The organism is Streptomyces antnestii (assembly GCF_004005495.1).
Lineage (GTDB): Bacteria > Actinomycetota > Actinomycetes > Streptomycetales > Streptomycetaceae > Streptomyces > Streptomyces antnestii.
In genome coordinates this window covers 1-57,671 of sequence record NZ_RZYA01000017.1, presented here as the reverse complement: position 1 = coordinate 57,671, position 57,671 = coordinate 1, and the positions used below count along the sequence as shown (strand labels likewise).

50 protein-coding genes (1 of these 50 running past the window's edge) are annotated in these 57,671 nt (G+C 70.7%); 35 read left to right on the top strand and 15 right to left on the bottom strand.

The window, feature by feature from the left end:
* Positions 1-1,009: the 3' portion of a sodium:solute symporter family protein gene (locus EOT10_RS29160; RefSeq protein ID WP_127831345.1), read on the top strand. It extends 443 nt beyond the left edge of the window; the window shows 1,009 of its 1,452 coding nt (coding positions 444-1,452); its start codon lies beyond the left edge, outside the window; it ends in the stop codon at positions 1,007-1,009.
* A 147-nt stretch (positions 1,010-1,156) separates the two neighbouring features.
* Here EOT10_RS29160 and EOT10_RS29155 read toward each other — a convergent pair whose 3' ends face one another.
* Entirely contained in the window at positions 1,157-3,838 is a 2,682-nt protein-coding gene (locus EOT10_RS29155) for a glycosyl hydrolase family 65 domain-containing protein (protein WP_223281279.1), read from the bottom strand.
* 242 nt (positions 3,839-4,080) lie between these two features.
* Here EOT10_RS29155 and EOT10_RS29150 point away from each other — a divergent pair, with 242 nt between their 5' ends.
* The 6 genes from EOT10_RS29150 (at position 4,081) to EOT10_RS29125 (ending at position 11,567) form a co-directional block, all read left to right on the top strand.
* A complete protein-coding gene (locus EOT10_RS29150) occupies positions 4,081-4,833 on the top strand; it encodes a GntR family transcriptional regulator (protein WP_127831344.1) in 753 nt (250 codons plus the stop codon).
* A gap of 198 nt (positions 4,834-5,031) precedes the next feature.
* Positions 5,032-6,720 carry a purine-cytosine permease family protein gene (locus EOT10_RS29145; RefSeq protein WP_127831343.1) on the top strand — a complete coding sequence of 563 codons (1,689 nt, stop codon included), beginning with the start codon at positions 5,032-5,034 and terminating at the stop codon, positions 6,718-6,720.
* Between the two features lie 249 nt (positions 6,721-6,969).
* Positions 6,970-7,143, top strand: coding sequence for an SPOR domain-containing protein (locus tag EOT10_RS29140; RefSeq protein WP_127831342.1), 174 nt, complete (start codon positions 6,970-6,972; stop codon positions 7,141-7,143).
* 49 nt (positions 7,144-7,192) lie between these two features.
* Entirely contained in the window at positions 7,193-7,591 is a 399-nt protein-coding gene (locus EOT10_RS29135; protein WP_127831341.1) for a (deoxy)nucleoside triphosphate pyrophosphohydrolase, read from the top strand.
* Between the two features lie 195 nt (positions 7,592-7,786).
* On the top strand, positions 7,787-8,200 hold the full coding sequence (locus EOT10_RS29130; RefSeq protein WP_127831340.1) for an ATP-binding protein: 414 nt from the start codon (positions 7,787-7,789) through the stop codon (positions 8,198-8,200).
* Between the two features lie 391 nt (positions 8,201-8,591).
* Entirely contained in the window at positions 8,592-11,567 is a 2,976-nt protein-coding gene (locus EOT10_RS29125; protein WP_189492210.1) for a SpoIIE family protein phosphatase, read from the top strand.
* Positions 11,568-11,590: 23 nt separating this feature from the next.
* Here the strand turns inward: EOT10_RS29125 and EOT10_RS29120 are convergent, their stop codons facing one another.
* The 4 genes from EOT10_RS29120 to EOT10_RS29105 all read right to left on the bottom strand — a co-directional run bounded on the left by EOT10_RS29120 (position 11,591) and on the right by EOT10_RS29105 (position 14,824).
* Positions 11,591-13,204, bottom strand: coding sequence for a TPM domain-containing protein (locus tag EOT10_RS29120; RefSeq protein WP_127831339.1), 1,614 nt, complete (start codon positions 13,202-13,204; stop codon positions 11,591-11,593).
* Between the two features lie 76 nt (positions 13,205-13,280).
* Positions 13,281-13,763, bottom strand: coding sequence for a GNAT family N-acetyltransferase (locus EOT10_RS29115; protein ID WP_348539246.1), 483 nt, complete (start codon positions 13,761-13,763; stop codon positions 13,281-13,283).
* Between the two features lie 17 nt (positions 13,764-13,780).
* The gene (locus tag EOT10_RS29110; protein ID WP_127831337.1) at positions 13,781-13,972 is read right to left on the bottom strand and encodes a DUF397 domain-containing protein; all 192 of its coding nucleotides are present in this window, start codon (positions 13,970-13,972) and stop codon (positions 13,781-13,783) included.
* Positions 13,973-13,975: 3 nt separating this feature from the next.
* A complete protein-coding gene (locus tag EOT10_RS29105; protein ID WP_127831336.1) occupies positions 13,976-14,824 on the bottom strand; it encodes a helix-turn-helix domain-containing protein in 849 nt (282 codons plus the stop codon).
* Between the two features lie 231 nt (positions 14,825-15,055).
* On the opposite strand from EOT10_RS29105, the gene EOT10_RS29100 reads away from it, so the two are divergent.
* From EOT10_RS29100 to EOT10_RS29085, 4 genes are all read left to right on the top strand, one after another.
* Positions 15,056-15,481, top strand: a complete 426-nt coding sequence (locus EOT10_RS29100; RefSeq protein ID WP_127831335.1) for an ATP-binding protein — start codon at positions 15,056-15,058, stop codon at positions 15,479-15,481.
* Positions 15,482-15,555: 74 nt separating this feature from the next.
* Positions 15,556-16,452, top strand: coding sequence for a hypothetical protein (locus EOT10_RS29095; protein ID WP_127831334.1), 897 nt, complete (start codon positions 15,556-15,558; stop codon positions 16,450-16,452).
* A 108-nt stretch (positions 16,453-16,560) separates the two neighbouring features.
* Positions 16,561-16,719 carry a hypothetical protein gene (locus EOT10_RS29090; protein WP_223281278.1) on the top strand — a complete coding sequence of 53 codons (159 nt, stop codon included), beginning with the start codon at positions 16,561-16,563 and terminating at the stop codon, positions 16,717-16,719.
* A 49-nt stretch (positions 16,720-16,768) separates the two neighbouring features.
* Positions 16,769-17,080: a DUF7994 family protein gene (locus tag EOT10_RS29085; protein ID WP_127831332.1), complete on the top strand. Its 312-nt coding sequence runs from the start codon at positions 16,769-16,771 to the stop codon at positions 17,078-17,080.
* Between the two features lie 32 nt (positions 17,081-17,112).
* Here the strand turns inward: EOT10_RS29085 and EOT10_RS29080 are convergent, their stop codons facing one another.
* From EOT10_RS29080 to EOT10_RS29060, 5 genes are read right to left on the bottom strand one after another with little or no spacing between them, the layout of a single operon-like run.
* Positions 17,113-18,012, bottom strand: a complete 900-nt coding sequence (locus EOT10_RS29080; RefSeq protein ID WP_127831331.1) for a hypothetical protein — start codon at positions 18,010-18,012, stop codon at positions 17,113-17,115.
* Between the two features lie 29 nt (positions 18,013-18,041).
* On the bottom strand, positions 18,042-18,812 hold the full coding sequence (locus tag EOT10_RS29075) for a succinate dehydrogenase/fumarate reductase iron-sulfur subunit (RefSeq protein WP_127831330.1): 771 nt from the start codon (positions 18,810-18,812) through the stop codon (positions 18,042-18,044).
* A complete protein-coding gene (locus EOT10_RS29070; protein ID WP_127831329.1) occupies positions 18,809-20,746 on the bottom strand; it encodes a fumarate reductase/succinate dehydrogenase flavoprotein subunit in 1,938 nt (645 codons plus the stop codon). Before EOT10_RS29070 ends, EOT10_RS29075 begins: the two co-directional genes overlap by 4 nt.
* On the bottom strand, positions 20,747-21,580 hold the full coding sequence (locus tag EOT10_RS29065) for a hypothetical protein (RefSeq protein WP_127831328.1): 834 nt from the start codon (positions 21,578-21,580) through the stop codon (positions 20,747-20,749).
* A gap of 20 nt (positions 21,581-21,600) precedes the next feature.
* The gene (locus tag EOT10_RS29060) at positions 21,601-21,888 is read right to left on the bottom strand and encodes a hypothetical protein (RefSeq protein WP_127831327.1); all 288 of its coding nucleotides are present in this window, start codon (positions 21,886-21,888) and stop codon (positions 21,601-21,603) included.
* A 401-nt stretch (positions 21,889-22,289) separates the two neighbouring features.
* Here EOT10_RS29060 and EOT10_RS29055 point away from each other — a divergent pair, with 401 nt between their 5' ends.
* The 12 genes from EOT10_RS29055 to EOT10_RS29000 all read left to right on the top strand — a co-directional run bounded on the left by EOT10_RS29055 (position 22,290) and on the right by EOT10_RS29000 (position 39,874).
* Entirely contained in the window at positions 22,290-24,665 is a 2,376-nt protein-coding gene (locus tag EOT10_RS29055) for an ABC transporter family substrate-binding protein (protein ID WP_127831326.1), read from the top strand.
* A 336-nt stretch (positions 24,666-25,001) separates the two neighbouring features.
* Positions 25,002-26,909, top strand: coding sequence for a translational GTPase TypA (typA, locus tag EOT10_RS29050; RefSeq protein ID WP_127831325.1), 1,908 nt, complete (start codon positions 25,002-25,004; stop codon positions 26,907-26,909).
* Positions 26,910-27,827: 918 nt separating this feature from the next.
* Positions 27,828-28,859: an ABC transporter permease gene (locus EOT10_RS29045; protein WP_127831324.1), complete on the top strand. Its 1,032-nt coding sequence runs from the start codon at positions 27,828-27,830 to the stop codon at positions 28,857-28,859.
* Positions 28,860-28,960: 101 nt separating this feature from the next.
* Positions 28,961-30,757 carry an ABC transporter substrate-binding protein gene (locus EOT10_RS29040; RefSeq protein WP_127831323.1) on the top strand — a complete coding sequence of 599 codons (1,797 nt, stop codon included), beginning with the start codon at positions 28,961-28,963 and terminating at the stop codon, positions 30,755-30,757.
* A 109-nt stretch (positions 30,758-30,866) separates the two neighbouring features.
* Positions 30,867-31,844, top strand: coding sequence for an ABC transporter permease (locus tag EOT10_RS29035; protein WP_127831322.1), 978 nt, complete (start codon positions 30,867-30,869; stop codon positions 31,842-31,844).
* Between the two features lie 10 nt (positions 31,845-31,854).
* Positions 31,855-32,916, top strand: a complete 1,062-nt coding sequence (locus EOT10_RS29030) for an ABC transporter ATP-binding protein (RefSeq protein ID WP_127831321.1) — start codon at positions 31,855-31,857, stop codon at positions 32,914-32,916.
* 25 nt (positions 32,917-32,941) lie between these two features.
* A complete protein-coding gene (locus tag EOT10_RS29025; RefSeq protein WP_127831320.1) occupies positions 32,942-34,069 on the top strand; it encodes an ABC transporter ATP-binding protein in 1,128 nt (375 codons plus the stop codon).
* 172 nt (positions 34,070-34,241) lie between these two features.
* Positions 34,242-35,870 carry a peptide ABC transporter substrate-binding protein gene (locus EOT10_RS29020; RefSeq protein WP_127831319.1) on the top strand — a complete coding sequence of 543 codons (1,629 nt, stop codon included), beginning with the start codon at positions 34,242-34,244 and terminating at the stop codon, positions 35,868-35,870.
* A 63-nt stretch (positions 35,871-35,933) separates the two neighbouring features.
* A complete protein-coding gene (locus EOT10_RS29015) occupies positions 35,934-36,857 on the top strand; it encodes an ABC transporter permease (RefSeq protein WP_127831318.1) in 924 nt (307 codons plus the stop codon).
* A complete protein-coding gene (locus EOT10_RS29010; RefSeq protein WP_127831317.1) occupies positions 36,850-37,863 on the top strand; it encodes an ABC transporter permease in 1,014 nt (337 codons plus the stop codon). Before EOT10_RS29015 ends, EOT10_RS29010 begins: the two co-directional genes overlap by 8 nt.
* A gap of 6 nt (positions 37,864-37,869) precedes the next feature.
* Entirely contained in the window at positions 37,870-38,850 is a 981-nt protein-coding gene (locus tag EOT10_RS29005; RefSeq protein WP_127831316.1) for an ABC transporter ATP-binding protein, read from the top strand.
* Complete coding sequence (locus tag EOT10_RS29000) at positions 38,837-39,874, top strand: ABC transporter ATP-binding protein (protein ID WP_127831315.1); 1,038 nt, start codon at positions 38,837-38,839, stop codon at positions 39,872-39,874. Before EOT10_RS29005 ends, EOT10_RS29000 begins: the two co-directional genes overlap by 14 nt.
* A 163-nt stretch (positions 39,875-40,037) precedes the next feature.
* On the opposite strand, the gene EOT10_RS28995 is transcribed toward EOT10_RS29000, so the two are convergent.
* A complete protein-coding gene (locus EOT10_RS28995) occupies positions 40,038-42,161 on the bottom strand; it encodes a S9 family peptidase (RefSeq protein WP_127831314.1) in 2,124 nt (707 codons plus the stop codon).
* Positions 42,162-42,327: 166 nt separating this feature from the next.
* Here EOT10_RS28995 and EOT10_RS28990 point away from each other — a divergent pair, with 166 nt between their 5' ends.
* The 8 genes from EOT10_RS28990 (at position 42,328) to EOT10_RS28945 (ending at position 49,977) form a co-directional block, all read left to right on the top strand.
* Complete coding sequence (locus tag EOT10_RS28990; protein ID WP_127831313.1) at positions 42,328-42,522, top strand: hypothetical protein; 195 nt, start codon at positions 42,328-42,330, stop codon at positions 42,520-42,522.
* A gap of 244 nt (positions 42,523-42,766) precedes the next feature.
* Positions 42,767-43,660, top strand: a complete 894-nt coding sequence (gene mshB / locus EOT10_RS28980) for an N-acetyl-1-D-myo-inositol-2-amino-2-deoxy-alpha-D-glucopyranoside deacetylase (RefSeq protein ID WP_127831312.1) — start codon at positions 42,767-42,769, stop codon at positions 43,658-43,660.
* A gap of 19 nt (positions 43,661-43,679) precedes the next feature.
* Entirely contained in the window at positions 43,680-44,165 is a 486-nt protein-coding gene (locus EOT10_RS28975) for a DUF6113 family protein (RefSeq protein ID WP_189492207.1), read from the top strand.
* Positions 44,166-44,341: 176 nt separating this feature from the next.
* Positions 44,342-46,372 carry a hypothetical protein gene (locus EOT10_RS28965; RefSeq protein WP_189492204.1) on the top strand — a complete coding sequence of 677 codons (2,031 nt, stop codon included), beginning with the start codon at positions 44,342-44,344 and terminating at the stop codon, positions 46,370-46,372.
* Positions 46,373-46,503: 131 nt separating this feature from the next.
* Positions 46,504-47,448 (top strand): ABC transporter ATP-binding protein, encoded by a 945-nt coding sequence (locus EOT10_RS28960; protein ID WP_127831309.1) that lies wholly within the window; start codon positions 46,504-46,506, stop codon positions 47,446-47,448.
* Positions 47,445-48,185 (top strand): ABC transporter permease, encoded by a 741-nt coding sequence (locus tag EOT10_RS28955; protein WP_127831308.1) that lies wholly within the window; start codon positions 47,445-47,447, stop codon positions 48,183-48,185. The genes EOT10_RS28960 and EOT10_RS28955 overlap by 4 nt, the downstream gene beginning before the upstream one ends.
* Positions 48,186-48,190: 5 nt before the next feature.
* Positions 48,191-49,366 (top strand): sensor histidine kinase, encoded by a 1,176-nt coding sequence (locus EOT10_RS28950; protein WP_127831433.1) that lies wholly within the window; start codon positions 48,191-48,193, stop codon positions 49,364-49,366.
* On the top strand, positions 49,363-49,977 hold the full coding sequence (locus tag EOT10_RS28945) for a response regulator transcription factor (RefSeq protein WP_127831307.1): 615 nt from the start codon (positions 49,363-49,365) through the stop codon (positions 49,975-49,977). The genes EOT10_RS28950 and EOT10_RS28945 overlap by 4 nt, the downstream gene beginning before the upstream one ends.
* A 59-nt stretch (positions 49,978-50,036) precedes the next feature.
* Here EOT10_RS28945 and EOT10_RS28940 read toward each other — a convergent pair whose 3' ends face one another.
* Entirely contained in the window at positions 50,037-50,867 is an 831-nt protein-coding gene (locus EOT10_RS28940) for a transglutaminase family protein (RefSeq protein WP_223281277.1), read from the bottom strand.
* Positions 50,868-50,973: 106 nt separating this feature from the next.
* A complete protein-coding gene (locus EOT10_RS28935; protein WP_127831305.1) occupies positions 50,974-51,987 on the bottom strand; it encodes a GNAT family N-acetyltransferase in 1,014 nt (337 codons plus the stop codon).
* A 141-nt stretch (positions 51,988-52,128) separates the two neighbouring features.
* Between EOT10_RS28935 and fdxA the strand changes: the two genes are divergently transcribed.
* Both fdxA and EOT10_RS28925 read left to right on the top strand, forming a co-directional pair.
* The gene (gene fdxA, locus EOT10_RS28930; RefSeq protein ID WP_127831304.1) at positions 52,129-52,449 is read left to right on the top strand and encodes a ferredoxin; all 321 of its coding nucleotides are present in this window, start codon (positions 52,129-52,131) and stop codon (positions 52,447-52,449) included.
* A 104-nt stretch (positions 52,450-52,553) separates the two neighbouring features.
* A complete protein-coding gene (locus EOT10_RS28925; RefSeq protein WP_127831303.1) occupies positions 52,554-53,648 on the top strand; it encodes a bifunctional succinyldiaminopimelate transaminase/glutamate-prephenate aminotransferase in 1,095 nt (364 codons plus the stop codon).
* Between the two features lie 103 nt (positions 53,649-53,751).
* Here the strand turns inward: EOT10_RS28925 and EOT10_RS28920 are convergent, their stop codons facing one another.
* Positions 53,752-54,216, bottom strand: coding sequence for an ATP-binding protein (locus EOT10_RS28920; RefSeq protein ID WP_127831302.1), 465 nt, complete (start codon positions 54,214-54,216; stop codon positions 53,752-53,754).
* 299 nt (positions 54,217-54,515) lie between these two features.
* On the bottom strand, positions 54,516-55,472 hold the full coding sequence (locus EOT10_RS28915) for a VldE C-terminal domain-containing protein (RefSeq protein ID WP_189492198.1): 957 nt from the start codon (positions 55,470-55,472) through the stop codon (positions 54,516-54,518).
* 63 nt (positions 55,473-55,535) lie between these two features.
* Between EOT10_RS28915 and dapE the strand changes: the two genes are divergently transcribed.
* Both dapE and EOT10_RS28905 read left to right on the top strand, forming a co-directional pair.
* Positions 55,536-56,615 carry a succinyl-diaminopimelate desuccinylase gene (gene dapE, locus EOT10_RS28910; protein ID WP_127831301.1) on the top strand — a complete coding sequence of 360 codons (1,080 nt, stop codon included), beginning with the start codon at positions 55,536-55,538 and terminating at the stop codon, positions 56,613-56,615.
* Between the two features lie 73 nt (positions 56,616-56,688).
* Entirely contained in the window at positions 56,689-57,438 is a 750-nt protein-coding gene (locus EOT10_RS28905) for an LOG family protein (protein WP_127831300.1), read from the top strand.
* Positions 57,439-57,671 lie beyond the last annotated feature (233 nt).

Below are 57,671 nucleotides of genomic sequence, written 5' to 3'. Positions count from 1 at the left end.
CGCCACCGGCAGCCGCACGGGCGGCAACCTGAGCATGGTCCTCGCCACCGTCCTCACCGTCGGTTTCGTCCTGTGGTCCGGCATCCGCGGCATCGCCCGCGTCGCCTACCTCAAGGACGCCCTGATGATCATCGGGCTCGTCGTCCTGGTCGTCGGCATCGCGCTCACCGTCCACGGCGGCATCGGCGGCCTCTTCGAGACCATACGGAACACCCACCCGAATCTCCTGACGTTCCATCAGGAAGGCTACGACTCCACCTTCTTCATCACGGCCGTCATCATCTCCGCCCTCGGCGGCGGACTCGGCACCCTGCCCCACCTGTGGCCGCCCGTGCTCGCCGCCGGCAGCGGACGCACCCTGCGCAGCAACGCGGTCTGGCTGCCGCTCTATCAGATCGCCCTCGGCCTCCCCGTCATCGTCGGCTTCGCCGGAGTTCTGCTGGTCAAGCCCGGCTCGGCGCCGAACGCCGTCGCCCTGACCCTCGCCGGCCAGACCCTGCCCGGCTGGCTCGTCGGCGTCGTCGCGGTCGCCGCCGCCTCGGCCGCGATGGTGCCGTCCGCCGCCATCGTCGTGGGCATCTCCAGCCTGCTGTCCCGCAATCTGTTCAGCGTCGGCAACGAACGCGCCCAGCTGCGCACCAACCACCTGTGCGTGATCGCCGCCGCGGTCCTCGCCCTCACCCTCGGCCTGACCAGGCCCGGACTCCTGTCCGACCTGCTCCTGCTCACCTACGGAGGCCTCACCCAGCTCGCCCCGGCCATCGTCATGGGCCTGGCGAAGAAGGTCCGCCTGGGTGCCGTGCCCGCACTGCTCGGCATCCTGACCGGCGTCGGCGTCCTGATCTGGCTCACCTTCGGCGGCGTCGACGTCGGGACCTTCGACACCGGGCTCATCGCCCTCGTCGCGAACCTGGTGGTCACGGCCGTCGCCCAGCTGGTGGCCGGGTCCCGCTCCGCCGCCCCGGTCCCGGCCGAGGCGAACACCCCGGTCCCGGCCGAGGCCGGCTGACCGGCCGGGTCCGACAGACCGGCCGCCGGGCCGCGCGCGGTGTGGGGCCGCGCGCCGCCCGGCGGCCTTTCACATGCTCCGTTCCCCCGGGGTTCGGGTCCCGCTCCCCAGGGTTCCGCCCTCCCCAGAGGCCGGGTCGCCTAGGGGCTATCTCACCCTCAACTCCTTGACGGGCTCGGGCTTGGCGCCGTTCTCGGTGAGCCGCACGTACCGGGCCGCGCGCCCCGGCGTGAAGGCCCGCCAGTGCGCCCCGTCCGCCGACGTCGTCACCGCGTACGCGCGCGTGCCCGTGACGTCCACCCCGGACAGCGGCCGCGACCGGCCGAGGTCGACCGTGAGGGAGGCGTGCGCGGTCGCCGGGCGCCAGGCGGTGACCGGATTGCCGTCCACGGCCGCTTCCGCGTACAGGCCCGGCTCCTCGGACGTCGCCTTCGCCGGGCGGCAGCGCGCCAGGTCGGAGGTGGGTTCGAGGTCCGGGCGGCGGGTGCGCAGGACGAGCCCGCCGCGGTCGACGGTGGCGCGTCCCGCGGGCGTGACGACAGGGAACGGCTCGCCCGCGGTCAGCCGGACCGTCGTGCGCCGCGGCCCGATCGCGATGTCGTACGTCCGCCCGCGCCACGTCAGGCCCCGCAGCGTCACACCCCTGCCGAGCTGGGGCGGCAGCGACGGGTCGAGGCGCAGGGCGTCCTCCTGGAGGCGCAGGCCGGTCAGGCCGTGCGTGAACACCTGGAGGAAGCCGCCCTTCCCGGTCAGGAAGTCCTGCGCCGGCGTGCCCGCGAGCGGATCACTCGACCCCGCCTTCGTGCCCCGCGCCTCCGAGAACAGCCCGAACGGCCCACGGAAGAACGGCTTCGAGGCCCGCCGCAGGAACGTGTACGTGGCGCACCCCGGCTCCCCGGCCGACGCCGCGGCCACCGCGTGCACGGAATCCGTCATCGCGGGCCCGTCCGGGTCGGTGTGCGCGACGTAGTAGTCGAGGGTCGCCGCCGCCGCGCCCTTCGGCATCGGCTTCCAGCCCAGCGGATACAGCAGCAGGACCGCGTCGGCCTGCTTGATCGTCGACCCGTCGTAGCCCGCGTACTGGAGGAAGACCTTGCGCTTGGTGTCGTAGGGGATGCGGAGCCTGTCAGCGATCGTCGTCCAGTCCGCCGGGGGAGCCGTTCCCACGAGGCGGGCGGCGCGGGCGGCGGAGCGCAGGGCGGTGGCCGCGACGGCGTTGGTGTAGACACCGTCGTCGACGCCGTTGCTGTACTCGTCGGGGCCTGCGACGTCCTTGATGGAGTACGAGCCGTCGGCGTTCTTCGTGACGCGTGAACTCCAGTACTGGGCAAGGCCCTTGAGCAGCGGCCAGCCGCGTGAGCGCAGCCAGGCGTGGTCGCCCGTGGCCAGGTAGTACTGCCAGGCGGCGAGCGCGATGTCGCCCTGGAGGTGGTTCTGGGTGACGCAGTGCGGCGGCTGCCAGCTCTGGCACTCCGTCCACAGGGCGCCCCGGCTCGCGCTGGTCCACGGGTAGAAGAGGCCCTTGACCGACGTCTTGCGGGCGTTCTCGGCGGCGGCCTCACGCGTGCGGTAGCGGTATTCGAGGACGGGGCGCGCCAGGTCGGGCCGGTCGGCGAGCAGCGCGGGGAACATCCACGTCTCCGCGTCCCAGAAGACCATGCCCGCGTACGCGTCGCTGGTGAGCCCGGCGGGCGCGATGCTGTCGCGGCCGCCGGCGCGCACGGACGAGAGGAGCCCGTACCGGGCGGCGCGCGCCTGGAGCTGGAGCTCGGGCCGGTCCGGCACCTCGATGTCCGACGTCCACAACTTCCGCCAGGCCGCGGTGTGTTCACGCGTCAGCTCGGCCCACCCGGCCGCGGCCGCCCGCTGCGAGGCGCCGACGGCCGAGGCGTGCGGGGTGCGGGAGGTGAGCGCCGTGTCCACGCCGATGTACTTGGTGACGGTGTACGTGTGGCCTGAGTCGACGGAGAAGGAAGCCGACTGGCGGGCCGTCAGTGTGCCGGTGGGGCGGGCGGCGTGGGTGCGGCCGGGGGCGCGCAGCGTGGAGGCGACGACGCCGTCCGTGCGGGTGCCGTCCGTGCGGAAACCCACCGCCATCGTGCGCTTGCCCGCGGGCCCGCCGCCGGTCGGGGCGATCCTGCGGGCGCCGCGCCCGTCGATCCGGTCGGTGACGGTCGCCTCGCCGCTCCAGCGCGGCGTGACGCGCAGCCGCACGGCCCCCGTGTGCGCGTGCGAGCGGTCGGTCAGCACGTCGTACGTCAGGTCGGTGCGCCGGCCGCCCTTGTGTTCCCAGGTCAGCGACGTACGGACGAATCCGCAGCGCAGGCTGAGGGTCTGCCGGTAGCCAGAGATCCGGCTGTCAGGACCGTACGTCTCGTCGCCCACCGTCAGGTCGAGCGCCGTCCAGTTCGGCAGCGCGGCGACGGCCTCGCGGTGCGCGGTGTTCTCCGGCCCGCGCGCGTAGAGGCCGGCGGCGAACGCCCCGTCGTAGCGCGGCGTGTAGAGCGGCCACCCGGTCCGGTCGCCCGGCTCGGCGTAGCCCGCGCCGGACGGGGGGACGCGCACGCCGAGATATCCGTTGCCGGTGTACGCGTGGTAGGTGTTCGCGGGGTCGGGCCGGGTGGTGGCCGGGGCCCAGGCGGGGTCACGGGTGCAGGCGTCGGCTGTGCCTGTACCCGCGACCGTGGAGCTGCCGGCCGGTGCCGGTGTTGGTGCCGTGGCGGGCGGGCCGGGCCGGGGCGTCGCCAGGGCCGCGCCCGGGGAGGCCCCGAGTGCCGCGAGGGCGAGGAGGACGGTGAGGCGGGCGGGGGATCGTCGTGATCGGGTCACGCACCGACGATGCGGGCGGTCGCGGACGGGAGCGGGGCGCCCCGCGCCGGAGGTCCCACGGATGGCGGGGGTGTAAGGATTCGCTTACCTGGAGAAAGTCCCTGCGTAAAGGCTTGCCGCGGCACTTGTCATCACTTCGAGTGATTCTTTGGCCTTTGCTTGCGGTGTACAACCCACGGTTGCGACTCTGTTGCTGTCTGTCAATCTGACGGATCGCCACGGGGTTAGAGGGAGTACAGCCAGTGACATTCGGTGAGCAGCCGGCGTATCTGCGCGTCGCGGGTGATCTTCGGCAGAAGATCGTCAATGGATCGCTGCCACCCCACACCCGTCTCCCCTCACAGGCCAGGATCCGCGAGGAGTACGGGGTCTCGGACACTGTCGCCCTGGAGGCGCGCAAGGTCCTGATGGCCGAAGGGCTCGTCGAGGGGCGCTCCGGATCGGGCACCTACGTGCGCGAGACCCCGGTCCCCAGACGCATCGCCCGCTCCGGGTACCGGCCGACCAGCGGCTCCACCCCCTTCAGGCAGGAGCAGGCCGACGATGCGGCGCGCGGCACCTGGGACTCCCGCAGCGAGCAGGCCGAGGCGAGCAGCGCCATCGCCGAGCGCCTGGGCATCCGCGCGGGCGACCGCGTGATGTGCACGAAGTACGTCTACCGGGACGCGGGGGAGGCGATGATGCTCTCCACCTCCTGGGAACCCCTCGCGGTGACCGGGCGCACGCCCGTGATGCTCCCCGAGGAGGGCCCTCTCGGCGGCTGCGGCGTCGTCGAGCGCATGGCCGCCATCGACGTGATCGTGGACAACGTGACGGAGGAGGTCGCCGCCCGCCCCGGCCTCGCCGAGGAACTCCTGGCGCTCGGCGGGGTGCCCGGCCATGTCGTCCTGGTCATCCAGCGCACGTACTTCGCGTCGGGCAGACCCGTCGAGACGGCGGACGTCGTCGTCCCCGCCGACCGCTACCGGATCGCGTACCACCTGCCGGTGAGATGACCGACGCCTGCCGGTGAGATGACAGACACCTGCCGGTGAGGTGACCGATACGCGAACGCCCTGTCCGGGGTGCGTGACGGCGACTTAACCCGCGGACGCCTCCCGTAACGCCGGCGCAATCACCGGCCGCCCCGCGTTGTCATGCACGGCTCCTAACTTCCGTCCGTACCCGCATCCGGCCGGACGACAGGAGCCCCCATGACGGACACGGTCACCCGTGACACGGAGGCCGCGCCGCCGCCGCGGCGCAGCTACGCCAGGCTCGCCGCGGACGAGAGCCGCGAGGACTTCTCGCTGCGCTACGCCCCGCACTCCTACCGGCGCTGGTCCCCGGTCATGGTCGCGTCCACCGCGCTCGGCGGCATCGCCTACCTCGCCGACTTCGCGATCGGCGCCTCCATCGTCTTCACGTACGGCTTCACCAGCGGGCTCGCCTCGATCCTGTGCGCGGCGACGATCATCTTCCTGACCGGCATCCCCATCGCCCGGGCCTGCGCCAAGTACGGCCTGGACATGGACCTCATCACCCGGGGTGCGGGCTTCGGTTACTTCGGCTCGACGCTGACGTCCCTCATCTACGCCTCGTTCACCTTCATCTTCTTCGCGCTCGAAGGCTCGATCATGGCGCAGGCGATGCACGAGGTCGTCGGACTCCCGCTGCCGGTGGGCTACTTGCTGACGACCCTCATCGTCATCCCGATCGTGTTCCGCGGCATGGGCGCGCTCGCCAAGGTGCAGGCGTGGACGCAGCCGCTCTGGCTCGTCGGGCTCGTGCTGCCGTTCGTGATCCTGGCCTTCCACTCGCCGGGCGCCTTCGGCGCGTTCACGCACTTCGGCGGCACCGAGGGGGCGGGCAGCGGGTTCTCCTGGCTCGGCTTCGGGCTCGGCACGGGCGTCGCGCTCTCCCTCATCGCGCAGATCGGCGAGCAGGCCGACTATCTGCGCTTCATGCCGGCCAGGACCGAGCAGAACCGGAAGCGGTGGAATCTGGCCGTTCTCGCGGCCGGGCCCGGCTGGGTGATCATCGGCGCCGCCAAGCAGCTCGGCGGTGCGCTCCTGGCCTTCGTCGCCCTCGAAGCGGTCGGCAGGACCCACGCCCTCGAACCCATCGCGCCGCAGGTCGAGGCCCTCAAGCCATGGCTCGGCTCCGTCGCGCTGCCCGCCGCCGCGCTTTTCGTGGTCGTCTCCCAGATCAAGATCAACGTCACCAACGCCTACAGCGGCTCGCTGTCCTGGTCGAACTTCTTCTCCCGCGTCACCCACCGCCACCCCGGCCGGGTCTGGTACATCTTCCTCAACCTCGCCATCGCGCTCACGCTGATGGAGATGAACATGTTCGCGGCCCTGAACAAGCTGCTCGGCTTCTACTCGAACGTGGGCATCGCCTGGATCGCGGCCGTCGCCGCCGACCTCGTCATCAACAAGCGGATCGGCTGGAGCCCGAAGTACATCGAGTTCAAGCGGGCGTACCTGTACGCCGTGAACCCGGCCGGCTTCGGCGCCATGGTGATCGCGTCGGCCGTCTCGATCGTTGCCTTCTTCGGGGTGTTCGGAGCGTACGCCGAAGCCTTCTCGACGTTCATCGCGGCCGGACTCGCCCTGACTCTCTGCCCGTTGATCGCCTGGGCCACCAAGGGCAGGTACTACCTCGCCAGGCCCAACCCCGTGAACGGCCCCGGTGTCGACGTCGCCGACATCACGGCGACCCACACCTGCAGTGTCTGCGAGACGGCGTACGAACTGCCCGACATCGCGGACTGCCCGGTCCAGGTGGGGCCGATCTGCTCGCTGTGCTGCTCGCTCGACGCCGAGTGCGGTGACGTGTGCCGTAAGGACCCGCACAGCGGCCCGGTGCTCATGCCGATGCCGACGGTGCGTACGGGCTGACAGCCGGGGCCACTGGCCACAGAACACCCAGGGAAACGCCCAGGGAATCGTCCTGGGAATGCCCAAGTGAACGTCCAGGGGGCGCACTCTTCCGAGTGCGCCCCCTGTGAGTTGGCTGGTTGCGTATCTCTTTGTGCCAATCCGTATCCGCTGCGTGAAGGTCAGGCGTACGCTCGGGCATATGCGGAGTGGGGTTTCCTCAGAAAGCGGGGCGCTGTGCGAGTCGGGGTCGGGGAGCGGAGGGGCGCGATGAGCGACAGCACGACCACACTTCCGTGGCTCGTCATACGCCAGGACGACAACGGCAACCGCTATCGCGTCGGCAGGTACGCGACCAGGGCGGAAGCCCAGCAGATAGCGGACAGCCTCGACGACCGCGGGCACAAGCAGCTCTACTGGGTCGAGCGCCTGGGCCAGGCGTAGGCCGGCGCCGCGCGCCGGCCCCCACGCCCGGAGCCGTAGGCTCCGCCATATGACCGAACCGACCGTCGTCGTCGCGGCGGCGCTCCAGGAGAGCGGCCGTCTGCTCGCCGCGCGACGCAGTGCGCCCCCCGAGCTCGCCGGCCGCTGGGAACTGCCCGGCGGCAAGGTCGAACCCGGCGAGGATCCGGAGCGGGCTCTCGTGCGGGAACTGCGCGAGGAGCTCGGCATCGGCGCCGAGCTCGTGGAGCGCGTACCGGGGGAGTGGCCGCTGAAGCCCGGATACGTGCTGCGGGTGTGGACCGCGCGGCGCCTGTCAGGCCGGCCGCGCCCCCTGGAGGACCACGACGAGCTGCGCTGGCTCGGCCCCGACGAGATCTGGTCCGTGGACTGGCTGGACCAGGACGTTCCCGCGGTCCGTGCGGTACTGGCGGCGCTCGCACCGCGCTGAGCCGGTGACCGATGCCCCGTTGAACCGATGCCGGACGGGTGAGGCCCGATGCGCCGGTGACCCGGCGCGGTCGTTCGTTCGGGGAGTGTTCGTCCGGGACGGTAGTGCGCGCCCCTGCCCGGGTATATCCCGATTAACCCTACGAAATCGGACTCGGTCCGAAGGGGTGGACGGGGTTCAACTGCTCTCTGGGAAGTGATCCGCGTGATCGACACTGACGGGGAGTGTGCCGAGTGGGTCTTCCCCGAGGAGCCGGGCACAGTCCGCTCCGCCCGTGCCGCCGTCCGCGGTCAGCTCGGCGCCTGGGGGCTCGAATCGCTCGAAGACGTCACCGAACTACTCGTCAGCGAGCTGGTGACCAACGCGCTCCGGCACGCCTCCGGCCCCATCGGCGTACGCCTCGTGCGTTCGTCGGATCCGGCGGACACCCTGCGGGTGGAAGTCTCCGATCCCCTTCCGGATCCGCCGTGCGAGCGCGTCGCCGGACCCGAGGAGGAGAGCGGGCGGGGGCTCCAGCTGGTCGCGGGGTCCGCGCGGCGCTGGGGGACGTGGCCCGACGACACGGGCAAGACGGTCTGGTTCGAGCTGACCCTGCCCGCCCGGCACTGACGCGCCGCCGCCGCGCCTGCCGTTTCCGATCGTGCCTCGCCGGTCCGATCGTGCCTCGCCGGTTAAGAGGAACCCTCGCCGGTTAGGAGAAGGGGAGCGGCGAAGGGAAGCACGCTGATCCGATCGGCGAAGGGCGGGGCAAAGGCGAGGGGTACAGGCGAGGGCAAAGGCGAGGAAAAGCCGGGGGAGACCGAGGGGCGTACGAGCGAAGACCGGGTACGGATCGGACGTGATCCTGGTTGCCGTCCTGTTATGCGCGGACGGGCCAAAAAGCGTCAGGACCGTGGTGTGATCGTGAACACCGTGTTGCGCGGCTCCGTAGTGCTGGATACTGCGGGCAGCCGCCCCGGTGACCGGTGCCGGACGCGGTGAGCTGGAGGGGACGGTTCGCGTGAGCGAGATACCAGCGAAGGCCACGTCGTCCGAGGGTGCCTCGGACCGGGCGGCCGCGCGGGACGCTGCAGACGCGCCCCGGGCCGAGACCTGGCAGAGCAGTCCGCCCGGCTCCATGTACGACTACATCAAGGTCGCCTCCTTCTCCATCGGCCCCGACGGCCTCATCGACCAGTGGAGCCGGCGCGCGGCGCAGCTCTTCGGCGTCACCGCGCGGGAGGCCATCGGCAAGGACCCCATCGAGGCGTTCGTCCCGGCGGAGCTGCGCGAGCGCGGGCACCGCAAGATGGCGGAGATCCTGGACGGCCGTGAGTGGACGGGCGTCGTCCCCTTCCGGATGCCGGCCGACCCGTCGATCGACCCGTCGCCTACCCCGTCCCCCGACCCGTCGCCCGACCCGTCGGCGGACGCGCCCGGCGGCCCCGCCTCGGAGCGCCCCGACGTCCCCCGGCCGTCGGCCGAGCGCGACGCGTGGTCCGGAGCGCCGCAGCCGCAGCCCGGCCAGGCACACGTGACCGGGGCCTCGCAGACCGGTGAGGCGTACTCCGCCAGGACCTCGCAAGCCGGCGAGACGTACTCCGGCAGGGCAACGCAGGCCGGCGAGACGTACTCCGGCAGGGCAACGCAGGCCGGCGAGACGTACTCCGGCAGGGCAACGCAGGCCGGCGAGACGTACGTCGCCCGGCCGCGCCGAGGCGCACCGCATGTGACCGAGGGGATCGCCGAGGTCTATGTGATGCCGACCGAGACGGAGTCCGGCGAGCGCGCCGCCGTCTGTATCGTCGTCGACGTCCGGGCCCTGCGCCGCATCGAGACCGACCTCGCGGCCTCGCAGGCCATTTTCGGCCAATCTCCTTTCGGCTTCCTGCTGTTCGGCACCGACCTCAAGGTGCAGCGGGCCAACCGGCCCTTCGCCGCGGTCTTCGGCGGCCGGGCCGACGACCACCGCGGCCGCACCGTCCACGACTACCTGCCGCGCGGCGAGGCCGACCGCGTCCAGGCCGCCCTGCGCCGTGTCCTGGAGACCGGCGAGGCCGTCACCGACATGCAGCTCGTCGGGCCCGCGCCCGACTCCGCCGAGCGCCGCCACTGGTCGATCAACCTCTACCGCGTGCACAGCGGCAGCGGCCGCCCCATCGGCGTCGCCGGGCTCGCCACCGACGTCACCCGGCGCCACGCCGCCGCCCGCGAGGCCGCCCACGCCCGCCGCAACCTCGCCCTCCTCAACGAGGCCGGCGCCCGCATCGGCAACTCCCTCGACCTGGAGACCACCGCCCGCGAACTCCTCGACGTCGTCGTCCCCGGCTTCTGCGACCTCGCCTCCGTCGACCTCTACCAGGGCCTCCTCGCCGGCGACGAGTCCGCGCTCAACAGCCGCAGCCTCGCCGACGGCAGCGCCGAACTGCGCAGGGTCGCCGCCGCGAGCGCCGTCGCCGACGTGCCCTACCTCGAAGCGACCGGCGGAGACGGTGCCGTCGACGTCGGCGCCGTCCACCGCTACTCCTTCAACTCGCCCTGCGCGGACGCCCTGCGCACCGCCCGCCCCCAGTTCGTCCCCGCGGCGGCCGTTACCCTCATCCAGTCCACGCTCGCCGTGCCGATGGTCGCGCACGACACCGTCGTCGGCCTCGCCCGCTTCGCCCGTACGAAGGGCAGCGAGCCGTTCAACGACCGTGACCGCGCCCTCGCCGTCGAACTCGCCTCCCGCGCCGCCGTCTGCATCGACAACGCCCGCCTCTACCGGCGCGAGCACGAACGCGCCCTGATACTCCAGCGGTCCCTGCTCCCGCCGGACGACCCCGAGGCGTCCGGCCTCGACATCGCCTGCCGCTATCTGCCGGGCAACGCGGCGACCGAGGTCGGCGGCGACTGGTTCGACGTCATCGAGCTGCCCGGCCACCGGACCGCCCTCGTCGTCGGCGACGTCATGGGACGCGGCCTGCGCGCCGCCGTCGCCATGGGTGAACTGCGCACCGCCGTACGGACGTTGGCGCTCCTCGACCTCGAACCCGCGGAGGTGCTTTCCGCGCTCGACGAGATCGCCCGCGGCCTAGGCGCGCCCGGCGGCCCGTCCTCCGCGGCCGTCGGCCCGCGCGGCGGCGTCCAGCAGGCCACCCGCGCCGCCCGCAGACCCGGGGACGCCGACCTCTCCGAGGTCTACCTCGCCACCTGCGTGTACGCGGTCTACGACGCCGTGACCCGCCGCTGTACCTTCGCCAACGCGGGCCATCTGCCGCCCGTCCTCGTCGAGCCGGGCGAGGGCGCGCTCATGCTCGACGTACCGCCGGGGATGCCGCTCGGCGTCGGCGGTGAGCCCTTCGAGGAGGTCGAGGTCGAGCTGCCCGAGGGCTCCCTCCTCGCCCTCTACACCGACGGGCTCGTCGAGTCCCGCGACCATCCGCTCGACGAGGGCCTGTCCGCGTTCCGCAGCGCCCTCGACGACCCCTCGCCCGCCCTCGAAGACGTGTGCGACCACGTCCTGAACACCCTCGACACGCACCACGGCGAGGACGACATCGCGCTCCTCATGGCCCGCGTCCAGGGGCTTCCCGCGGAGGCGGTGGGCGACTGGACACTGCCGCGCGAGCCCAAGTCCGTCGGCCGCGCCCGCGAGCTCACCCGTGACCGGCTCACCCGCTGGGACCTGGACGCGCTCGTCGACACCACCGAACTCCTCGTCAGCGAGCTGGTCACCAACGCGCTGCGGTACGGCGAGGGCGACATCCGGCTACGGCTGCTGCTCGACCGCACCCTCGTGTGCGAGGTGTGGGACGCGGGCCTCGTCCAGCCGCGCCGCCGCCGCGCCCGCGACACCGACGAGGGCGGCCGCGGGCTTCAGCTCGTCGGTCTGCTCAGCGCCTCCTGGGGCTCGCGCAGGACACCGCGCGGGAAGACGGTCTGGTTCGAACTCCCGCTGCCGGACGGCGACTCGACGGCCGTCGACCCGACGGAGGCGCTGCTCAGCCTGTACTGAGTCCCTGCCGGGCGGGTGGGCAGTCAGGGGGTGTCCCCCTGGAACCGCCCGCCGCCCCTGCGGCCACGGGTCTCGCTCCCGCCGAAACTCCCGGGCCCACCGCCGGCCCCGCTTTCCGGCTCGCCGAGGACGATCCCGCCGAGCACCGCGCCCCCGGTGCCCTGCCCGCCGCCCTCCCCATACGGATTCCCGAAGGCCCGCACGTCCCGCTCGGCGAGCCGCTGTGCCTCCCGGGCCAGCGCGTCGGCCCGCTGGGCATCGGCCAGGGCGGAGGCAGGTGTGGCGGCCGGTGCGGCGGCGGCCGCATCCCCGTTCGTAGCCGTAGCCGTAGCCGTAGCCGTAGCCGTAGCCGTAGCCGTCCGTACGCTCTCCAGATGCCGTCGCGCCTCGGAGAGCCAGGTGCGGGCCTCGCTGCCCACGGCCCGGCGGTGCGTGCAGACGAAGTCCGACGCCGCGGCGACGCTGCTGCGGGCGGTGAGTTCCGCCCGGCCGAGCAGGGAGCGGGCCCGCTCAGTGCCGGCCTCGCGTTTGCTGACCTCTCCCAAGGACGCGTCGAGCGCCGCGGCGGCCTCCGTCACCCGCCGCAGCGCGTCTAGAGGATCGTGCGGACCGGCGGCCATCGCCCCGCGCACGCGCACGGCGACGCTCTCCATGCCGATGACGTGCCCCCGCAGATCCCCCGTGAGGTGCGGGAGCGCGCGTGCCGCCGCGATGTCGGTGTCGGCCTCGGCGAGCGCGCCGGGCAACCGCTCGTCGGCCTCGGCCAGCTCACGGCGGCGCCGGTCGACGCCGTCCAGGAAGATGCGGGCCTGATCGAGGGCCGACTCGGCGGCCCGCAGGAACACGGCCGCGCGCTCGTTGTCGCCTGATCCTGTGCAGTCCCTGGCCCGGCCGAGGTTCGTCGTGGCGAACACCAGGCGGTCCCTGGCTTGCCCGACGTGGCCTTCCACGGGCAGCAGGGCGGAGTGCGCGTAACGGGAGCCGAGTGCCGTCAGGGTCTCTCCGGCGGTGGCGGTACGGGCGGCCAGCTCACCGGCGACGGCCTCCGCGTGCGCGAGGGCGTCGGGCGCGGTGCGCTCCAGGGCCCGCAGCCCGTCGAAGTCCGCGGCCTCGGCGTCGAGCCTGCGCCCCGCCTCGGTGCAGCGGCTGACGATCTCGTCCAGCGTCCGCCGCTTCGACACGTCGTCCCCCCGGCGGATGTCGTCGAGCTGCGCGCGCAGCCGGAACGCGGCGCTCAACTCGCCCTGCGCGTACGCCACGGCCTCGGTGAACGGCTTGACGGCCGCGTCGCCGAACTGGGCTGCGGCGAAGCCGAGTTCCTCCGTGCTGGTGAGGATCGCGTCGTCGCTCTCCACGAGCAGCCGCCTGGCCTGCCGGTCGAGCTCGGGCAGGGACATGACGTGAGGGCCGCCGCCGGGGGTGGTGCGGGTGTTCGTACGCCTCTTGCGGCGGGTGTACGTGAGGGCCGCGACCGTGACGGCCCCGCCCGCCGCGAGGAGGGGCAGCACCAGGTCAGCGGCGGTATAGCTCGGCTCGGAGCGGCCCGCGAGCGTGACGGAGACGCCGGCGACGCGGACGGTGGCGCCGGGCGGCAGGACCCAGAGGCCCCAGCAGAGCGTGCTCGGAAGCGGCGTCACAGTTGGGAGCGTATGACCGGTTCCGGGGGTCCGCGACCGGGGCGCCCCCACACGGCCCGGGGAGGAGGCGTCGGCGTCACCCCAACTCCTTGACCAGGAAGGCGCACGGGTCGGCGTTGTCATGCATCCGGCCGTCCTGGTCCACGTACGACCACCGGTCGAGGTAGCGGGGGACGGCGGGCCGGTAGCCGAGCCGGACGTAGAGGGCGGCGGCGCGCGTGTTCCCGTCCTTGACGCCGAGCCCGATGCGGGGGCCGCTCCGGTCGCGTACGAGGTCCTCGGCGGTGGTGATGAGGGCGGTGCCGATGCCGTGGCGGCGCAGGCTCTCGGGCCACACGAAGAGCCCGTTGACCTCGGGACAGTCACCGACCACGCCCCGCACCTCCGCGGCGGCGCACCCGTCCCACCGCACCTCGCAGTGCCCGACGGGCTGTCCACCGTCCCAGGCGACCAGCAGGGTCCCGAGCCCGGCGAGCTGGCGGGTGTAGCGGCGGGGGTGGGAGGGGGAGGGAAGGTGACGGTCGAGAGCGACGAGGTCGCCTTCACGGCACGCGGCGATCCGTACGTCGCCGGGGGTCAGCGGACGGATCCGATTCGCCCGGACTTCACGCCGAGGAGGAGCTGCGCGAGCGCGGCAGGGGCCGCGGTCAGTTCTATGTCGGGGTCATCGCTTTCGCGCACGAGCAGCGTGCCGTCAGCATCGGCAAGTTCCACGCATTCGTTGCCGTCGCCGGGTCCGGAAAACGAGGACTTCTGCCACTGGACCATGACTCACAGTTCCTTCGCGAGGCGGTGGATGTAGTCCCGCGACTCGGCGGGCTCGAGCGCTACAGACTCCACCTTACGGAAGAGTGTTCGCATGGCCAGGAGTTGAGCGGCGGCGTCCAGAAAGACAGATCCGTAGGGCGCGTCCCGCTGAACGGTGTCCAATGCGGGCACCCGCCCCGCCGTGTAAAGCATCATCGAGCTCGCACCGCCGAAGCCGTCGACATCGAACGGGATCACCCGGAGAGTGATGTTCGGTCGTTCCGACTGGGCCAGGAGTTCGACGAGTTGTTCCCGGGCTACCCGGCGGTCCGCGACGCGCGTTCGCAGTACGGACTCGTGAATTACGGCCTCGAACGGTGCTGCTCCCTCGCGGGAGAGGACGGATCTCCGCCGCATCCGGTGCGCCACCCTCGGCGCCAACTCGGCTTCCGGGAGCTCCGGGACCCGGTAGGCGAGTACGGCGCGGGCGTAATCCTCGGTCTGCAGCAGCCCGGGTACGTGGGCGGTGCCGATCACCTGCATGGAGGTGGCGTGATGCTCCAGTTCGGCCAGGTCCAGGAAGGCGGGCGACAGCGCGTCGCGGTAGTCCTCCCACCAGCCGCGCGTACGGTCCGTGGCGATCTCGACCAAGGCGTCGATCAACTCGGCGTCCGCGCAGTCGTAGTGAGCCGCCAGCCGTCGCACCCGGGTTTCACTGACACCGGCGACTCCGGACTCGATCTGGCTCATCGTTACTGGGACCGCACCGAGCAGCCGTGCGGCCTCGCGAGCTGTCAGTCCGGCGGCCTCGCGCAACTTGCGCAGCTCGCGGCCGAGTCGCTCCTGGCGGGCCGTCGGCTGTTTCCGAGGCATGCGCACCCCCTTGTTCAACACCAGTCACAGATAAGGCAGTTGTTCACCGCTGTGGGTGACAAGAGTACGACAACGGGTTGCGTCGGACTAACCTTAGTCTCTACTGTCAGTGACGTATCCCATACATGCTGGTACCCCGGGTCACCGGAAGTGCACCACCCCGTCATGCCATGACGTCGGTGACAAGGCCACCGTTCGCCCGAACTCACCCTCCCTGACCAGGAGTCCCGCATGCCCGAAAGCCGCAGCCCCGACGGCGAAGCCGAACCGTGGGAGTACACGCTCTACATCCCGCACGATGCCCGCGCGATCCCCATCAGCCGCCGCACCCTGCGGCTGATCCTTACGGCCCATGACCTGCCCCGCATCGCGGAGGTCGCCGAACTGCTGGCCGCCGAGCTGGTCTCCAACGCGCTGCGTCATACCAAGGGCCCCGCCGCGCTCAGGCTGCGCTGGACCGGCCTGATCCTCCGTATCGGCGTATGGGACGCGGACCCGACTCCACCCACGCCCCCTCTGCATGTGGCAGCCGCCGACGCGGAAGCGGGGCGCGGGCTCACGCTCGTACGCGGCTGTGCGGACGGCTGGGGCTGGTACCCGCTCACGAGCACGGGGGACACGGGCAAATACGTCTGGTGCGAACTGGCAACCGCATGAAGGCAGTTACTCGAAAGCGTGATCCCTTCCCGTCACCCGGCCATCGCGCCGCCCGAGCCGCTTAGGTTCCTCCCATGGTCACATCGCCACACGAGGCCTCTCATCGGATCTTCCAGGACCGACCAGAGATCCTCACGCCCGTGTTCGGGCTCCTGGGTGTTCCCATCCCCGCGAAAGCGGTGGTGGAAGTACTCGCCGCCGACGTGACGGAGATCCGTCCCCTCGAACGCCGGGTGGACAGCGTGCTGCGGATCGAACCGTCCGAAGGGGAGGCGTTCCTGCTCGCCATCGAGGCGCAGGGGCGGCGCGACGAGAGGAAGGGGTCGAGCTGGGCGTACTACGTCGCGTATCTGAAGGCGAAGTACGACCTACTGGTACTGCTCCTGGTGGTCTGCCAGGAGCGGTCCACAGCGAGCTGGGCGTGCGGGCCCTTCACCTGCGGCGTCGACGGATGGACGGCGCAGAGCACGCACCCGCTGGTCCTGGGCCCCGACAACGTGCCGGTGATCACCGATGCGTCGGTGGCGGCACGAGATCTGGCAATGGCGACATTCTCGGCCATGACGCATGGCCGCAGCAGGGATGCTCCGGCCATACTTGAGGCCCTGGCTCGTGCCCTGCGGGCGACGGACGAGAGGTCCGCCGAGTACTACTCCGAAATGCTGGACATCGGCCTGGGGGACACCCCGGCCAGAGCGACATGGAGAGAGCTGATGACGTTCGTCACCTACTTCCCGGGCCGGGGCACGTTCCGCGAGGAGGCTTACCTGGAGGGCAAGGCCGTGGGCACCGCGGAGGGGCAAGCCGGTTCGATCCTCCGCGTGCTGGAGCAGCGCGCCGTTCCCGTCTCCGAGGCCGCCCGGGAGCGCATCACGTCCTGCAACGACCCCGACACCCTCAACCACTGGCTCGACCTCGCCGTGACGGTGACGGACAGCGCGGAACTGTTCGCCGAGGACCCGGAGAGCTGATGCCGTTTCCCGGGACGGGGATCGTACCGGGAAGAGGCGTACCTGGAAGGCAAGGCCGAGGGTATTGCGGAAGGCAGGGCCGAGGGGCAAGCCGGTTCGATCCTCCGTGTGCTGGAGGCGCGCGCCGTCCCCGTCTCCGAGGCCGCCCGGGAGCGCATCGCGTCCTGCACCGACCCCGACACCCTCAACCGCTGGCTCGACCTCGCCGTCACGGCCGCTGACACCGAGGAGCTGTTCCGGGAAGATGGGGAGGAGCGGGAGGTCTAGGGCGGGCCTCGAGCCAACGGTTGGCTTCGCTCAGCGGAAGGGTTTCCCGGTGCACTGGTATCTCGTAGGCGTCGCAGCCGCACTGTGGGTGCTGGTCGCCGTGTCGGGGGTCGTGGCGATCAGGACCGGGCGGGTGCTGCCGCCCTGGGTGGGGAGGCGCGTCCTGCGGCCCAGGCTGTGGGGGGCCGGAGCGATCGTGATGGCTCTGGGCATGGCCGTTCCCTCGCTGTACCCCGTCGCCCACTCGGACATGGCGATCGATGCCGTGTTCGTGGTCGGTACGGGCCTCTTCCTCGGCGGCATGGCCTGCCAGATGCTTGCCCAGCGCCAGGGCCACGACCGCACGGAACCCGCCGCCTGACCCCGAGCGGCCGGGCCGGCTGTGCCTGGGCGTCACTTGATCATCGCGTACGGCAGGCTGAGCGTCTGATTGTTGGCCATCGGCCGATGGCTCATTTCCCGGCTGTTCTTCCAGCTCATCGTCACCAGCGGTGTGTCGCCCCCGCCCACGGTCACCTTCGTGCCCGCGTACGCCCTCCCGGGTTCGGTTTCCTTGCGCAGTGCGGTCGCCGTCTTCTCGGCGGCCTTCCTGGAGGACGTCAGTGCGCAGAGTTTCTCCGACGACGAGCCGTCATCGGCGAGGCGGCCACCGATTCCGGACAGTACGACGCTGTGGGAAGTCTTCCGCTTTCCGTAGAACGTCGCCTCGTACGCGTCCCCCATGCATGTGCTGACCGTCGCGTACGCCTCGTCGTCGGCCAGCGTTCTGTCCGGCGTGGTGAGGGTGAGCTTCGGGGACTTGGACTGATGCGTGACACGGACCGTGCCGGAGACGTCGACGGCGGTGGCGCCCGACTTGCGCAGGCTGACGTCTCCGTCATGGGTGGCGGCCCGGTAGCCCCGCTTCTTCATGGCGCGGCTGATGGTCTCCGTGTCGAACTTTCCGGCCAGGCGTGACGAACCGTTGCCCACCATGAGTGACGTGTCTACGTCCTTGTCGTCGAAGCCCCAATCGCCCTTCAACGAGCCACCCCGGTAACCGAGTTCGGTGAGCTCCTGGATGCCGAGGCCGCACAGGACCATGTACTGCTTCCGGTCCTTCGCGCACAGCTTCCGTGCTGTCGGCACGTCGATGTAGGTGACGCCTTCGCGGTCGGCCGACGCGGGGAGGGTTCTCAGTGCCCGCGTCAGGTGTGACCCGCTGCCGCCGTCATCCGACGAGCAGCCCGTCGCCCCGGCCGCCATCACTCCGGCGAGCACAACCGCCCCGAGAGGCCCCGCAGAATTCCGCATGCGCCGCAGTCTGGCACAGCGGCCGTGGCTCACCCCTTCCGTCGCCTGATCCGATCCCCCAGCCACACCACCGGGTCGTACTTGCGGTCAACTGCCCTCTCCTTCAAGGGGATCAGGGCGTTGTCCGTGATGTGGATGCCCTCGGGGCAGACCTCCGTGCAGCACTTCGTGATGTTGCAGTAGCCGAGGCCGTGGTCCTCCTGGGCGGTGCGTTTGCGGTCCAGGCCGGAGGACGACGCCGCGTCCAGGGGGTGCATGTCGAGTTCGGCGACGCGCATCAGGAAGCGCGGACCGGCGAAGGCGGTCTTGTTCTCCTCGTGGTCGCGGACCACGTGGCACGTGTCCTGGCACAGGAAGCACTCGATGCACTTGCGGAACTCCTGCGAGCGGTCCACGTCCTCCTGCTGCATGCGGTACTCGCCGGGGCCGAGGTCGGAGGGCGGTACGAAGGCCGGGATCTCGCGGGCCTTCGTGTAGTTGAAGCCGACGTCCGTGACCAGGTCCCGGACCACCGGGAAGGCGCGTAGCGGCGTCACCGTGATGACGTCCTCGCGGTCGAAGACCGACATGCGGGTCATGCACATCAGGCGGGGCCGGCCGTTGATCTCCGCCGAGCACGAACCGCACTTGCCCGCCTTGCAGTTCCAGCGGACCGCCAGGTCGGACGCCTGGGTCGCCTGGATCCGGTGGATGATGTCGAGGACGACCTCGCCGTCGTTCACCTCGACGGAGAAGTCCGCCAGGTCGCCGCCGCCGGCGTCCCCGCGCCAGACCCTGAAACGCGCGTCGTACGAACTCACTCGTACAGCTCCTCTTCGGCGAGGTACTTGACCAGCTCGTCCTTCTCGAAGAGGGCGAGCAGGTCCGGGCGGATGGGTTCGGTGGTGACGCGGACGAGGTCGATCTGGCCGCGGACCGGGTCCGTGGCCGCCAACCCTCCTGTGGGGTCGACGAGTTGGCACAGCAGGTTCGTGCGGCGCCAGGCGCGGTCCATCGTCGGGTGGTCCTCGCGGGTGTGGCCGCCGCGCGACTCCGTGCGCTCAAGGGCGGCCCGCGCCACGCACTCGCTGACGAGCAGCATGTTGCGCAGGTCGAGCGCGAGATGCCAGCCCGGGTTGAACTGGCGGTGCCCCTCGACCCCGGCCCGCCGCGCCCGCAGCCGCAGCGCGGCGAGCCGGTCGAGCGCCTCGGTCATCTCCTCCTCACGGCGGATGATGCCGACCAGGTCGTTCATGGCGTGCTGGAGCTCCTGATGGAGGGTGTACGGGTTCTCGGCGACGCCCCCGTCGGCCGGGCCCTCCGCGGAGAACGGGCGCAGCGCCTCCGCCGCGGCCGCGTCGACCTGGGGCGCGTCGACGACGGGGCGCCCGTTCCCCGCGGAGAGCCGCGCCGCGTACTCGGCCGCGTGCAGTCCGGCGCGCCGGCCGAAGACGAGGAGGTCGGACAGGGAGTTGCCGCCGAGGCGGTTCGAGCCGTGCATGCCGCCCGCGACCTCACCGGCCGCGAACAGGCCCGGCACCCCGTGCGCCGCCGCCGTGTCCGAGTCGACGGCGATGCCGCCCATCACGTAGTGGCAGGTCGGGCCGACCTCCATCGGCTCGGCCGTGATGTCGACGTCCGCCAGCTCCTTGAACTGGTGGTACATGGACGGCAGTCGGCGCCGGATGCGCTCGGCCGGCATGCGCGTCGAGACGTCGAGGAAGACACCGCCGTGCGGGGAGCCGCGGCCCGCCTTCACCTCGGAGTTGATGGCGCGCGCCACCTCGTCGCGGGGCAGCAGCTCGGGCGGGCGCCGGTTGTGGTCCGGGTCGTCGTACCAGCGGTCGCCCTCGGCCTCCGACTCGGCGTACTTCTCCTTGAAGACGTCGGGGACGTAGTCGAACATGAACCGCTTGCCCTCGGAGTTGCGCAGCACTCCGCCGTCGCCGCGGACCGACTCGGTGACGAGGATGCCCTTCACCGACGGAGGCCAGACCATGCCCGTCGGGTGGAACTGCACGAACTCCATGTTCAGCAGGGGCGCGCCCGCGAGCAGGGCAAGGGCGTGCCCGTCGCCCGTGTACTCCCACGAGTTCGACGTCACCTTGAACGACTTGCCGATGCCGCCCGTCGCCAGCACCACGCTCGGGGCTTCGAGGACGAAGAAGCGGCCGCTCTCGCGCTCGTAGCAGAACGTGCCGGAGACGACCTCGCCGTCCTTCAGTACGCGCGTGACCGTGCACTCCTGGAATACCTTCAGGCGGGCCTCGTAGTCGCCGTACTCCTTGAAGTCCTCCTGCTGGAGCGCGACGATCTTCTGCTGGAGCGTGCGGATCAACTCCAGGCCCGTGCGGTCACCGACGTGCGCGAGGCGCGGGTACTCGTGCCCGCCGAAGTTGCGCTGCGCGATCCGGCCGTCCGCGGTCCGGTCGAAGAGCGCGCCCCACGTCTCCAGTTCCCACACCCGGTCGGGTGCCTCGCGCGCGTGCAGCTCGGCCATGCGCCACTGGTTGAGGAACTTGCCGCCGCGCATCGTGTCCCGGAAGTGGACCTGCCAGCTGTCATGGGAGTTCACGTTCCCCATGGCCGCGGCGATGCCGCCCTCGGCCATCACGGTGTGCGCCTTGCCGAACAGGGACTTGCAGATCACCGCGGTCCGCGCGCCGCGCTCACGCGCCTCGATCGCCGCCCGCAGGCCCGCGCCGCCCGCGCCCACCACGACGACGTCCCACTGCTGCCGCTCCACCACAGACATTCAGAAAAACCTCGGATCGTCGAAGGCGCCAGAGGCGAGCAGGTACACGTAGAAATCGGCGAGCGCGACGCTCACCAATGAGGCCCAGGCGAGCAGCATGTGACGTCCATTCAGCTTGCTCACCCACCCCCACAGCCGATAGCGCACGGGATGCTTCGAGAAGTGTTTGAGGCGGCCGCCGACGATATGCCGGCACGAGTGGCAGGACAGGGTGTACGCCCAGATCAGCGTGATGTTCAGGAGGAAGACGAGCGTGCCGAGGCCCATGTGGCCCCACTCGTACTTCTCGTTGCGGAACGAGAGAACGGTGTCGTACGTGAGGATGCCCGCCACGACGAGCGCCGCGTAGAAGAAGTAGCGGTGGACGTTCTGCAGGATCAGGGGGAAGCGGGTCTCGCCCGTGTACTTCTTGTGGGGTTCCGGGACCGCGCAGGCGGGCGGTGACGCCCAGAACCCGCGGTAGTAGGCCTTCCGGTAGTAGTAGCAGGTCAGCCGGAAGCCGAGCGGGAAGATCAGGATGAGCAGGGCCGGGGACAGGCCCCACCAGGGGCCGAAGATCTCCCAGTTGGGGCCCGCGTGCATCGGCTTGCAGTTCTGCGCGAGGCACGGGGAGTAGAACGGCGACACGTACGGCGCGTGGTAGTAGTCCGCGTTTGCGAAGGCCCGCCAGGTCGAGTAGACGACGAAGGCGAGCAGTCCCGCGGCGGTGCCGGCGGGCGCCAGCCACCAGCGGTCGGTGCGCAGGTGTCCGGCCGCGATCGTGGCGCGCGACCTGTCCCGGACGCCTTGCGCGCCGGCGCTGCTCGGGGGATGGGGTTCCGTGCCGGTGGCCAACGAAGCCTCCGCTCAGAGGGTCAGGGGGCGTGCCGGTCCCGGGCGCCGAGTCCTTCGTCGTCCGAGTCGGTCCAGAGCGAGCTGTCGTACGGGGTCTCGGGGACGGGTACGGGTTCGGGCCGGCGCGGCGGTGCGGGGGCGGCCGAGGCCGCCCGCAGCAGGGCGACGCTCTCGCGCAGATGGTCGGTGTCGGTGCGTACGCGCCGGACGTCCAGGCCGCCGCCGAGTTGCCGCTCCAGGCGCTCCACGGTCCGGCGCAGCTCATCGAGGCAGCGATCCGCTGCCGTCAAGTCGTCGTTCACGGACATGACTTGCCTCGCTTCCGCTGGTTCGGCGGAGATGCTCATGCGCCTGCGAGTGTCGCGCGTCACATCTTACCTTGTGAAGGGATCTGCGCGGATTGCTGTTGCGCGGGGTGGCGTGCGCCCCCTGACCGGCGGCGCCTCAGGGGCCGGGTGGCGGGGGTTTCGTCGGCGGGTGCGGGGATGTGGGGGGCTGGTCGCGCAGTTCCCCGCGCCCCTGGGGGGGGCGCACATTGCGCCGCACGAGTGGGGTTCGGGGCGCCTTTCGCCGTGTCGCCGACGACGTGCTGGACCCGTCGATTTCAGTGGGGCGATAGATGTGATCAGCTCCATATACCGCCAAACGTGATCAAACCCGGCCCGGTCCTGGTAAGCGGGCGGCCGGGCTAGCCCCGGAGGTACCCGTGATGTCCCATGACGGCGCCACATCGCGCCCCGCCAGGCGTCCCGCGCGGCGTCCCGTCCTGCGCTCGGCCGCGTTCCTCGTGTCGGGGGCGCTCACCGTGACGGCCCTGGCCGGCTGCGGTGGCTCGGACGACGACCAGACCAGCAGCCCGGCAGCCCGCCAGGACATCGCGCCCGCGGTGCGCGCCGATGTCGCCGACGGCGGCACTCTGCGCTGGGCGCTCGACGCCCTGCCGGGGACGCTCAACTCCTTCCAGTCCGACGCCGACGCGGGCACCTCCCGTATCGCCGGTGCCGTGCTCCCCTCGATGTACCGGATGGACAGCCAGGGCCGGCCGAAGCGGGACGCGGACTACCTGGAGAAGGCCGAGGTCATCAAGACCGAGCCCAAGCAGGTCGTCCTGTACAAGCTCAACCAGCAGGCGGTGTGGAGCGACGGCCGCGAGATCGGCGCCGCCGACTTCGCCGCCCAGTGGCGCGCCCTGTCCGGCAAGGACTCCGCGTTCTGGACGGCCCACAACGCCGGCTACGACCGCATCGAGAAGATCGAGCGCGGCAAGAACAACCTGGAGGTGCAGGTCACCTTCGCCAAGCCGTACGCGGACTGGCGCTCGCTGTTCTCGCCGCTGTACCCCAAGGACGTCATGGGGACCCCGGACGCCTTCAACGAGGGGACCCGGCGAGGGCTGAAGGTCACCGCCGGCCCGTTCTCGATCAAGGAGATCGACCGTGATGCCAAGGACGTCACGCTGGTGCGGAACCCGCGCTGGTGGGGCCGCCAGCCCAAGCTGGACAAGATCGTCCTGAAGACCGTTGCCCGCGACAAGCGGGCCGCCGCGCTCGCCGCGGGCACGCTCGACCTGGCCGCCATCGACCCCGAGGACGCGTCCCGCGTGGCGGCCGCCGGCCGCGGGAAGGGCGCGTCGGGCCCGCTCGCCCAGGGCTCCGGCGCCGGCCGCACGCCCGCGCAGGCCCTGCGGTCCTGGGCCGTCGTGCACGGCGACGACCAGAAGGCGGCCGACGAGGAGATCGCGGCCCGCGAGAAGACCGGCAAGGCGCTCAGAAAGTACGCGAAGGAACAGGCGAACCTGGACGGCTACGTCGTCCGCAAGTCCCTGGAACCCGCCTACACGCAGCTCGCCCTCAACGGCTCCGAGGGTCCGCTGGCCGACGAGCGGGTGCGCCGCGCCGTGGCCCGCGCCATCGACCGCAAAAAGCTCGCGGAGGTCGTCCTCAAGCCGCTCGGCCTGCCCGCGCGGCCGGTCGGCAGCCACCTCGCCCTGGCCGGGCAGCAGATGTACGCGGACAACAGCGGGGCCCTCGGCGACCAGAACACCACCGAGGCGCGGGCGCTGCTCGCGGACGCGGGCTGGGTGCCCGGCGGCCCGCTGAAGAAGGACAACGCGACGCCCAAGCCGAAGACGGCCGGCAGCAAGTCCGACACCGAGTCCGACAAGGGCGGCGACGGCACCTACATCGTCGGCGAGACCGACCAGAAGCCCGGCGACCGGCAGGCACCGCCGCTCGCCCCCGGACGCACCGCCGCTGTCCAGTACGCGGCGCTCCTGCACCAGGCCGACGCGCAGAAGCTGCGCGCGGCCGACAAGGAGCGGAAGAAGGAGGAGGAGCAGGCCGCCGCCCCGCAGGACGGCAGGCAGTACGCGAAGGAGGCCGCCGGCCAGGGCGGCGCCCCGGGCGCGTACGCCCCCAAGGGGACGGCCGCGCCGGCCGCCGGTGCCCCCGCGGGTCCGCTCGCCAAGGACGGCAAGCCCCTGACCTTGCGTTTCGTGCTCCCGTCGGGTCCCGGCTCGGACTCGCTGCGCACGGTCGCCGACAAGATCTCGCAGATGCTGCAGAAGATCGGCATCCGCACGGAGACGGCGAAGGTCGCCGGCGACAGCTACTTCAAGGACCACATCGCGTCCGGTCAGTACGACCTGGCGCTCTACTCGTGGCCCGCCTCGGCCTTCCCGGCCACCGACGCCCGGCCGATCTACGCCAAGCCGGTGCCCGCCGCCGACGGCTCGCTCACGATCGAGCAGAACTACACCCGGGTCGGCACGGACCACATCGACCAGCTCTTCGACCAGGCGATCTCGACGCTGGACGAGGGCGAGGAGCGCTCCCTGGTCAAGAAGGCGGACGCCCGTATCTGGGCCGCTGCAGGATCGATTCCTCTTTATCAGCGCCCGGAGCTGGTCGCCGCCCGCCGCAACCTCGCCAACGCGGGAGCCTTCGGTTTCCAGGAGCCCGCGTACGAGGACATGGGCTTCCTGAAGCCCAACGCGCGGCCGGGCGCCGAGCCGGGGTCCAAGAAGGGGTCCGCGCCGGCCTCCTCGCCGGCCGCGAGCCCCTCCGAGGCGCGGTCGGAGGGCTGAGCGGCGCCCTGGACGTGACGCACATCGCGTCTTGACGTGACGCACATCGCACCGCTCAAGATCAATTAGCTCAGATCCAGCTCAAGTCCCTTGCCCGCCGGCCCGTCCGGCGGGCAAGGTTCGTTACACCACTTGACCTGCGGTTTCCTCGGGGCGTCCCCCACGCCCGCGCCCGCTGTTCACTCACTGTGCATTGCTCACCCCACGGCCCGAGAAGGCCACCTCGGCCGGAGCCCCGTACGATGGGGTGAGGCCGTGGCGTGTCCAGCCCGGCAGGGCGCGCGTACGAAGAGACGTACGCGCAGCCGTCCACTCACTCCGGGAGTACGCCGCAATATGGCCACGCGCCACGACATCCGTAACGTCGCCATCGTCGCCCACGTCGACCACGGCAAGACGACCATCGTCGATGCCATGCTCAAGCAGGCCGGCTCGTTCGCCGCGCACGCCGCCGAGTCCCTCGACGACCGCATGATGGACTCGAACGACCTGGAGCGTGAGAAGGGCATCACGATCCTGGCCAAGAACACGGCGGTGAAGTACCACCCGAAGGATGGCGGCGACGTCATCACGATCAACATCATCGACACCCCGGGCCACGCCGACTTCGGTGGCGAGGTCGAGCGCGGTCTGTCGATGGTCGACGCGGTGGTCCTGCTCGTGGACGCGTCCGAGGGCCCGCTCCCGCAGACCCGCTTCGTGCTGCGCAAGGCGCTCCAGCAGCGTCTGCCCGTCATCCTGTGCATCAACAAGACGGACCGCCCGGACTCCCGGATCGACGAGGTCGTCAACGAGACGTACGACCTCTTCCTCGACCTGGACGCCGACGAGGACCAGATCGAGTTCCCGATCGTCTACGCGTGCGGCCGTGACGGCATCGCCTCGCTGACCAAGCCGGAGAACGGCACGGTCCCGGCGGACTCCACCAGCCTGGAGCCGTTCTTCTCCACGATCCTGGAGCACGTCCCGGCCCCGACGTACGACGAGGAGGCCCCCCTCCAGGCGCACGTCACCAACCTGGACGCCGACAACTTCCTCGGCCGTATCGCGCTCCTGCGCGTCGAGCAGGGCGAGCTGCGCAAGGGCCAGACGGTCGCGTGGATCAAGCGTGACGGCACCATCTCGAACGTCCGCATCACCGAGCTGATGATGACCGAGGCGCTCACCCGCAAGCCCGCCGAGGTCGCGGGCCCCGGTGACATCTGCGCCGTCGCCGGTATCCCGGACATCATGATCGGCGAGACGCTGGCCGACCCGGAGAACCCGGTCGCCCTCCCGCTGATCACGGTCGACGAGCCGGCCATCTCCATGGTCATCGGTACGAACACCTCGCCGCTGGTCGGCCGTGGCGGCACGGGCAAGGGCGCCGGCGCCAAGTCCGCCGTCAAGGACCGCAAGGTCACCGCCCGCCAGGTCAAGGACCGCCTCGACCGCGAGCTGATCGGTAACGTCTCGCTCCGCGTCCTCGACACCGAGCGCCCCGACGCCTGGGAGGTGCAGGGCCGCGGTGAGCTGGCCCTGGCGATCCTGGTCGAGCAGATGCGCCGCGAGGGCTTCGAGCTGACCATCGGCAAGCCGCAGGTCGTCACCCGCGAGGTCGACGGCAAGACGCACGAGCCCGTCGAGCGCCTCACGGTCGACGTCCCCGAGGAGCACATGGGCGCGGTCACGCAGCTCATGGGTGTCCGCAAGGGCCGCATGGACAACATGTCGAACCACGGCTCCGGCTGGGTCCGCATGGAGTTCGTCGTTCCGTCGCGTGGCCTCATCGGCTTCCGTACCGAGTTCCTGACGAACACCCGCGGTACGGGTATCGCCCACTCCATCCACGAGGGCCACGAGCCGTGGTTCGGCACGCTGACGACCCGTAACAACGGCTCGCTGGTCGCCGACCGCGCCGGTGCCGTCACCGCGTTCGCGATGACGAACCTCCAGGAGCGCGGCGTGCTGTTCACCGACCCCGGCACCGAGGTGTACGAGGGCATGATCGTCGGCGAGAACTCGCGCGCCGACGACATGGACGTGAACATCACCAAGGAGAAGAAGCTCACGAACATGCGGTCCTCGTCGGCCGACTCGTTCGAGGCGATCGTCCCGCCGCGCAAGCTCTCCCTGGAGCAGTCCCTGGAGTTCTGCCGCGACGACGAGTGCGTCGAGGTGACCCCGGAGGCCGTCCGCATCCGTAAGGTCGTCCTGGACCAGAAGGAGCGCGGCCGCTCGGCCTCGCGCGCCAAGCACAGCTGATCCCGCGACAGTTGGGCCCGGACTCCCTCAGGGGGTCCGGGCCTTCGTCGTATGTCCTGCGCCGGAGGTCCGGCGCAGGACATTTTTTACAGGATCGTCGCCCGCACCAGGTGGTACTTCACTACCCTCGTGGCATCCTGGACGCGTTCCCGCGTAGTCCACGCGCGTTGACCGGCCCGCCGGGAGTCTTTCCACGGCCCTGCTCAGGGGCGCGTGATGTGCAACTCGTTTTCCCCTGGCAACCGTCCGGAATCCGGACGTCACTGACCGATAGATGTGTAACGAGTCCGTTTCGCAGGGATCTATCTCGGATCTGTTTGTCCGGATTTTGGGCTAAGTACGCATCAGGTGTGATCGAACCGAGACCAAAACACTGTGGTCGGCCCGATTCTCATGCCAGATAGTTGAGCGCGTAGAGCTCGGGTCAATGGGTCACGCACTGTGGGGAGTGCCGACTCGCGAGCACACTGAGGCACCATCGATCCTCGCCGTCAGGGGTGTCGGCAGGATGGAGAGTGTCTCCACTTGTAGTGAACAAAAGTGGACTCATGAGGAGGAACCCATGCGAGGTGCCACAAGCGCCATATGGGTCGCGTCGTCCCTGATGGCAGGTAGAGGACTCGCGGGCAGTAGCCCCGTGACCGGCACGGCGCTCAAGCGCCGCGACAGTCTCTGACGGCTCGGCCTGCCCGGTCGGGCCAGGCTCCCCCCGGGGTGGGTTCACCCCAGTCGTAGCTTCAACCGCGCGCATCCGGCCTTGGGTTGCCGTGTACCGCCCGTAGGTCGTCGTACCCCCTGGTGGCAAATCCAACTGGAGTGGCGTACGCCGTGCGACGGCTGTCGGTCCGGTGCTCCGTTCCCACAGGGAGGAGCCCGCCGTGTGCCGACGACCTCCAACACCTGTGAAATGGACGAATCATGACGAGTCCAATCGAGATTGAGGGCGCCGAGACCTCTTCCGCCTTGGACAAAGAGCCGGAGCCGAAGGGCGCCGGAAAGAAGAACGAGACGGTTCAGGGCCGTTCGCCCGGCCGCCTCATGTGGCTCCGCTTCAAGCGGGACAGGACGGGCGTCGTCTCCGCCTGGATCGTGCTGTTCTTCTTCGTGATATCGGCGGCCGCGCCGCTCATCTCGAAGCTCTACGGCAAGGACCCCTACGAGTTCTACGGCCAGGACGACCCCACACTCCTCAACGAGTTCAACCTGCCGGCCGGCCCCAACGGCGGCATGTCGCCCGAGCACTGGTTCGGCATCGACCCCAACTACGGGCGCGACGTCTTCAGTTACCTGCTCTACGGCATGCGTACGTCGCTCTACACCGCGCTCCTCGCCACCATCGGCATCGTCATCGTGGGCGTGCTCATCGGTCTGGTCTCCGGGTACTTCGGCGGCAAGATCGACTACTGGCTCGGGCGTCTGACCGACTTCATGCTCGCGCTGCCCAGCCAGCTGTTCATGGTCGCGGTGATGCCCGTCGTGGTCACGGTGTTCGTGGCTCCCGACGAGGAGACCCCGGTCTACATCCGCTTCCTCGCCATCCTCGGCGTGATGTGGCTCCTCACCTGGATGAGCCTGTCCCGCCTGGTCCGCGCCGTCACGCTGTCCCTGCGTGAGCGCGAGTTCGTCGAGGCCGCGAAGGTCGCCGGCGCCTCGCCCTGGCGGATCATCCGCAAGGAGCTGCTGCCCAACCTGATCACGCCGATCATCGTGCAGGGCACCTATCTGCTCCCCAGCACCATCCTCTCGGTCGCCTTCCTCTCGTTCGTCGGTGTCGGTTACCAGGACCCGACCCCCGACTGGGGCCTGATGTTCGCCACCGGCGCCAACATCTACGAGCAGGACCCGACTTACATGTTCTTCCCGGGTATCGCCATGGTCGTGTTCTTCGTGGCGTTCAACCTCCTCGGGGACTCCGTCCGGGACGCGTTCGATCCCAAGACGGGGCGCTGAACCACTCCCCCAGGGGGTAGCTGCCACCCGGGCGCCGGCCATACCGGATGCGCCAGGCAGCACCAAAGGATCACTACTCACAGGCAGGTGGATCTAACTCCATGAGCATCCTTCGTACGCGCACGGCGCAGGCAACGGTCGTCGCGGTGACCGCCGGCGCGCTGGCACTCACCGGCTGCAGCGCCGGTTCCAAGGGCGGCGACAAGAACGTGGGCAAGTCCCAGACGGACGCCCTCGCGCAGGCCAAGCCGGTCGTCATCGGCACCGCCGCGCAGTCCGTCGGTCCCGCCAAGGAGGTTCCGGGGTCCCGCAAGGGCGGCACCATCCAGGTCTACCAGGAGACCGACTTCTCCCACCTCGACCCGGGCCAGATCTACGTCTCCGACGCCGGTCTCCTGTCCAAGCTCCTCTACCGCGGCCTGACCACGTACGTCGAGGACGACAAGGGCGACCAGACGGTCGTCGGCGACCTCGCCACGGACGCCGGCAAGTCCTCGGACGGCGGCAAGACCTGGACCTACACGCTCAAGAAGGGCGTCAAGGACCAGAACGGCCACGTCATCACGTCGGCCGACATCCGTCACAGCTTCGAGCGCCTGTACGCCTCCTTCGAGACGGACGGCCCGACCTACGTCCAGCAGTGGCTGTCCGGTGAGGGCACCAAGTACCGCAAGGCGTACACCGGTCCGTACAAGGGCAAGCACCTGCCCGACTCGGTCATCGCGACCCCGGACGACCAGACCGTCGTCTTCCACTTCCTGAAGCCGCACAGCGACGCCCCGCAGGCGCTCGCCATGGCCGCCTACGCGGTCGTCCCGGAGAAGACGGACACCAAGGAGAAGTACGACCAGGCGCCCGTCGCCACCGGCCCGTACAAGATCTCCGAGTACAAGTCGGGCAAGAGCCTGAAGCTGGTCCGCAACCCCGGCTGGGACCCGAAGACGGACCCGATGCGTCACCAGTACGTCGATGGCTTCAACATCGACTACAACCAGGACAAGGCCACGCAGACCAAGACGATCCTGGCCGACCGTGCCGAGGCCAAGAACGCCATCATGTTCTCCGGCCAGATCGACGCCACCCAGCTGCAGAAGATCACGACCGACAAGGCCGTGATGAAGCGCACCGTGCAGGGCTACGCCCCGTACGTGTGGCAGCTGAACTTCAACATGGACCGCGTCAAGGACAAGCGCATCCGTGACGCCATCGCCCTGGCGATCCCGGCCAACGCGGCCGGCCACGCCGACGGTGGTGCCTACGGCGGCGACCCCGCGACCAGCCTGATGTCGCCCACCACCCCGGGCTACGACAAGAAGTTCGACCCGTTCAACCGCACCAAGAAGCCCAACGGTGACATCGCCGCGGCGAAGAAGCTCATCGACGAGGCCGGCGCCAAGGGCAAGAAGCTCGTCTACGCGTACGCCAACACCCCGGTCCGTACCACTCAGGCGAACCTGATCATCAACAACCTGAAGAAGATCGGCCTCGACATCCAGAAGAAGGAGATCGACGCCGCGACCTGGTACGAGCAGATGGGCAAGGTCAAGAACGGCCTCGACCTCTACATGACCGGCTGGGGCCAGGACTGGGCGGACGGCAACACCGTCTTCCCGCCGTCCTTCGACGGTGCGCAGATCCAGGACGGCTCGTCGAACTACTCGCACACCAACGACAAGCACGTGAACGCGGAGCTCGCCCGCATCCAGGCGATCTCTGACTCCGCCGAGCGCGCCAAGGAGTACGGCAAGCTCTCCGAGTACATCAGCACCAAGATCAACCCGGCCGCCCCGATCTACTACACCAAGGTGTTCCAGATCGCCGGTTCCAACGTCGGTGGCCTGCGGTACTCGACGGTGACGAGCTACACCGACCCGACCGCGGTCTTCCTCAAGAAGTAGTCGGTTCAAGGCAGTTCCCGGGGGTGAGGGCGCGGCGGTGCCCTCACCCCCGGGCGCCGGACCCCCTCCAGGCCTCCCACCGCCGCCGTCCTGAGAGCAGCTCACTGCCATGCTTCGATTTCTCATACGCCGGACGCTCGGCGCAGCACTCATCCTTCTGCTGATCAGCGCCTTCACGTACTTCATGTACTTCGCCATCCCACAGGACCCGGCGATGCTCGCATGTGGCAAGAACTGCACCCCGGATGCGCTGGCGCTCATTCACAAGAACCTCGGGCTCGACAAGCCGGTGCCCGTCCAGTACTGGGACTACCTCTCCGGCATCTTCGTCGGACGTGACTTCGGCGTGGGCCACTGCAGCGCACCCTGCTTCGGCGTCTCGTTCCGCAACAACCAGATGGTGTGGAGCACCATGATGGACCGTCTCCCGCTGACGCTGTCCCTCACCTTCGGCTCCCTCATCGTCTTCCTGGCCGCCGGTCTCGGCGCCGGCCTGCTGGCCGCCCGCTTCCGCGGCACCTGGCTCGACAAGACCTTCAGCGGCGCCTCGCTGGTCACCAGCTCGTTCCAGATCTACTTCATCGGCCCGGTCGTCATGGGCCTCCTCGTCTTCAGCACGGGCTGGCTGGACAAGCCCAAGTACGTGCCGCTCACGGATGACCCCTTCGGCTGGTTCATGGGCCTGCTGATCCCCTGGATCATCATGGCGACGATCTTCACGGCCAACTACACGCGTATGGCCCGCTCCTCGATGATCGAGCAGCTCCAGGAGGAGCACGTCCGCGCCGCCCGGGCGAAGGGCATGAGCAGCCGCTACACGTTCTTCCGCTACGCCTGGCGCGGTTCGCTCATCCCGATCATCACGATCCTCGGCATGGACATCGGCGGTCTGCTCAGCGGTGGCATGGTCACCGAGCTGACCTTCGGCCTCGCGGGCATGGGCCGGCTCGCCCGTGACTCGGTGGTCGGCAAGGACCTGCCCGTCCTCATGGGCGTCATGATCCTCAGCGCCGCCTTCATCATCGTCTGCAACATCGTCGTGGACGCTCTGTACGCCGTCGTCGACCCGCGCGTGCGTCTGTCCTAGGAGAACGACCGTGACCACACTCACCAAGACCGAGAACGCTCCGGCCCCCACCGGCGGCGACGCGTTCCTCTCGGTACGCGACCTGAAGGTGCAGTTCTCCACCGAGGACGGCATCGTCAAGGCTGTGGACGGGCTCTCCTTCGACCTCGAGCGCGGCAAGACGCTCGGCATCGTCGGCGAGTCGGGCTCCGGCAAGTCGGTGACCAACCTGACCGTGCTCGGCCTGCACAACCGGAAGAACACCAACGTCGAGGGCGAGATCGTCCTCGACGGCAAGGAACTGCTCACCGCCACCGAGCCCGAGCTGGAGAAGCTCCGCGGCAACAAGATGGCGATGATCTTCCAGGACTCGCTGACCGCGCTCTCCCCGTACTACACGGTGGGCCGGCAGATCTCGGAGCCCTTCCGCAAGCACACCGGGGCCAGCAAGAAGGAGGCCCGCGACCGGGCCATCCAGATGCTGGAGAAGGTGGGCATCCCCCACCCGAAGCAGCGGGTGGACGACTACCCGCACCAGTTCTCCGGCGGTATGCGCCAGCGCGCCATGATCGCCATGTCCCTGGTCTGCAACCCCGACCTGCTGATCGCCGACGAGCCGACCACCGCGCTCGACGTGACCGTGCAGGCGCAGATCCTCGACCTGCTCAAGGACCTCCAGCAGGAGTTCGGCTCCGCGATCATCATGATCACCCACGACCTGGGCGTCGTGGCGAACATGGCCGACGACCTGCTCGTGATGTACGCGGGCCGGGCCGTGGAGCGCGGCTCCGTGCGCGAGGTCCTCAAGGCGCCCGAACACCCCTACACCTGGGGACTGCTCGGCTCCATGCCGCGCCTCAACTCGGACGTCAACGAGCCGCTGCTGCCGATCCCCGGCTCGCCGCCGTCGCTGCTCAACCCGCCGAGCGGCTGCGCCTTCCACCCGCGGTGCGCCTTCACCGACAAGGTGGACGGCGGCCGTTGCAAGGAAGACCGGCCCGAGCTGCCCGCGGGACGCGGCTCCGCCTGCCATCTGACGGCGGATCAGAAGCAGCAGGTCTTCATCGAGACGATTCAGCCCCGGCTGGGCTGACCTACCGGCGACTGGGGCAACAACCATGAGCGAGAACACCAACAGCACGACGGCGGTCGCCGACGTGATCCCGGGCCAGCGTGACGCGGACTCCGCGCCGCTGCTCCAGGTCCGGGACCTGAAGAAGCACTTCCCGATCAAGGGCGGCTTCCCGATCCGGCGGACCGTCGGCGCCGTCAAGGCCGTCGACGGCGTCTCCTTCGACGTCCACCCGGGCGAGGCCCTCGGCCTCGTCGGCGAGTCCGGCTGCGGCAAGTCGACGACGGGCCGTCTCCTGACCCGCCTGTACGAGCCGACGGAAGGCACCGTCACCTACAACGGCCAGGACATCAGCCACCTCAACCGCAGGCAGCTGGCGCCCATCAGGTCCGAGATCCAGATGATCTTCCAGGACCCGTACGCGTCGCTGAACCCGCGCCAGACGGTCGGCTCGATCATCTCCGGCCCGATGGAGATCAACGGCATCAACCCGCCCGGCGGCCGCGAGGCCCGCGTGCGGGAGCTGCTCGAGATCGTCGGCCTGAACCCCGAGCACTACAACCGCTTCCCGCACGAGTTCTCGGGCGGCCAGCGCCAGCGCATCGGCGTCGCCCGCGCGGTGGCCCTGGAGCCGAAGCTGATCATCGCCGACGAGCCGGTCTCCGCGCTCGACGTGTCGATCCAGGCCCAGGTCATCAACCTGCTGCAGAAGGTGCAGCGGGAGATGGGCATCGCGTTCGTCTTCATCGCCCACGACCTGGCGATCGTGCGGCACTTCTCGCAGCGCATCGCGGTCATGTACCTGGGCAAGGTCGTCGAGATCGCCGACCGCGAGTCGCTCTACACGCGGCCCCGGCACCCGTACACGCACGCCCTGATGTCGGCCGTGCCGAACGCGGACATCGACGCCGAGAAGAAGGAGCGGATCCGCCTGGAGGGCGACGTCCCCTCGCCGATCTCGCCGCCGTCCGGCTGCCGCTTCCGCACCCGCTGCTGGAAGGCGCAGGACAAGTGCGCCACGGAGGAGCCCCCGCTCGTCCAGATCTCCGGCAGCAACGAGGGCCACCTCACGGCCTGTCACTTCCCGGAGGAGCCGACCACCGTGGACCGCGGCGAGGACATCGTCCTCGACCCGGCACTCGCGGCCCTCGAGGAGTCCGGCGAGAACGCCTGACGTTCGGGGTTCTCCCTTGACGGCCCGCCACCGGTGACGCACCGGTGGCGGGCCGTCGCTGTTCATGCGCTCGTACGGACTGGCTGAAAATGCGTCATGTGCTGCCAAAGGTGATATTTGGGCCTAAGTGCCGTAAAGGCGCGGACCCGGAAGTATTCCTAGGAGGCAGTTCATGCGTGGAGCCACGCACGCCAAGTGGGCCGCATGCGCGGTGGCCGTCGCCCTGTCGGCGTCGGCCTGTGGTGGTGGGGGCGGCGGCGGTGGCGGCAACGGCTCAGGGATCGTCCGCTCGTCCTGGGGTGACCCGCAGAACCCCCTGGAACCCTCGAACACCAACGAGGTGCAGGGCGGCAAGGTCCTCGACATGCTCTTCCGTGGCCTGAAGCGCTACAACCCCAAGACGGGCGCCGCCGAGAACATGCTGGCGGACAAGATCGACACCAAGGACTCGGTCAACTTCACCATCACGGTCAAGGACGGCTGGAAGTTCTCCAACGGCGAGAAGGTCACCGCGCAGTCCTTCGTGGACGCCTGGAACTACGGCGCGAACCTGAAGCACAACCAGAAGAACGCCTACTTCTTCGGCCAGATCGAGGGCTACACCAAGGTCCACCCCGACACCGGCACCCCGAGCGCCACCAACCTGTCCGGGCTCAAGGTCACCGGCCCCCTCACCTTCTCGGTCAAGCTCAGCCAGAAGTTCTCGCTGTGGCCCGACACCCTCGGCTACGCGGCCTTCTCGCCGCTCCCCAAGGCCTTCTTCACCAACCACTCCGCCTGGGTGAGCAAGCCGATCGGCAACGGCCCGTACACGATCCACAGCTACACCAAGGGCTCCCAGATGTCCCTGCGCAAGTGGGACCAGTACCCGGGGACCGACAAGGCGCAGAACGGCGGCGTGGACCTGAAGGTCTACACCGACAACAACACGGCGTACACCGACCTGACGGCCGGCAACCTCGACCTCGTCGACGACGTCCCCGCCGCGCAGCTCAAGAACGTCAGCGCCGACCTGGGCGGCCGGTACATCAACACTCCGGCCGGCATCATCCAGACGCTCGCCTTCCCGTTCTACGACCCGGCGTGGAACAAGCCGGACAGTTACAAGGTCCGCAAGGGCCTGTCCATGGCGATCAACCGCAAGCAGATCACCGAGACGATCTTCCAGAAGACCCGCACCCCGGCCACGGACTGGACCTCGCCGGTCCTCGGCAAGGACGGCGGCTTCCAGGACGGCCTGTGCGGCAGCAGCTGCGAATACAACCCCAGTGAGGCCAAGAAGCTGGTCAAGCAGGGCGGCGGCCTCCCCGGCGGCCAGGTGAAGATCGGCTACAACGCCGACACCGGCAGCCACAAGGAGTGGGTCGACGCCGTCTGCAACAGCATCAACAACGCGCTCGGCAACGACAGGGCCTGCGTCGGCCTGCCCACCGGCACCTTCGCCGACTTCCGCAACAAGATCACGCAGAAGAAGATGTCGAGCCCGTTCCGCGCCGGCTGGCAGATGGACTACCCGCTCATCCAGAACTTCCTGCAGCCGCTGTACTACACCAACGCCTCGTCCAACGACGGCCACTGGTCCAACAAGCAGTTCGACAAGCTCGTCAACCAGGCCAACGCCGAGTCCAACAAGACCAAGGCAGTGAAGCTGTTCCAGCAGGCCGAGGGCGTCGTACGGGACAACATGGCCGCCATTCCGCTCTGGTACCAGAACGGCAGCGCCGGCTACTCCGACAACGTCACCAACGTCACCCTGAACCCGTTCAGCGTCCCGGTCTACAACCAGATCAAGGTCAAGTGACGTCCGGGGAACGGCCGCCCGGCCTCTGACGGGCGGCCGCTCCCCCCGATTCGGGAGCCCCGTATGGGACGTTATGTGATCAGGCGTCTGCTGCAGATGATCCCGGTCTTCTTCGGCGCGACGCTGCTCATCTTCCTGATGGTCAACGTGATGGGCGACCCCGTCGCGGGACTGTGCGGCGAGCGGGCCTGCGACCCCGCCACGGCAGCCCAGCTCAAGCAGGAGTTCGGCCTCGACAAGCCCGTCTGGCAGCAGTACCTGACCTACATGGGGAACGTCTTCACCGGCGACTTCGGCACCGCGTTCAACGGCCAGAAGGTCACCGAACTGATGGCGGCGGCCTTCCCCGTGACGATCCGCCTGACCATCGTGGCGATCCTCTTCGAGATCATCATCGGCATCACGCTCGGCGTCGTCACGGGCCTGCGCCGCGGACGCCCCGTCGACACCAGCGTGCTGCTGCTCACCCTGGTCGTCATCTCCGTCCCGACCTTCGTCACCGGCCTGCTGCTCCAGCTCCTGCTCGGCGTCGAATGGGGGCTCATCAAACCCGCCGTGTCCACCGAGGCGACGTTCTCCGAACTGATCGTCCCCGGCCTCGTGCTCGCCTCGGTCTCCCTCGCGTACGTCACCCGGCTCACCAGGACATCCATCGCGGAGAACCGGCGCGCCGACTACGTCCGCACCGCCATCGCCAAGGGCCTGCCCCGGCACCGCGTCATCACCCGGCACCTGCTGCGCAACTCACTGATCCCGGTCGTCACGTTCATCGGCACCGACATCGGCGCCCTGATGGGCGGCGCCATCGTCACGGAGCGGATCTTCAACATCCACGGCGTCGGCTACCAGCTCTACCAGGGCATTCTCCGGCAGAACACCCAGACCGTCGTCGGCTTCGTGACGGTCCTCGTCCTCGTCTTCCTGGTGGCCAACCTGATCGTCGACCTCCTGTACGCCGTACTCGACCCGAGGATCCGCTATGCCTGAACCCCAGCCGCCGGAGCCCTACCTGTCGGGCGGGGGCCGCGCCCCGGAGGACGGGGCCATCGCCGCGACCGGCGCGGGCGGCGCCATGGACCTCGCCACGAGCGAGGGGACCACGCTGGAGAAGACGCCCGGCGGTCCCGAGGGCACGGGTCCTGCGGGCAAGCCGCGCAGCCTCTGGTCGGACGCCTGGCGCGATCTGCGTCGCAACCCGATCTTCATCATCTCGGGCCTGATCATCGTCTTCCTCGTCTTCATCTCGCTCTGGCCCTCGCTGATCGCCTCCGGCAACCCGCTGTCCTGCGACCTCGCCAAGGCCCAGGAAGGCTCCCAGGCGGGCCACCCCTTCGGCTTCGACGGCCAGGGCTGCGACGTCTACACCCGCACCGTGTACGGCGCCCGCACCTCCGTCACCGTCGGCGTCTGCGCCACCATCGGCGTCTCCCTCCTCGGCAGCGTCCTCGGCGGGCTCGCCGGGTTCTTCGGCGGATCCTGGGACGCGATCCTGTCCCGCATCACCGACGTCTTCTTCGCCATCCCCGTCGTCCTCGGCGGCCTGGTGCTCCTGTCCGTGGTCACCAGCTCCACCGTCTGGCCGGTCATCGGGTTCATGGTGCTGCTCGGCTGGCCGCAGCTCTCCCGCATCGCCCGCGGCTCCGTCATCACGGCCAAACAGAACGACTACGTCCAGGCGGCGCGGGCCCTCGGCGCCTCCAACTCCCGGATGATGCTGCGCCACATCCTGCCCAACGCGGTCGCCCCGGTCATCGTCGTCGCCACCATCGCCCTCGGCACGTACATCGCCCTGGAGGCGACGCTCTCGTACCTCGGCGTCGGCCTGAAGCCGCCCACCGTCAGCTGGGGCATCGACATCTCCGCGGCGTCCCCGTACATCCGCAACGCCCCGCACATGCTGCTGTGGCCCGCGGGTGCCCTCGCCGTCACCGTGCTCGCGTTCATCATGCTCGGCGACGCGGTGCGCGACGCCCTCGACCCCAAGCTGAGGTAGGCGCCCATGCTGCTCGAAGTACGCGATCTGCAGGTGGAGTTCCGTACGCGTGAGGGGGTCGCCAAGGCGGTCAACGGCGTCAACTACACCGTCGACGAGGGCGAGACCCTCGCCGTGCTCGGCGAGTCCGGGTCCGGCAAGTCCGTGACCGCGCAGGCGATCATGGGCATCCTCGACATGCCGCCGGGGAAGATCGCCGGCGGCGAGATCGTCTTCCAGGGCAAGGACCTGCTGAAGCTCAAGGAGGAGGAGCGCAGGAAGGTCCGCGGCGCCAAGATGGCGATGATCTTCCAGGACGCCCTGAGCTCCCTCAACCCCGTGCTTTCCGTGGGCGCCCAGATCGGCGAGCTGTTCACCGTCCACCAGGGAATGTCCCGCAAGGACGCCAGGACCAAGGCCGTCGAGCTGATGGACCGGGTCAGGATCCCGGCCGCCCAGGAGCGCGTCGGCCAGTACCCGCACCAGTTCAGCGGCGGCATGCGCCAGCGCATCATGATCGCGATGGCGCTCGCCCTCGAACCGGACCTGATCATCGCCGACGAGCCCACCACCGCCCTCGACGTCACCGTCCAGGCCCAGGTCATGGACCTGCTCGCCGAGCTCCAGCGCGAACTCGGCATGGGCCTCATCCTCATCACCCACGACCTGGGCGTCGTCGCGGACGTCGCCGACAGGATCGCCGTCATGTACGCGGGCCGCATCGTCGAGACGGCCCCCGTGCACGAGATCTACAAGCGCCCCGCCCACCCGTACACCAAGGGCCTGCTCGAATCGATCCCGCGCCTCGACCAGAAGGGCCAGGAGCTGTACGCGATCAAGGGCCTGCCGCCCAACCTGATGCACATCCCGCCCGGCTGCGCCTTCAACCCGCGCTGCCCGATGGCCCAGGACGTGTGCCGCACGGACGTCCCCCCGCTCTACGAGGTGAGCCCGACCCGCCGGAGCGCCTGCCACTTCTGGAAGGAGACGCTCGATGCCGGCCAGTGAACCCATCCTGGAGGTCAGCGGCCTGGTCAAGCACTATCCGCTCACCCAGGGAATCCTGTTCAAGAAGCAGGTCGGCGCGGTCAAGGCCGTCGACGGCGTCGACTTCGCGCTCGGCCAGGGCGAGACCCTCGGCATCGTCGGCGAGTCCGGCTGCGGCAAGTCGACCGTCGCCAAGATGCTCGTCAACCTGGAGCGGCCGACCGCCGGTCAGATCAAGTACAAGGGCGAGGACGTCACCAAGCTGTCGGGGCGCGCCCTCAAAGCCGTACGCCGCAACATCCAGATGGTGTTCCAGGACCCGTACACGTCCCTCAACCCCCGCATGACCGTCGGCGACATCATCGGGGAGCCGTACGAGATCCACCCCGAGGTGGCCCCCAAGGGAGACCGGCGCCGCAGGGTCCAGGACCTCCTCGACGTGGTCGGCCTCAACCCCGAGTACATCAACCGCTACCCGCACCAGTTCTCCGGCGGCCAGCGCCAGCGCATCGGCATCGCGCGCGGCCTCGCCCTGCGCCCCGAGATCATCGTCGCCGACGAGCCGGTCTCCGCCCTGGACGTCTCCGTGCAGGCACAGGTCGTCAACCTGCTCGACAGCCTCCAGAACGAGTTCGACCTGTCCTACGTCTTCATCGCCCACGACCTGTCCATCGTCCGGCACATCTCCGACCGGGTCGGCGTCATGTACCTCGGGCGCATCGTCGAGATCGGCACCGACGAGGAGATCTACGAACACCCCACCCACCCCTACACGCAGGCGCTCCTGTCCGCCGTCCCCGTCCCCGACCCGGAGGCGCGCGAGCACCGCGAACGGATCATCCTCAGCGGAGACGTGCCCTCCCCGGCCAACATCCCTTCGGGCTGCCGCTTCCGCACCCGCTGCTGGAAGGCGCAGGAGCGGTGCGCCCTGGAGGTCCCGGAGCTGGCAGTGCCCGCCGTGCTCCGCATCGGAGAGAAGACCCCGGCCCAGCACGACTCGGCCTGCTTCTTCGCCGAGGAGAAACACGTCGTGCCCACCGAGTAGGCGCGCGTACGTGTCGGGGCAAATCAGCACCAACTGCGTTAACACCCAGGCAACTTGGCCGTCGCGACACCGATATGTGAACGCGGCACACTGAACAGCGTACGGCCGTGCGGGTGCCGTGGACCGGCCGGGGCGCGCCATGTCGCCCCGGCCGGTCGCCTTTCTAGGCCAGTCCCAGCGAGCGCTTCAGGAAGTCCACCTGGAGCAGCAGCAGATTCTCCGCGACCCGCTCCTGCGGCGTCATGTGCGTCACGCCCGACAGCGGCAGCACCTCGTGCGGCCGGCCCGCGGCGAGGAGCGCCGACGACAGCCGCAGGCTGTGCGCCACGACCACGTTGTCGTCGGCCAGGCCGTGCACGATCATCAGCGGCCGGTGCTGGTCCGCCGCCTCGGCCAGACCGTCGTCGGTGACCAGCGAGTTCTTCGCGTACACCTCGGGCGACGCCTTCGGGTCGCCCAGGTAGCGCTCCGTGTAGTGCGTGTCGTAGAGCCGCCAGTCCGTGACCGGGGCGCCCGCGATGCCCGCGTGGAACACGTCGGGGCGGCGCAGGACCGCTAGCCCCGCGAGATAACCGCCGTACGACCAGCCCCGGATCGCCACCCGGTTCAGGTCGAGCGGGAAGACGTCGGCGAGCGCGTGCAGCGCCGTGACCTGGTCGTCGAGGGTGAGCGTGAGGTCCTCGTGGATCGCCTTCTCCCGGGCGGGGGAGTGGCCCGGGGTGCCGCGGCCGTCCGCGACGACCACCACGAAGCCCTGGTCCGCGAACCACTGCGACGTCAGATGCGGGTTGTGCGCGGCGACCACCCGCTGCCCGTGCGGGCCGCCGTACGGGTCGAGCAGCACCGGCAGCGGGCCGTCGCCCTGCCGGTACGCGGACGGAAGCAGGACGGCGCACGGGATTCCGGCCGCCTCAGTGAGGGTCAGGCGGGGGCTCAGCGATGGACGCTCGGCGTGCGAGGCGACCGTCGCGAGGTGCTTGCCGTCCCGCAGGACCCGCACCAGGGTGCCCGGCTCGTCGGTGCGCGTGGACGCCAGGACGGTCACGCCGCCCGCGCGCACCGCGGAGTGCACGCCCGGCTCGTCCGAGACGCGCTCCACACCCAGCTCGTTGACCCGGTACACGTGCACCTCGCCGGTCTCGCGGTCCACCGCCGCCGAGCCCGCCGACGCCGAGATCAGCACGTCGCTCTCCCCGACGTCCAGGACCGCCCGCACATGCAACTGCGGCCCCGTCAGCGGCCGTTCACCGACCGCGAGGACCCGCGCCCCGCCCTCGTCCGCGATCCGCACGAGCTGCCCGCTCGGCGACCACGACGGCACACCGGGGAACAGCTCCAGCCACTGCCCGTCCTCGTCGGCGTGCACCATCCGCGTCGAACCGTCGTCGACGTTCACCGCGAGGTACAGCTCGCTGAGCTGGTCACGCGCCTGCACGAGGATCAGCGGCGCCCCGTCCGCCGACCAGTGCACCCGCGCCAGATACGGGTACCTCGCCCGGTCCCACGTCACCTCGGTGCGCGCCCCGTCCAGACCCACGACGAAGAGCCGCACCTCCGCGTTGGGCGTGCCCGCCGCCGGGTACGCGGTGCGGGCGGGCTCGCGGTCCGGGTGGGCCGGATCCGCGATCCACCAGCGCCGCACGGGCGCGTCGTCCGCCCGGGCCACGAGCAGCCGGTCCGATTCGGGCGACCACCAGAAGCCCCGCGAGCGGTCCATCTCCTCGGCCGCGACGAACTCCGCGAGCCCGTACGTCACCGTCGACGCCTCGTCCCCGTCCGGCGCCGCGAGCGCCCGGTCGCCCTCGCCGTCCGCGCCGACGACACGCAGCGCGCCCCCGGACACGTACGCGACATGGCGGCCGTCCGGCGAGGGGCGCGGGTCGATCAGGGGGCCGGGAACCCGGAGTTCACGGGTCGTGCCCGCACGGAGCTCGGCGGTGAAGAGCCGCCCGGACAGCGCGAACGCGGCCAGCTCCACGGCCGCGTCCGTCGCGTAGCCGACGATGCCCGCGGCTCCCTCGCGGCTGCGCTCGCGCCGCGCGCGCTCCTCGTCCGACAGATCCTCCTCGGCGCCGCCCAGCAGCACCCGCGGATCGGCGGCGACCCGTTCCTCGCCGGACGCCACCTCCAGGACCCACAGCGCGTTCGCGCGATCGGTACCGGAACCGGACCGCAGGAAGACGACGCGCTCGCCGTCGGGCGCCACCGTGAACGCCCGTGGTGCGCCCAGCGTGAAGCGCTGGGTGCGGGCGTGCCGGCGCGGAAAGGAAACAGGCTCGGTGGTCATCCCCCGACCCTATGGGGCCGTGCCACCGTGCGCCCCCCTTGCTGCGATGCACCGACTCATGCGGCGCGTCGGATAGTTATGATCCATAGCGCCGCGTGGGTGGGAACCGGTCGGGTTACCGCGTGGCGTACGGCAGTTGGACTCGGATCAAGGGAGGTGGACCGCTGTGGCACTCTCGATTTCGGCAGTGGTGCTGTTCGCGATCATCGTCTTCATTCTGATCAAGAAGTCGGGTCTCAAGGCCGGACACGCGATCGTCTGCGTCCTGCTCGGGTTCTACCTCGCGAGCTCCTCCATCGCGCCCACCATCAGCGAGCTCACGACGAACGTCGCGGGCATGCTCGGCGGGATGAAGTTCTAGGGCGTGTCCGGCGGATCATGGCCGGGGCCGCGACTCCCCCAGCTACCGCTGGGAGGTGCCCCCATGCGCACGGCACCCCGCCGCGTTGCCGAAACGTCCGGACAGCTCCGCTGTCAGGACGCTCCGGCGCCTTGCGATGCACCGCACCAGTCGCCGCGACCTGTCCGACCCTGATCCGCCGGACACGCCCCAGCGGTCCGGGGCGGCCCGGCGGGACTTTCGAAACACGTCCTAGGCTGGGCGTATGACGGAACTGCCCGACCGGCGTCTGCTCCTCGTGCACGCGCACCCCGACGACGAGTCGATCAACAATGGTGCCACCATGGCCAGGTATGCGGCCGACGGAGCCCACGTCACCCTGGTGACCTGCACGCTCGGTGAGGAGGGCGAGGTCATCCCGGACCGGCTCGCGCACCTCGCCCCGGACCGCGAGGACATCCTCGGCCCGCACCGCATCGGCGAGCTCACCGCCGCCATGAAGGAGCTCGGGGTCACCGACCACCGCTTCCTCGGCGGCCCGGGGCGCTTCCGCGACTCCGGGATGATGGGCGCCGAGCAGAACAACCGGCCGGGCGCCTTCTGGTCCGCCGACCTCGACGAGGCCGCCGCGTACCTGGTCGAGGTCATCCGCGAGGTACGCCCCCAGGTCCTCGTCACCTATGACCCGGACGGCGGCTACGGCCACCCCGACCACATCAAGGCCCACCGCGTCGCCATGCGCGCGGCGGACCTCGCGGCCGAGCCGGCGTTCCGCCGCGACCTCGGCGACCCCCACACCGTCGCGAAGATCTACTGGAACCGGGTCCCCCGGTCCGTGGCCGAGGAGCGCTTCCGGTGGCTGGCCGGTGCCCTCGGCCCGACCCCGTACGCGGCCATGGCCTCGATCGGTGACGTGCCGGGCGTCGTCGACGACGCGCGCGTCACCGCCGAGATCGACGGCCGGGCGTTCGCCGCGGCCAAGACCGCCGCGATGGCCGCGCACGCGACCCAGGTGGAGATCGCGCCCGGCGGCGAACCCGTCTTCGTCCTGTCGAACGAACTCGCCCAGCCGGTCTTCGACGTGGAGTATTACGAGCTGGCGCGGGGCGAGGCCGCGACGCCGTACGAGACGGACCTGTTCGCGGGAGTGGTGGCGTGATGACGGGAGTGGTGGCGTGATGAGTGGCGCGGGCAAGTCGGGCAAGTCGGGCAACCCGGCGAGGTCGGGCCGAGCGGCGGCGTCGAGCGGCGCCGCGAAGCCCCCGGCCGCTCCTGTCCGGACGGCCGGGACGGGGCTCGGTGCCGGGCGTCTCGCCGCGTACCTCGGACTCCTCGTGCTCGGCGCCCTCGTCGGGGTGGCCGGGTCGCTCGTCCAAGGCGGCTGGTTTCCCGGCGGGTTGCTGCTCGCCCTGCTCGGCGCGGCCGGCGCGTTCCTCGGCGGGGCGCGCCTGACGGGCACCAGGGGAGGGGCCGTCGCGCCCGCCGCCGGCTGGTTCGTCGCGGTCATCCTGCTCACCTCGACCCGCCCCGAGGGCGACTTCGTCTTCGGTGCGGGCACCGGCTCGTACGTCTTCCTCCTCGGCGGAATGGCCGTCGCTGTGATCTGCGCCACCCTTGGCCTGCCGGGGCAACCACAGGGGCCCGCCGCCCGACTTGGGAAGTGACGTACCACTTGGGGCGTTCCCCGTGGATCATGGACGGGGTCACCGGCCCGTGTCCCGCACGGATTTCGTCGGCGGTCACCGGATGCGTTCCGGCCGCGGCCAGTATGGTGGTGCGCGCCGCCGAGCAGCCCGCGTGAGGTCGAGACGGGCGGCGGAGCCAACCGGGAGAACCTGCTTTGAGCCGTGAAACTGACAGTTCGTCCTCCGGGCCCCAGGGGCGCGGCGGTGCCGCCTACCCCTCGGGAACGCCTCCGTACGGCACCCCCGCGCAGGGCGACGGAACGCCCGGCGACGCCGGGCAGTCCGCCGACGGCCGCCCGGCCCCGGAGGAGCGCAAGACGGAGACCACGCTGACGACGCGGATCCGGATCAACATCCCCGGCTCGCGCCCCATCCCGCCCGTCGTGATGCGTACGCCCATGAGCGACGTGAACGCGGGACCCGGAGCCCGGGACGCCACCGCCCCGGCCGAGACGCCGCCCCCGCTGCCGGTGCGACCCACCGACCCGGCTTCCCGTACCGCTCCTTCGGGTGACGGCCGGAATGCCGCGCCGGCCGGCCAGGGCGGCGAGGAGAAGGCGAGCGACTGGTTCGCGCCGCGCAAGTCGGGACCGCCCCCGCGGGGTGCCTCGGCGAACGGCGCGGGCGCGTCCGCCACCGGCCCGGGTGCGGGCAACTCCGGTGCGGTGCCCGGCCCGTCGTCCGGCGCAGGCGGCTCAGGTGCCTTCGACGCGTCCGGCGCGGTCGAGGCCGGACCGCTCGGCGCCTCCGGGCAGAACCAGCCGCCCCGGCCGGGCAACTCCGGTGACCCGCACCGCGGCGACCTGCCCTACTTCTCCGGGAACGCCGACGGCACCGGCCCCGGCGTCCCCCCGCGCGGCCCGAACGGTCCGCACGGGCCCACCGGGCCGAACGGGCCGACCGGTCCGACGACGGGGCCCGCCGGCGGCGACAGCCCGATGACGCGTCCCCAGGGTCCCGCGGGTCCCGCCGCCCCCGGCGGTCACCGGCCGCCGCAGATGAGCGACGACACCGCGATCCTCACCCCGCAGAAGCCCGCGCCCGAACCGGGCTCCGGCAGCGGGTCGGGCCAGGTCTCCGGCGACACCCTGACCAGCGGCATCCCGGTCGTCCCGCCCGGCCTCGGCGGCCCGAACGCGCCGTTCGCCGCCGGACCGCGTGCGGACGGCGCGGGGCCGCACACCCCGCCGAAGCTGCCCGACCCGGTCGGCCAGGGCGCCCCGTCCGCCGGGCCCCGCAAGAAGAAGGGCCGCAGCAAGCTCGTCCTCCTGGGCGGTGGCGTCGTGGCCCTCGCCGGTGTCGCGTACGGCGCCGGTCTGCTGATGAACCACGCGGACGTGCCCAAGGGCACCACCGTGCTCGGCGTCGACATCGGCGGCGGCACGCGGGACGAGGCCACGGCCAAGCTGGACGCCGCGTTCGGCAAGCGCACCACCGAACCCCTCCAGCTGTCGGTCGACGGCAAGTCCGTGGCCCTCAAGCCGGACCAGGCGGGCCTCAGCCTGGACAGCACGGCGACCGTGGCCGCCGCCGCGGGCAGCGACTACAACCCGGTCTCCGTGATCGGCTCGCTGTTCGGCAACGAACGCGTCGTCGACCCGGTCATGCCCGTCGACGAGGAGAAGCTGCAGGCCGCCCTGGAACGGGCCGCGGGCGGCGCCTCGTCGGGCGACGGCACGATCAAGTTCGTGCCCGGCAAGGCCGTCGCCGTGTACGGCAGGACCGGCAAGGGCATCGACGTCGCCCGGTCCTCCTCGTCCGTCGAGGAGGCGTACCGCGCCCATGTCGAGACGGGCGTGTCCCGGCCTGTGCCGATGGCGACGACGACCCGCACGCCGACCGTCTCGAACGCAGAGGTCGACCGGATGATGAAGGAGTTCGCCGAGCCGGCAATGTCCGCGAACGTCATCATCAAGGCGGGCGGCAAGGAGATCCCGTTCGGCCCGGCCAAGTCGCTGCCGCAGATCCTCGGCGTCAAGGCGATCGACGGAAAGCTCGTCGACGTCTATGACCTGCCGGCGCTGAAGAAGCTGTACGGCAACACGTTCGACGGCGTCCTGATCACCCGTGCCAACGGCAAGAAGACGCCGGTGACGCCGGAGGACGTGGTCGGCGTGATGCGCATGGCACTGAAGGGCAAGACGCCCGCCGAGCGCATCGGGGTCATCCAGACCAACCCCAACTAGGCGGTACACACGGCACGGATCGGGCGGGTCCCCTCGGGGGGCCCGCCCGATCCGGCATCCGCGGACATGACATCTGTCATCCCGGACATGCGCCTGCCGACACTGCCGGGCCCCCGCCCCCGCCCGCCACGATGGGTGGCATGACAACGACGACAGCCAAGGCCACCGACGTGGTCAGCTTCGAGCGGGTGAGCAAGAGCTACGGGGACGTCAAGGCCGTGGACGGGCTCACCCTGGCCCTCCACCCGGGCGAGACCGTCGCCCTCCTCGGCCCCAACGGCGCGGGCAAGTCCACCACCCTCGACCTCCTCCTGGGCCTGCGCCCGGCGGACACCGGCACCGTCCGCGTCTTCGGCGCCGGCCCCCGCGACGCGATCGTCCAGGGCCGTGTCGGCGCCATGCTGCAGAGCGGCGGCCTGATGGACGAGGTCACCGTCGCCGAGCTGGTCGAGCTCGCCTGCGCCCTTCACCCGAAGCCGTACAGGGCGAACGACGTCCTGTCCCGGGCGGGCATCACGCAGATCGCCGACCGCAAGGTCAACAAGCTGTCCGGCGGCCAGGAGCAGCGCGTGCGCTTCGCCCTCGCCACCGCCGGCGCCAACGACCTCATCGTGCTCGACGAGCCGACCACCGGCATGGACGTCTCGGCCCGCCACGCGTTCTGGGCCACCATGCGCGAACAGGCCGACCAGGGCCGCACCGTCCTCTTCGCCACGCACTACCTCGAAGAGGCCGACGCGATCGCCGACCGCGTCCTCGTCCTGCACCGCGGCCGCCTCCTCGCCGACGGCACCGCCGCCGAGATCAAGGCGAAGGCGGGCGCCCGCAAGGTCGCCTTCGACCTGGACGGCGACATCGACGAACAGGCCCTGCGCGCGCTGCCGTTCCTCACCGCCGCCGACGTGTCCGGACGCACCGTCCGCCTCCAGTCGAGCGACGCCGACGCCACCGTGCACGCCCTGTACGGACTCGGCCTGTACCCCCGCAACCTGGAGGTCGCGGGCCTCGGCCTCGAGCAGGCCTTCGTAGCCATCACCACGGCCGAAGAGGCCAGGTCGGAGACCAGGACGTCATGAACAGCCTGATCAAGCTGGAGATCACCCGCGCCCTGCGCAACAAGAAGTTCCTGTTCTTCTCCGTCGTCTATCCGTCGGTCCTGTTCCTGCTCATCGCGGGCAGCTCCGACAGCTCGACGAAGGTCGCCGGCACCGGCCTGAACCTCGCCGCGTTCATGATGGTGTCCATGGCGTCCTTCGGCGCCCTGACCGCCGTCCTCATGGGCAACAGCGAACGCATCGCCAAGGAACGCGAGAGCGGCTGGGTGCGCCAGCTGCGCCTCACCACGCTCCCCGGGCGCGGCTACGTCCTCGCCAAGACCGCCAGTGCCGCCGTGGTCAGCCTGCCGTCCATCGTCGTGGTCTTCGTCGTCGCCGCGGTCACCAAGGGCGTACGCCTCGACGCCTGGCAGTGGCTCGCCCTCGTCGGCGCGATCTGGGCCGGCAGCCTCTGCTTCGCCGCGCTGGGCGTCGCCATCGGCTACCTCGCGACCGGCGACGCCGTCCGCCCGATCACGATGATCGTCTACTTCGGCCTGTCGATCCTGGGCGGCCTGTGGTTCCCCTCGGCCGGCTTCCCCGAGTGGCTGCGGAACATCGCCTCCTGGCTGCCCACCCACGCGTACGCTGCCCTCGGCCAGGCCATCGAGCTCGGCAACGCCCCGCACGCCAAGGACGTCGTCCTGATCGTCGCCTACTTCCTGGTCTTCGCGGGCGGCGCGGCCTGGCTGTACCGGAAGGACACCCTGAAGGCGTGAACGGCATGACGGCGCCGGCCGACGAGATCCGGCTCACCGGCATGGGGCAGTCGCCCCGCAACCGCCGCGAGGCCCTGCGCAAGCTGCTGTGGATCGGCATCTGGCTGGTCTTCATGGGCAACCCGATCGAGGACCTGCTCGACGGCGGGCACACGGCCTGGGCGACCGCCCTCGGCTGGCTGGGCCTGGTCTCCTTCGTCGGCGTCTACCTGGTCCTCGTCTTCCGCCATACGGCCCGCGCCATGCGCCTGGGACGGCTCGCCGCGATCCTCGGGGCGCTCGCCGCGGTCGCCCTCGTCATGTCCCTCACGCTCGGCGCCCCCTGGCTCGTCCTGTTCGTCTACGTCTCCGTGTCCTGCGGAGCCGTCCTGCCCATGCGGTACGCCCGCTGGTCGATCCTCGCGGTCACCGCCGGGATGGTCCTCCTGAGCGTCCCGCTCGGCCGCGGCGGGGACCTCGGCCTGGTGGTGCCCGCACTCCTCGGCGGCTTCGCGATGACGGGCGTACGGCAACTCGTGCGCACGACCGTCGAACTGCGCAGGGCACGCGCCACCGTCGCCCAGCTCGCGGCCAACGAGGAGCGGCTGCGCCTCGCCCGCGACCTGCACGACCTCCTCGGCCACTCCCTGTCCCTCATCACGCTCAAGAGCGAACTCGCCGGCCGCATGCTCCCCGGCGACCCCGAGAGGGCCGGCAAGGAGGTCGCCGACATCGAACAGGTCAGCCGCCAGGCACTCGTCGACGTCCGCGAGGCCGTCACGGGCTACCGGCGCCCGCGCCTCGCCGCCGAACTGGCCGGAGCGCGCGCCGCCCTGTCCGCCGCGGGCATCGAGGCCGACGTCCCCCCGGACGCCCCCGACGGCCTGCCCGCCGAACAGGAGGCCGCCCTCGCCTGGACCCTGCGCGAGGCCGTCACGAACGCCGTACGGCACAGCGGCGCCCGCCGCTGCACGGTGTCCGTCGAACGCCGCCAGACCCTGGACGGCCCCGTCGTGGAGCTGACCGTGGAGGACGACGGGTCCGGGGCCGCCGGCGGCACCGGTGCCCCCGGCAACGGCCTCACGGGCCTGCGCGAACGCATCGAGGGCGTCGGCGGCGACCTGACGGCGGCGCCCGCCCACGGCCGCGGGTTCCTGCTGGTGGCCCGCGTCCCGGTGGGCTCCGTAGGATCCGGCGCATGAGCGCTCAGATCAAGGTCCTGCTCGCGGAGGACCAGTCGATGGTGCGGGAGGCCCTCGCGGCGCTCCTCGGCCTCGAACCCGACATCGAGGTCGTCGCCCAGGTGGCGCGCGGTGACGAGGTCCTGGCGGCGGCCCGCGCGCACGGGCCCGACGTGGCGCTCCTGGACATCGAGATGCCCGGCATGACGGGCATCGAGGCCGCCGCCCAGCTCAGCGAGCACCTGCCCGCCCTCAAGGTCGTCGTCCTCACCACGTTCGGCCGCCCCGGCTATCTCCGTACGGCGATGGAGTCCGGCGCCCACGCGTTCCTCGTCAAGGACGCCCCCGCGGCCCAACTCGCCGAAGCCGTACGCAAGGTGCTCGCCGGGGAGCGGGTCATCGACCCCACGCTCGCGGCCGCCGCACTCGCCGAGGGAGCCAACCCGCTGACCGACCGCGAACGCGAGATCCTGCGCGCCGCCGCCGACGGCTCCACCAACGCCGAGCTGGCGGCGGCCCTGCACCTGTCCCAGGGCACGGTCCGCAACTACCTCTCGACGGCCATCCAGAAACTCGCCGTCCGCAACCGGGCAGAGGCGGTACGGATCGCGCGGGAGAAGGGCTGGCTGTAGCCCCACTTCCTCGACGCGCGGCTTTCCGAGGTCAGTTCTCCAAGGTCAGTTTTCCAAGGTCAGTTGAGCATGGCGCGAGCCGCCCGTGCCTGCCCGTGTATCCGCTCGGCGGCGCCCTCGTCGACCACGCCGACGAGTTCCGCGTACGCGTCCAGCTCCAGCGCGCCCGTGAGGAAGTCCCCGCTGTTGACCAGGAGTTGGGCCCGCTCGTAGCGCAGCCGGGCCGGGTGCGACGGCAGCAGCAGGGACAGGTCGACCGCCCACAGCGCCACGTCCGCCCGCTCGGGCCGCGTCGCCGCCCACGCCCGGATGTTGTTCAGGATCCGCAGCACGACGTCCAGCGGATCGGCCGGGCGCAGCATCGACTCGTCGAGGGGCGCCCCCGTCGCCCCGGCCACCAGGAGCTCCGCGTCCTCCCCGGTCAGCACCCGGCCCCCGTCGAACGGGTCGGCGAGCACCTGGTCCCGCGTCGGCCCGAAACCGACCACGAAGTGCCCCGGCAGCGCCACCCCGTACACCGGCGCCCCCGCCCGCCGCGCGACCTCTATCCACACCACCGACAGCAGGATCGGCAGCCCGCGCCCGCGGCGCACCACCTCATGCAGCAGCGACGACTCCAGGCGCTGGTAGTCACCCGCGGTGCCGTGGAACCCGCAGCGCGTGCCCAGCAGTTCCGCGAGCGCCGCCGCCCAGTCCCGCGGGCCGCCGGGCCGGAACGGCAGCCGCCCGGCGAGCCGGTCGAGATCCATCTGGACGGCGTCCATGCCCGCCTCGTCGAGCGAACTGTCCGCCACGGCGGCCACCAGCAGGCACAGCTGCGACAGATCGGGCCGCTCCGCCCGCGCCTCCTCGGCGAACCGCCGGCGCAGCCGCTCGGACCGGTGTGACATGTGGGGGGACATACGCGCCTCGTGCCCTCTCAAGGCGATCGACGGTGGCCGGAACCCGTTCTCCGGCTCACCGTTCCGGTTCACTTTCCGGTTCGCATTTCCGGGTTCACTTCCAGTCTGCCGCCGGATCCGGGGCACGGTAGTGGTGGTACGTGTGGTGGGCGGCGAAACCCAGCCGTTCGTAGAGCGCCCGCGCCCCGCCGTTGTCGTTCTCCACCTGCAGCCAGGCCGCCGACGCGCCCTCCTCCAGGGCGCGGCGCGCGAGCGCGGTCATCACGGCAGACGCGAGGCCCTGGCGCCGCAGCGTCGGATCCACCTCGACCGCCGCGAAGCCGGCCCACCGCCCGTCCACGACACACCGCCCGATCGCGGCCGGCACCCCGCCCTCGCCGGGCACCGTCGCGAACCACACCGAAGGCCCAGAGGTCAGCACCCGCAGCGCCGTCCCGCTCGCGCCCTTGCGCTGGTACCGGCCGAGCCACGCCTCGTCGGGCTCCCGCGACAGCGTGACGCGCCCGCCCGGGTCCTCGCCGTCCGCGACCGGGGCGAGCCCCCCGACCCACATCTCCGCGCTGACCTCACGCACCCAGCCCCGCGCCTCGAGTTCCGCGCACAGCAGCTCCTGCGTGCCCTCGGCGCCGGTCGCCGTCTGGATGTACGCGGGCAGCCCGCGCTCCCCGTACCAGGCACGGACGCGCGCGAGCGCCTCGTCGAGGGGGAGCCCCGGGTCACCGAGCGGCAGCACCGAGTTGGCCCGCCGCGTGAACCCGTCGGCGGCCCGCAGCTCCCAGTCCCCGAGCCGCTCGCTCTCCACCGGCCGCCAGGCCCGCGCGGCGACCCGCGCCAGCTCCTCGTACGAGGCGGCGGGCCCCCGGCGCCGGGCCGGAGCGGACGGCACGACCTTGCCCGCGACCAGCGAGGATTCCGGAATCTGGACCTCCGAGCCGTCCCGCCGTGTGATACGCAGCACACCTTCGTTCCACGATGTGAGAACCCCGACCGTGTCCGTGAACTTCGCACCCGGCGCGCCGCCTGCTGTCAGGCGCCGCACAGACACACGTTTTCCCACGTCAGCGGCCGTCAAGCGAAGCTCGAGCCGTCCGCCCGCAGTGAATTCCACAGCTCGGTCCACCCCTCCTGTTCGGATCATGCCCAAGAACGGAGATACTAGGTGCGGGCATCGACGACGCCGCGCTCCCGCGCGCCACGTGGACGGAGCCGCAGATCGGCCCGCCGCGCCCTATCGAGGAGGAACGACAGCGTGACCTACGTCATCGCGCAGCCTTGTGTCGACGTGAAGGACAAGGCGTGCATCGAGGAGTGCCCGGTCGACTGCATCTACGAGGGCTCCCGGTCCTTGTACATCCACCCGGACGAATGCGTCGACTGTGGAGCCTGTGAGCCGGTCTGCCCGGTCGAGGCGATCTTCTACGAGGACGACACTCCCGAAGAGTGGAAGGACTACTACAAGGCGAACGTCGAGTTCTTCGACGAGCTCGGTTCGCCCGGCGGCGCAAGCAAGCTCGGCCTGATCGAGCGTGACCACCCCTTCATCGCCGCGCTTTCGCCGCAGAACCAGTAAGCGGGCAAGCACATCGCGCCGCCTCGGTCCCGTACGGCACACCCGCCGTACGGGACCGAGGCGTTGGCCCGGGTACGCATGCACGTACGAGAGAAGTGAGTCAGGTGTCCGCAGTCTCCGACCGCCTCCCCACGTTCCCCTGGGACAAGCTCGAGCCGTACAAGAAGACGGCCGCCGCCCATGAGGGAGGCATCGTCGACCTGTCCGTCGGCACGCCGGTCGACCCGGTGCCCGAGCTGATCCAGAAAGCGCTGATCGCGGCCGCGGACTCGCCGGGCTATCCCGCGGTGTGGGGCACGCCGGAGCTGCGGGACGCCCTCGTGGGCTGGAGCGAGCGGCGCCTCGGCGCACGCGGCTTCACCCACCACAACGTCCTGCCGATCGTCGGCTCCAAGGAACTCGTGGCCTGGCTCCCGACTCAGCTGGGCCTCGGCCCCGGTGACAAGGTCGCCTACCCGCGCCTCGCCTACCCGACGTACGAGGTCGGCGCCCGCCTGGCCCGCGCGGACCACATCGCGTACAACGACCCTACGGAGCTCGACCCGGCGGGGATCAAGCTCCTGTGGCTCAACTCGCCCTCGAACCCGACCGGCCGCGTCCTGTCCAAGGACGAGCTGACCCGGATCGTCGCCTGGGCGCGCGAGCACGGCATCCTCGTCTTCTCCGACGAGTGCTACATCGAGCTCGGCTGGGAGGCCGACCCGGTATCCGTCCTGCACCCGGACGTCTGCGGCGGCTCGTACGAGGGGATCGTGTCGGTCCACTCGCTCTCCAAGCGGTCGAACCTCGCGGGCTACCGGGCCGCCTTCCTGGCCGGTGACGCCGCCGTCCTCGGCGAGCTGCTCCAGATCCGCAAGCACGGCGGCATGATGACGTCCGCCCCGACGCAGGCGGCCGTCGTCGCGGCGCTCGGCGACGACCAGCACGTACAGGAGCAGCGCGGGCGCTACGCCGCCCGCCGCACGGCCCTGCGCGACGCCCTGGTCAAGCACGGCTTCCGCATCGAGCACAGCGAGGCGAGCCTCTACCTGTGGGCGACGCGCGACGAGTCCTGCTGGGACACCGTGGCGCATCTGGCCGAGCTGGGGATCCTGGTGGCCCCCGGCGACTTCTACGGTCCGGCCGGCGACCGCTTCGTCCGCGTGGCCCTGACGGCGAGCGACGAGCGCGTGGCCGCCGCGGTGGAGCGGCTGAGCTAGCGCGTCCCCGCGTCCCCGCGTCCGCGCGTACAGCGAAGGGGGCGGGGAGCCTGTCGGTCCGACAGGCTCCCCGCCCCTTTTCTCACCTACGGCCGGGTGCTGGTCAGCCGAGCGGCAGGCCCTGCGTGGGCAGCTGGCCGGTGGCGGGAAGCGCGCCGGTCGGCAGGCCGCCCTTGGTCAGCGTGTCGGTGGGGAGGCCGCCGCCGGTGGCCGTGCCCGCCGTCTGGCCGACCACGTCACCGGCGCTGCCCGCGACGTCACCGGCCGCCTTCTGCGCGGCCGGGGTGGCCTTCTTGGCGCTCTTGCCCACGGCCTTGCCGGCGGTCGGCACAGCCTTCTTCACGGCCTTGCTGCCCGCTTCGCCCGCGAGTCCGCTCACGTTCCGGGCCGCGCCGTCGACGGTGTTGCCGAGGTGCGCGCCGTCGAGCGCGGTGAGGCCGCCCAGGTTCGGGGTGGCGGCCGGGAGGTCTACGGCGCTCGCGGATCCGGCCGCTCCGACCACGGGAGCCGCTCCCGCTGCGATCAGCAGCGCGGCACGGGCGATCCGGCGGGTCAGGGGGAGGGACATGGATGCTCCTTAGACGGAAGTCAACGGTGATGTCCGGGGCCGGGTGCCCGGCCCTCGGACGCAGTGACTACCGCTCGAAGCTCGCGAAGGTTTCGCTCACGCAACGTAAAGAGTTGGCAATGCGTCGCATTATCATCTGCGGCGAAAAACGGGCAAACGCCACACGCTCGGCGGTGCCGTAAAACGCGTACGCCCCTTTGCGCACAAGGGAATTCCCGCATATGCCGTAGTCCTGCGAAGAGCCGTGCGGTCCGTCGCCCCCGCGTGACGGCTGTGACCCGATCGAGCTATCAACCGCACTACTGCGCGGTCACGATCCGGACCTCGCCGACGCCCTTTTCGTCCCGCGCTGAGGTCTTCCCTGCCGAATCCTTCCCCGCCGAGGCCTTATGTGCCGACGCGCTCCACCGGCCCCCGGCGTCGCCCGCCGTCCACACGCGGCCCGCGTACGACACCCGCTCGATGTGCAGCGCCGACGAGTTGGCCACCGCCCAGTGCGCCAGCTCCCAGCCGCGCTGCCGCTCGCCGCCCTCGGCCGAGTCCATCGTGGCCGGCACCGGGACGCTCACCTCGCGCGGCCCGCGGCCCGCGACCGGCGCCACCCCGGGCCCGAAGTCCCGCACCAGCGCCGCCCGCACCTTCGCCGGATCGCCCGGCTTCCTGCCCTCCGTACCGCTCGGCCGCCCCTCACAGGTCAGCGAGGCACCCGACCGCCCGGTCAGGGCCGCGGCGAGCAGCGTGGCGTCCGGCTCGTGCTTCGCGTACGCCTGCGGATAGCCGCTGCGCTGCACCCGCTGCGCCGCCACCGTCAGGGGCAGCCGCGAATAGCCCGGGATCCGGTCCAGATGCGCGTAGAACCGCCCCGCGGCGTACACCGGGTCCATGATCTGCGCCTGCGTGCCCCAGCCCTCCGACGGGCGCTGCTGGAACAGGCCGAGCGAGTCGCGGTCGCCGTGGTGGATGTTCCGCAGCCCCGACTCCTGGAGCGCGGTCGCGAGCGCGATCGTGACGGCCCGCTCGGGCATGCCGCGCGAGGTGCCGACGGCGGAGATCGTCGCCGCGTTCACCGCCTGCTCGGCCGTGAACCGGTAGGACGCCCCGTCGCCGTTCCCCGACACCACCGCGCAGCGCGGGGCCGGTCTGCCGCCCGAGACGTACTGCACCACCAGATACGAGGCGACAGCGAGCAGCACCACGACGGCCCCCCCGATACGGAGGAGACGGCCGCGCCGGACGAGGGTGGGGGGCTCAGGCACGCGTAACAAGGTACTGGAGGCCGCAGACAGGACCCGCGGCCACCGGGCATTAGGGTCGACGCCATGGACCTCACCGCCCTTGACCTCACCCAGGACGCCGCTCTGCTCACCGCCCAGCTGGTCGACTTCCCGTCGCCGAGCGGGCAGGAGAAGGCCCTCGCGGACGCCGTCGAGAGCGCCCTGCGCGCCCTGCCGCACCTCACGGTCGACCGGTACGGCAACAACGTCGTGGCCCGCACGAACCTGGGCCGCGCGGAGCGGGTCATCCTCGCCGGGCACATCGACACGGTGCCGATCGCCGACAACGTGCCGTCGCGGCTCGACGAGAACGGCCTCCTGTGGGGCTGCGGCAGCAGCGACATGAAGTCGGGCGTCGCGGTCCAGCTGCGCATCGCACAGACCGTCACGGAGCCCAACCGCGATCTCACCTTCGTCTTCTACGACAACGAAGAGGTCGCCGCACACCTCAACGGCCTGGGACATGTGGCCGAGGCCCACCCCGACTGGCTGGAGGGCGACTTCGCCATCCTCCTGGAGGGCACCGACGGCGAGGTCGAGGGCGGCTGCCAGGGCACCCTGCGCGTCATCCTGACCACCAAGGGTGAGCGGGCGCACTCCGCGCGCGCGTGGATGGGCTCCAACGCGATCCACAAGGCCGCCCCGATCCTCGAACGCCTCGCCGCGTACGAGCCCCGCAAGCCCCTCGTCGACGGGCTTCAGTTCCACGAGGGACTCAACGCCGTACGCGTCGAGGGCGGCGTCGCCAACAACGTCATCCCCGACACCTGCTCGGTCACCGTCAACTTCCGCTACGCGCCCGACCGCAGCGAGCAGGAGGCCGAGGACTTCGTCCGGGACTTCTTCGCCGGCTGCGACATCGACGAGTACGTGGTCGACGACCACACCGGCAGCGCCCGCCCCGGCCTCGACCACCCGGCCGCCGCGGCCTTCATGGCGGCCGTCGGCGGCCAGGCGCGACCCAAGTTCGGCTGGACGGACGTCTCCCGGTTCAGCGCGCTCGGCGTGCCCGCCGTGAACTACGGACCCGGCGACCCGCTCTTCGCCCACAAGGTCGACGAGCGGGTGGACACGGCCAAGATCCTCGCCGCGGAGGAGCGCCTGCGCGCCTGGCTCACGGCCTGACACTCCGAGGTCCCCCGCGCGTAACCCGCGTAGACCTACCCTTGCTCCACGTACGCAGTGGAGGGAGCAGCGAATGAGCAACCCCGAGGGCAGGAAGGGTTTCGAGGAGCAGCGGCTCGGCCCGGTGGTCCGCCGTCGCGGACAGGTCCAGCCCGGCACCACCGACCAGCGCCTCCTCGACTCCGAAGGTCCCTCCGAGTGGGTCCACACCGATCCCTGGCGGGTCCTGCGCATCCAGTCGGAGTTCATCGAGGGTTTCGGCACGCTCGCCGAACTTCCGCCCGCGATCAGCGTCTTCGGCTCGGCCCGCACGCATCCGGACTCGCCGGAGTACGCGGCGGGAGTCGCCATCGGCCGGGCGCTCGTCGAGGCCGGGTTCGCCGTCATCACGGGCGGCGGGCCCGGCGCGATGCAGGCCGCCAACCAGGGCGCCGTCGAGGCGAAGGGCATCTCCGTCGGCCTCGGCATCGAGCTGCCCTTCGAACAGGGGCTCAACCAGTACGTCGACCTCGGCCTGAACTTCCGCTACTTCTTCGTCCGCAAGACGATGTTCGTGAAGTACGCGCAGGGCTTCGTGGTCCTGCCGGGCGGCCTCGGAACGCTGGACGAGCTCTTCGAGGCGCTCACCCTCGTCCAGACCACCAAGGTCACCCGCTTCCCGATCGTCCTGTTCGGAACGCAGTACTGGAGCGGCCTGGTCGACTGGCTGGAGAACACGGTCATCGCCCAGGGCAAGGCCTCCCCGGCCGACCTGCTCCTCTTCCACGTCACGGACGACGTGGAAGAGGCGATCGCCCTGGTGACCAAGGAGGTCGGCAAGTAGGACCCTGAGGCCAGGCCCCTACGAGAGCGCCCTCGGCGGGTGACCGCCGAGGGCCGGTGCCGGCGAGGGTGGCAACCATGCCTGGCTTCGGGAGCGGCTGCGTCGACCTCCGGCCTCGGGTGGGTGCGGGCGTTAGGCCAGTCCGCGGCGGGCGACCGCGGGTGGCCGGTGGCCGACGATGGTGGCCACCATGTCGAGCACCTGCCGCGGCCCCTTCTTCGGGCCGCCCTGGC

Bases quoted from the DNA above. Each gene is read 5' to 3' on its own strand.
- EOT10_RS29040 (WP_127831323.1), top strand. From the start codon at position 28,961: ATGAGCATCCTTCGTACGCGCACGGCGCAGGCAACGGTCGTCGCGGTG.
- EOT10_RS28940 (WP_223281277.1), bottom strand. From the start codon at position 50,867: ATGTCACACCGGTCCGAGCGGCTGCGCCGGCGGTTCGCCGAGGAGGCG.
- EOT10_RS28960 (WP_127831309.1), top strand. From the start codon at position 46,504: ATGGGTGGCATGACAACGACGACAGCCAAGGCCACCGACGTGGTCAGC.
- EOT10_RS29045 (WP_127831324.1), top strand. From the start codon at position 27,828: ATGACGAGTCCAATCGAGATTGAGGGCGCCGAGACCTCTTCCGCCTTG.
- EOT10_RS29055 (WP_127831326.1), top strand. From the start codon at position 22,290: ATGTCCCATGACGGCGCCACATCGCGCCCCGCCAGGCGTCCCGCGCGG.
- EOT10_RS29070 (WP_127831329.1), bottom strand. From the start codon at position 20,746: ATGTCTGTGGTGGAGCGGCAGCAGTGGGACGTCGTCGTGGTGGGCGCG.
- EOT10_RS29100 (WP_127831335.1), top strand. From the start codon at position 15,056: ATGCCCGAAAGCCGCAGCCCCGACGGCGAAGCCGAACCGTGGGAGTAC.
- EOT10_RS28920 (WP_127831302.1), bottom strand. From the start codon at position 54,216: ATGTCCCTCCCCCTGACCCGCCGGATCGCCCGTGCCGCGCTGCTGATC.
- EOT10_RS29015 (WP_127831318.1), top strand. From the start codon at position 35,934: ATGGGACGTTATGTGATCAGGCGTCTGCTGCAGATGATCCCGGTCTTC.
- mshB (WP_127831312.1), top strand. From the start codon at position 42,767: ATGACGGAACTGCCCGACCGGCGTCTGCTCCTCGTGCACGCGCACCCC.
- EOT10_RS29010 (WP_127831317.1), top strand. From the start codon at position 36,850: ATGCCTGAACCCCAGCCGCCGGAGCCCTACCTGTCGGGCGGGGGCCGC.
- EOT10_RS28950 (WP_127831433.1), top strand. From the start codon at position 48,191: ATGACGGCGCCGGCCGACGAGATCCGGCTCACCGGCATGGGGCAGTCG.
- EOT10_RS29105 (WP_127831336.1), bottom strand. From the start codon at position 14,824: ATGCCTCGGAAACAGCCGACGGCCCGCCAGGAGCGACTCGGCCGCGAG.
- EOT10_RS28995 (WP_127831314.1), bottom strand. From the start codon at position 42,161: ATGACCACCGAGCCTGTTTCCTTTCCGCGCCGGCACGCCCGCACCCAG.
- EOT10_RS28975 (WP_189492207.1), top strand. From the start codon at position 43,680: ATGAGTGGCGCGGGCAAGTCGGGCAAGTCGGGCAACCCGGCGAGGTCG.
- EOT10_RS29080 (WP_127831331.1), bottom strand. From the start codon at position 18,012: ATGCGGAATTCTGCGGGGCCTCTCGGGGCGGTTGTGCTCGCCGGAGTG.
- EOT10_RS29110 (WP_127831337.1), bottom strand. From the start codon at position 13,972: ATGGTCCAGTGGCAGAAGTCCTCGTTTTCCGGACCCGGCGACGGCAAC.
- EOT10_RS29135 (WP_127831341.1), top strand. From the start codon at position 7,193: ATGACCGAACCGACCGTCGTCGTCGCGGCGGCGCTCCAGGAGAGCGGC.
- EOT10_RS29025 (WP_127831320.1), top strand. From the start codon at position 32,942: ATGAGCGAGAACACCAACAGCACGACGGCGGTCGCCGACGTGATCCCG.
- EOT10_RS29145 (WP_127831343.1), top strand. From the start codon at position 5,032: ATGACGGACACGGTCACCCGTGACACGGAGGCCGCGCCGCCGCCGCGG.
- typA (WP_127831325.1), top strand. From the start codon at position 25,002: ATGGCCACGCGCCACGACATCCGTAACGTCGCCATCGTCGCCCACGTC.
- EOT10_RS28945 (WP_127831307.1), top strand. From the start codon at position 49,363: ATGAGCGCTCAGATCAAGGTCCTGCTCGCGGAGGACCAGTCGATGGTG.
- EOT10_RS28955 (WP_127831308.1), top strand. From the start codon at position 47,445: ATGAACAGCCTGATCAAGCTGGAGATCACCCGCGCCCTGCGCAACAAG.
- EOT10_RS29035 (WP_127831322.1), top strand. From the start codon at position 30,867: ATGCTTCGATTTCTCATACGCCGGACGCTCGGCGCAGCACTCATCCTT.
- EOT10_RS29000 (WP_127831315.1), top strand. From the start codon at position 38,837: ATGCCGGCCAGTGAACCCATCCTGGAGGTCAGCGGCCTGGTCAAGCAC.
- dapE (WP_127831301.1), top strand. From the start codon at position 55,536: ATGGACCTCACCGCCCTTGACCTCACCCAGGACGCCGCTCTGCTCACC.
- EOT10_RS29140 (WP_127831342.1), top strand. From the start codon at position 6,970: ATGAGCGACAGCACGACCACACTTCCGTGGCTCGTCATACGCCAGGAC.
- EOT10_RS29095 (WP_127831334.1), top strand. From the start codon at position 15,556: ATGGTCACATCGCCACACGAGGCCTCTCATCGGATCTTCCAGGACCGA.
- EOT10_RS29060 (WP_127831327.1), bottom strand. From the start codon at position 21,888: ATGTCCGTGAACGACGACTTGACGGCAGCGGATCGCTGCCTCGATGAG.
- EOT10_RS29020 (WP_127831319.1), top strand. From the start codon at position 34,242: ATGCGTGGAGCCACGCACGCCAAGTGGGCCGCATGCGCGGTGGCCGTC.
- EOT10_RS29005 (WP_127831316.1), top strand. From the start codon at position 37,870: ATGCTGCTCGAAGTACGCGATCTGCAGGTGGAGTTCCGTACGCGTGAG.
- EOT10_RS28905 (WP_127831300.1), top strand. From the start codon at position 56,689: ATGAGCAACCCCGAGGGCAGGAAGGGTTTCGAGGAGCAGCGGCTCGGC.